Genomic DNA, 44,228 nt, shown 5'->3' with positions numbered 1-44,228 from the left:
CGCCTCTCCGCCGCCCGGCGCGCAGCCGCCGTGCGTCCGCTCCTCGAGGTCGCGCTGGCCGCGCGGGAGGCCGAGCGGCAGGCCGACCGGGAGTGCCGGGCGGCTCGTGACGAGCTCGCTGCCCTCGTCGGTGAGGCCGACCTCGACGACCAGCGCGTCGCGGAGCACCGCAGGACCGCCACGACCACGCTGACCGACCTCGCCCGCGTCAGGCCGCTCCAGCAGCAGGCCGACCAGCTCTCCGTCGAGCTCGCGGCCCTCGCCGACGCACGCACACGGACCCGGACCCGACTGGAGCGGCTCGACGCCCGCGCCCAGGAGCTCCCCGCCCGGCTGGCCGAGCTGGTCCCGCGGCTCGAGTCCGCGACCGCGGCACGCGCGCGCGTCGGTGTCCTCGAGGGCGAGCTCTCCGTCCTCGACACCCGTGTGGTCGCTGCCACGACCGCCGCGCGGCTGGAGGCCGAGCTGGTCGCCGCCGAGCAGGCGTGGCGCGAGGCCACCGAGGCCCGCCTCGAGGCCCGGGAGCTGCTCGTGGCCGTCCGCGAGCGCCGGCTCGACGGGATGGCCGCCGAGATTGCCGGCAAGCTCGCGGTCGGCGCCTGCTGCCCCGTCTGCGGATCGGCCGACCACCCCTCGCTCGCGACCCCCTCCCCCGACGCCCCCGACGAGGTCGCCGAGCGCGAGGCGCGCCGGGCCGTCGACGACCTCGAGGCGGTCGTCGAGGCCCACGCGCAGCAGGTGCGTGGGCTCACGGCGCAGCGTGCGGCGGCGCTGGCCGAGGCAGGCGAGCCCCTGGCCGACCTCCGCGCCTCGCGCGACGCCCTCGCCGCCGCCCTCGACGAGGCGAGCCGCGAGGCCGCCGACGCCGACGCCCTCGCCGCCACGTGCGCGTCCCTCGACGACGAGCTCGCCTCGCTGACCGGCGACCGCGACGAGCTGGCGGCGGTCGCGGCGAGGCAGGAGACCGACGAAGCCGTCCTGGCGGCCCGTGTGCAGACCCTGCTCGACCAGGTGTCCGCGGTCCTCCCCGACGACACCTCCCCCACCGACCTCGACGTCCTGGCCGACCGGCTCCGCGCCGTCGAGTCCCTGGCCGGGCGCTGCCTCGACGCCTCCGGTGATCTGGCCCGCGCGCGCACCGCCGCCGGGCGCGCCGACGCCACGGCGCTGGCGGCGGCGACCGAGGCCGGCTTCACCACCGCCCAGGAGGCGGCCGACGCCTGGCTCGGTGCCGACGAGCTGGATGCGCTCCAACAGCGGCTCGAGCAGCACGAGCGTGAGGCCGCCCGCGTCGACGCGCAGCTCGCCGACCCCGACCTGCGCAACGCCGCCGAGACGGCGCCCCCCGACCTCGAGCGGCTCGCGGACGACCTGCTGGCAGCGCGCCGCGACGCCGCGCAGGCGCGTGCGCTCGAGGCCAGCCTCCACGAGCGCGGCCGACGCCTCGACGGCTTGACGGCCGACGTCGCTGCTGCCCTCGCAGCGTGGCTCCCCGTCCGCGACGAGCTCGACCGGGTCGCCGGGCTGGCCGGGATGGTCGAGGGCAAGCATCCCGACAACCGGCTGCAGATGCGCCTGTCCGCCTTCGTCCTGGCCCACCGCCTCGGCCAGGTCGTCGACGCCGCGAACCTCCGGCTGTCGTCGATGAGCGACCAGCGCTACTCCCTCGTCCACACCGGCCGTCGTGGGGCCGGCGAGAAGCGTGGCGGGCTCGGCCTGCTGGTGCGCGACGACTGGACCGGTGACACCCGTGACCCGGCCACGCTCTCGGGCGGGGAGACCTTCGTGGTGTCCCTCGCACTGGCGCTCGGGCTGGCCGACGTCATCACCGACGAGGCCGGCGGCGCCGACCTCGACACGTTGTTCGTCGACGAGGGGTTCGGCTCGCTCGACGCCGACACGCTCGAGGACGTCATGGACACCCTCGACACGCTCCGCGACGGCGGCCGCGTCGTCGGCGTCGTCAGCCACGTGCCCGAGCTCCAGACCCGCATCCCCACCCAGCTGCGGGTCCATCGCGGTCGCCACGGCAGCCGCACGTCGCTCCACACCGGCTGACCGGCTTCGATAGGTTTCCCTGCATGAGTGCGCCCGGGCTCGACCCGACCTTCACCGACCTGCCGCACCGTCGCCTCGGCGACGTGGCGCTGTCCCGCGCCCAGGAGCTGGGCGCGAGCCACGCGGACTTCCGGTTCGAACGCAACCGCTACCAGTACCTCGGGGCGCGCGACGGCGTGCTGCAGACGGCCAGTGACGCCGAGGACCTCGGCTTCGCGGTCCGGGTCGTCCACGGCGGCGCCTGGGGTTTCGCCTCCGGCGTCGTGCTGACCGACGAGGAGGCGCGACGCGTCGCCGAGACCGCGGTCGCGGTCGCCAAGGTCGCCGCGGCCATGACGACCGTTCCCGTCGAGCTGGCTCCCGAGCCGGTGCACGACGACGTCACGTGGGTCTCGGGCTACGACGTCAACCCGCTCGAGGTCCCCACCCCGGAGAAGGCCGCGCTGTTGGTCGACTGGACCGAGCGGCTGCGCACCGGGTCCGCGGTCGCGCACGCGACCGCTTTCCTGCAGCAGGTGCAGGAGAACAAGTACTACGCCGACCTCACGGGCACCCGCACCACCCAGCAGCGGGTGCGGATCCAGCCCGGGTTCGAGGCGACCGGTGAGGACGCCGAGACCGGGATCTTCGACTCGATGGCCTCCATCGCACCTCCCGTCGGACGCGGCTGGGAGTACCTCTCGGGCGCCCATTGGGACTGGGACGCCGAGCTCGCCGAGGTCCCCGAGCTGCTGGCCGAGAAGCTCAGGGCACCCAGCGTCGAGGCCGGGACCTACGACCTCGTCGTCGACCCGTCCAACCTCTGGCTCACCATCCACGAGTCCATCGGCCACGCCACCGAGCTCGACCGCGCCCTGGGCTACGAGGCCAACTATGCCGGCACGTCGTTCGCCACCTACGACAAGCTCGGCACGCTCCAGTACGGCTCCCGGGTGATGAACGTCCGCGGCGACCGCACCCAGGAGCACGGGCTGGCCACCGTCGGGTACGACGACGAGGGGGTGCAGACGCAGGCCTGGGACATCGTCCGCGACGGCGTCCTCGTCGGCTACCAGCTCGACCGGTCCATGGGCCACCTCAAGCCGGAGCTCAACGACGGTCGCTCCAACGGCTGCGCCTACGCCGACTCCCCCGGCCACATCCCCATCCAGCGGATGGCCAACGTCTCGCTGATGCCCGGCACCGACGACCTCACCACCGAGGACCTCGTCTCCCGCGTGGAGCGGGGCATCTACGTCGTGGGCGACAAGTCGTGGTCCATCGACATGCAGCGGTTCAACTTCCAGTTCACCGGCCAGCGGTTCTACAAGATCACCGACGGCAGGCTCGACGGCATGCTGCGCGACGTCGCCTACCAGGCCACCACCACCGACTTCTGGGGGTCCATGGAGGCGCTGGGCGGGCCCGACACGTGGGTGCTCGGCGGCGCTTTCAACTGCGGCAAGGCGCAGCCGGGCCAGGTCGCGGCGGTCAGCCACGGCTGCCCCTCCGCCCTGTTCCGCGGCGTCAACATCCTCAACACGATCGACGAGGCAGGCAACTGATGACGACCTCCCCCGGCAGCACCGCGCAGCAGCTGGTCGAGCACGCGCTCGCGACCTCGACCGCCGACGACTGCATCGCGATCGTCCGTGACGTCACCAGCGCCAACCTGCGCTGGGCCAACAACACGCTCACCACCAACGGCGTGATGACCGAGATGTCGGTCACCGTGGTCAGCTTCGCGTCCGTCCCCGGCGGCATCGCCACCGGGTCGGTGTCCGGCAGCGCCGCCACGACCGACCAGGTCACCGCCCTCGTGGAGGCGGCCGACGCGGCGGCCCGCGCCGGGTCGCCCGCGGAGGACGCCGCCGACCTGGTCGCCGACGCCACCTCAGCCGACTGGGACGTCGAGCCGGCGACCACCGACATCGGCGTCTACGACACCTTCGCCCCTGCGTTGGGCGAGGCGTTCGGCCAGGCGGGCGCCGAGCAGCGGCTCCTCTACGGCTTCGTCAACCACGACGTCACCACGACCTACCTCGGCTCCACCCGCGGGCTGCGGCTGCGGCACGTCCAGCCCACCGGGCACTACGCCTGCACCGCCAAGGACTCCTCCCTGACCCGCAGCGCGTGGGTGGGCGGCGCCACCCGCGACTTCCGCGACGTCGACGCGTCCGCCATGGCGGCGGAGGTGGCCCAGCGGCTGGCCTGGGCGGAGCGGCGCATCGACCTGCCCGCCGGACGCTACGACACGATCCTGCCCCCGTCGTCGGTCGCCGACCTGATGATCGACGCCTACTGGGGCGCGGGCGCACGCGTGGCGCACGAGGGCGAGTCCGTCTACAGCCGTCGCGGCGGTGGCACCCGCATCCACGACAAGGTCGCGGCACCCGGCGTCAGCCTCTTCTCCGACCCGGCGTACCCCGGCCTCGAGTGCGCGCCGTTCGTGGTCGCCGGGGCCTCGGACAACACCGACTCGGTCTTCGACAACGGCCTGCCCCTCGAGCGCACCGACTGGATCCGCGACGGGCTCCTCACCGGCCTGCTGCAGACCCGGCACTCCGCCGCGATGACCGGCCAGCCCGTCACGCCGATGATCGACAACCTCGTCCTCGAGGTCGGCGACGGCGCCGGGACCATCGACGACCTGGTCGCCGGCACGCAGCGTGGGCTCCTGCTGACCTGCCTCTGGTACATCCGCGAGGTCGACCCACAGACCATGCTGCTCACCGGGCTCACCCGCGACGGCGTCTACGTCGTCGAGGACGGCGAGATCGTGGGTGCGGCCAACAACTTCCGCTGGAACGAGAGCCCGATCGAGCTCCTCAACCGGTTCAGCGCGGCCACCACGACCGTGCCGAGCTTCAGCCGCGAGTGGGGCGACGACTACTTCTCCCGCACCGCCACGCCGGCGCTGCGGATCCCCGACTTCAACATGTCGAGCGTCTCGCAGGGGGTCTGACGGCGACCGGCGGCAGGCTCACCGCAGCCGCTGCACCCGACGCCGGTGGTCGCGGCTGTTGTCGCCGTCGATGCCGGACCTGCGCGTCTTGGAGATGTGGTCGATCTTCTCCCGGCCGCCCTGCACCGGCTGGGCGTCGATGATGGTGTCGCGCTCGTATGCGTGCGACTTGTCGGTGTTGCGGTAGTAGCGGAACAGTGCCCAGTACGTCGCCACCGCGCCCGCCGGGCCCGCCGCGAGGAGCCACACCGGCGGGTCGTCCGAGCTGACCATCACGACGACGTCGAGCACGGCCGCGCTGACCAAGGCGCTCATGCCCACGCCACCAGGAGCGCACCGGCGATGCCCTCGAGGACGGTGCCGACCGTCAGCGCGGCAAGGGTGAGCCGCCACCGCGACACCGGGATGCTGCCCATCGTCTCGCCGGTCCGGGCGTTGACCGCGATGTAGTGCAGCATGCCGGAGTCCTCCTGGTGGTAGGAGTAGAGCCACACGGGCAGGTACATCGACACCCACCGCGAGCCGCCCACGTCGATCTGCTCGCTCTCCCACCGGACCCCGCGGTCGAACTCGGCGAGCGACGGCTCGACCTGCGAGCGGCCGATGGAGAGGAGCTGGTCCTCCAGCACGGGCTGCAGGTCGCCCACGTCGAGGTCGCGCTTCTCGCTGGTGAAGCCCACGAGGTAGCTGGAGTTCCACCTCACCGCGTTCTTCGTGTCGAACGGCAGGACGGTGTTGACGATGTTGTTCGTGGTCGAGCCGTCCATCGCCGCGCGGTCGGCCGAGCCCTCGATGGTGAGGTCGTCGACGGTGAAGGCGACCGAGCGGTCGACCCGGAAGACGTCCGCGGCGTAGTAGGTGACGCTGCTGTCGCCCTGCTTCTCGGTCCAGCGGCGGGTCTGCACCTCCCCCACCCCGTCGTACGACGTGCGGACGTTGGCGTCGATGACGAGGTAGGGGAGGTAGACCCCGAGGACGTTCTCGGGGACGAACTCCGCCTTGAAGCGCGGGTGCGCGAAGAGCCGCCGCTTGGAGGCGAACTCCCGGATCCGCTCGACCGCCTCGGCGTGCGTGAGGCGGAACGGCAGCACCGCGTCGGGGACCGCGCCGTTGGGGAGCTGCTGGTTGACGTTGAGCGTGTGCCGGCACCAGTGGCAGCGCGCGTTCATCGCGTGGGCGGTGTCCACGACGACCTCGGCGCCGCAGCCGCCACACTTGAGGGTGAGCACGTCGTCGGCGTCGGCGGCGATGTCGCGCGCTCCCCCGGCGACCACCGTCCCGCGGAGGTCGTCGATCCCCTCGCCGAGGCCGAGCTCCTCCTCGACGCGGGCCTCCTGCCACTCGTGGCGGCAGAACAGGCAGATCAGCATCCCCGTCGACCCGCGCAGGCGTACGTCGGTGGAGCCGCACCGCGGGCATCGGTTGACGCCGTCGGCCAGCGACTCGTTCACCGTCTCGATGTCGGGGCCGGGCTCGGGCTCGGCGCGCGCGGCTGCGAGCTCCTCCTCCAGCGACAGCGGCGGGCCGTCGAAGACGGGCCCGTCGGGGTCGCGGGGCGCCTGGGCGCCCCCGGCTGCGTCCTGGGTCATGTCGGGGAGCTCAGAGGCCGAGGGCCTTCGCCTTGACCGCGTCGTAGTCCTCCTGGGTGATGAGGCCGGCGTCGAGCATGTCCTTGGCGCGCTTGAGCATCGCCATCGGGTCCTCGGCGGCGGGCTCCGCCGGTGCGGCAGCGGGTGCCGCGGCGGGTGTCGCGGCGGGCGGCTGCTGTCCCTGCGGCGCGGTCGGCTGCTGCAGGCCGCCGAGGCCCATGCCGCCGGTGGCCATGCCCATCCCCACCAGCCCGCCCGGCCCCGCGTTCTCGCCGGCCGCCTCGATCCCCGCGGCCACCGACGCCTGGAGGTTCGAGTTGCCGCGCGAGCCCGACAGGGCGTCGGCCCGCTGGACGTTGCGGAGCAGCTCGCGGGTGTTCTCGTCGTACTCGATGGAGATGATGGCGGTCTTGACGATCTCGAGTCCGCGGTCGGTGCGCCAGCGGTAGTTCTCCTCGACGGCCGCGGAGAGGGACTGCGCGAAGCCGACCGAGTCCTGCTGGAGCCGCGCGATCCGGTTCCCCTTGGCCGGGTCGTTGGTGTACATCGAGAACGCGGGCGCGAGCGAGCCGACGACCTCGTTGAACAGCTGCTCGCCGGCCGGGTTGTCGATGTCGGTGAAGTCGAAGACGGCGCGACCGCCGATGACCGAGGCGGGCACGAAGTTGCGGATGAAGGTCAGTGGGTCGGTGATCTTCAGCGTGTAGGTGCCGCGAGTGATGGCGCCGACCTGGGTGTTGAGGAAGGCGTCGTCCCAGTAGATCTCCGACTGGGTGCCGAACCGGTTGTTCGGGAGCTCCTTGAGCGCCACGAAGATCGCGGTCTGCTGGGAGCCGGGACGGCCGCCGAACTTGAAGCGCTCCCAGCTCTGCCGGACGATCGAGTCGACCAGCCCGCCCCCGGAGAAGACCGACTGCGACGCGGTCTCGTCCGAGTCCCAGATGTAGCCGCCGGGCTCGGCGGCGAACCCGGTGAACGCGCCGTCCTCGAGCAGGACCAGGCCGTAGCCCTCGGGCACGACGATCTTCGAGCCGTTGGTGATCACCCCGTCGGAACCGCGCGTGTTGCTGCCGCGGTCGGCGTTCTGCCCCTTGGCCACCGCCGGGAACAGCGCGGCCGTGGCGGGCAGCCCGTCCGGCACGCCGTGGAAGTCGAGCCACTGGTCGGCGAGCGTCCCGCCGACGGCTCCGCTGACGGCCTGGAAGAGACCCATGCCCGTTCCCCCTCTGGTGGATGCTGGTGCGCGGCGGCCACACTAGCGCCCGACGACGCCGCCGGGCGGGAAAGACGAAGGTCAGTGCGCTCCGGTCTGGAGCGCGACCCACGTCTCGGGCGTGACGACGCCCGTGGGGTCGAGCCCGACCCGTCGCTGGAAGCGGGCGACGGCCTTGGTCGTCCGGTCGTCCACCACCCCCTCCACCCTCACCGAGCGCGCCCCGGACGCGCGCAGCGCCCGCTGGAGACGCAGCGCGGACTCCCCTGCCGAACCGACCTTCATCAGCGGTCCTGAGCCCTGGGCGAACAGCGCCATCCACGTGGCCCGGTCGGCCTTGCCGGTCCGACGCAGGTCGTGGCGGCGCTGGTAGGTCGTCACGGCACGCACCACGTCGCGGTCGTAGCGGCCGTCGAGCTTCCCGCGGTAGCGGCCGTTCTTCCGCAGCAGGCACTGCAGCGCCGCGACGCGGTCACCCTTGCTGCCGGTGCGGAGGCGCGGGTAGGCGCCGAAGTCGAGGCGCGTCCGACCACAGGCGAGGAGCGACCGGGGCAGCCGGGACCCGCCGTCGAGCTCGAGGAAGTTGCGGTCGATGGTGAGGGCGACGCCGCCGTACGTCGCGGTGGTGTGCGCCTCGTACTGGTGGACGCGCTCTCCCGCCCAGGTGCTCGCGCGGACCCACTGCGGGTCGATCTCGACGTCGGCGCGCCCGTTGTACCAGGCGTACCAGACCTGGTCGGGCATCTCGTACGAGCCCGGGGACAGGTTGTCGGCGTTGTCGAGCGCATGGATGCCGGCCGACACGCTCGAGTAGACGCCGGAGCGGTGGCCGAGCGCGTGCAGCGCCGAGGTCCAGCCGCTGAGGAACCGGAGCGCGGAGCGCCGGCAGTCGTCGTCGGCCACGTCGAAGCCGCCCTCGAGGTCGTACCAGAGCGTCGTCCCGGCGGGCAGCCCGAGCTCGCGGGCCCGCGCCACGGCCGCCGTGGCCTCCGCGCGACCGCGCGCGTCGGCCGCTGCGTAGTCCCCCGCGGGGTTCGGGTCGATCAGGTCGCCGTAGGACGCCTGGCACGCCGCCTGCGGGCCGACCCAGATCGGCAGCACGCGCCACCCTGCGGCCCGCTGCCGGGCGACCCAGGTGCCGTCGAGGTGCGGCTGGCCCGGGTCCGTGGCGGTCGGGCGGCACGACGCCATGGACCCGCCGATGTAGACCCCGACGCCCCAGAACGGCGAGGACGTCAGCCAGGCGTCCATCTGCTCCTGCGTCGGGGCGCAGCGCGCATCGAAGGCGTAGCCCGTCAGTCCGTCCTGGCGTCGCTCCGCGGCGCTCGCGCTGCCGCCGGTCAGCAGCGTGGTGCAGAAGGCGAGCAGGACGGCCACCACGGTGGCAGTGCGGGCTGGTGCGTCGTACATGTGATCTCCCCCGAGACGTTGGCGTGGGCAGACCCTAGCGCGGGTGGCCGCCCGGGATGTCGACGTCGGTGTCGTACGGCGTCCGGGTGTAGACGAACGTCGCGCACTCCAGGTTGCGGATCGTCCCGTCCGGACGGCGTACGACGTCGAGCCGCTCGCCACGGTGGTAGCCGAGCACGCCGACGAGGGACCCGTCGACGACCTCGAACCGGTCGGTCACCACGCCGCCCCGCGCCATCGCCCGCAGCTCGAGCCCGTCGTTGTGCCAGCGCACGTCGTAGGCCGTGTTGCCCCAGAACCACAGGCCCGGGACCCCGTGCACCTCGGCGGGGAGCGCCACCGTCGGCCGCCAGGGTGGGGGCCGGTCGTCGTCGGCGTCGGGGTCGCCCTCGATGAGCGAGACGGCGAGCTCGCGCGGGTCGATGCCCGTGGTGGCGTTCGCGAGCACCACGGCGCCGATGCCGCTGCCCGGGTCGACGTGCAGGGCGGCGAGGAAGCCGGGCATCGACCCGTTGTGACCGACCAGGCGGCCACCGGGGTGGAGGCCGAGCATCAGGCCGAGGCCGTAGTCCGGGGTCACCGGCTGCTGCATCTCCGCGAGCGTCGCTGCGGCCAGCACGTCCGGCCGCGCCCCGGCGAGCACCTGGCCCCACGTCACGAGGTCGCCCAGCGTGGACCACAGCTGCCCGGCCGGCGCCATCGCGCCGGTGTCGGTGAGCGGCTCGTGCACGCGGATCCCGGTGAAGTGGTCCACGCTCCACCCCGGCTGCGCCCCGGGGCGCGGGAGGTAGGAGGTCGCTCGCATCCCCAGCGGGCCGAGCAGCCGGTCGGCGACGAGCCGCCGCCACGGAGCGCCGAACCGGCGGGCGACCACCTCTCCGAGCAGCCCGTAGCCGAGGTTGGAGTAGTGGAACCACTCCCCCGGCCGCGCCACCCGCCCGGTCCCGTCGTTGACGGCGGCGAGGGTGGCGAAGTCGGTGCCGCGGCTGCGCTCCCACCACGGCCCGCACGGTTCGCTCTGCATGCCGGAGGTGTGGGCGAGCGCGTCGCGCACGGTCACCTCGCCGTAGCCGACGTCCCCGAGGTGCGCCGACAGCGGGTCGGACAGCTCGAGCAGCCCCTCGTCGCGCGCCTGCATGACGAGCACCGCGGTGAGGGTCTTGGTGATCGAGCCGATGCGGTACTGGCCGTCGAGGCCCGGCGCCTGGCCGGCCCCTCCGGCCCACACCGCGCCGTACCGGTCGAAGACGGCGCCGACCACCGACGTCAGCCGGCCCTCGGCCTGCGCGACGTCCAGCAGGCGCTGACGTTGGTCGCTCACCCCGGAGACCCTAGGGCCTCTCCTTCGCCGAGGGGTCAGTCCTGGGCGAACGCCTCCGGCGGCGGGCAGGCGCAGACCAGGTTGCGGTCGCCGTAGGCCTGGTCGATCCGGGCGACCGGCGGCCAGTACTTGTCGGGGTCGATGCCCTGCGGGAAGACCGCGACCTCGCGGGAGTAGGAGCGATCCCACTCGCCCACCAGGGCGCGGGCCGTGTGCGGGGCGTGGCGCAGCGGAGAGTCCTCGGGGGTCCACTCGCCGGCCTCGACGCGGGCGATCTCGCCGCGGATGGCGATCATCGCGTCGCAGAACCGGTCGATCTCGGCGAGGTCCTCGGACTCGGTCGGCTCGACCATGAGCGTGCCCGCGACGGGGAACGACATCGTCGGGGCGTGGAAGCCGTAGTCGACCAGCCGCTTGGCGACGTCGTCGACGCTGACGCCGCTCGCCTTGGTCAGGCCGCGGAGGTCGAGGATGCACTCGTGCGCCACCAGGTCGCCGTGGCCGCGGTAGAGCACCGGGAAGTGCTCACCCAGGCGCTGGGCGATGTAGTTGGCGGACAGGACCGCCACGGCGGTGGCGCGGGTCAGTCCCTGCGCGCCCATCATCCGGATGTAGGCCCAGGTGATCGGCAGGATGCCCGCCGAGCCGTACGGCGCCGCGCTGATCGGGCCGATGCCCTGGCGCTTCTCGGCGTCGGGGTGCCACCCGTGCGAGGGGAGGTACGGCGCCAGGTGCTCGCGCACGGCCACCGGACCGACGCCCGGACCGCCGCCGCCGTGCGGGATGCAGAACGTCTTGTGGAGGTTGAGGTGGGACACGTCGCCGCCGAACTCGCCGGGCCGGGCGTAGCCGAGCAGCGCGTTGAGGTTGGCCCCGTCGACGTAGACCTGGCCGCCGTGGTCGTGGACGATCTTGCAGAGGTCGGTGATCGTGTCCTCGTAGGCCCCGTGGGTCGAGGGGTAGGTCACCATGATCGCGGCGAGGGTCTCGGCGTGCTCGTCGCACTTTGCGCGCAGGTCGTCGAGGTCGACCGACCCGTCGTCGGAGGCCTTGACCACCACGACCTTCATGCCGGCCATCACGGCGGAGGCGGCGTTGGTCCCGTGGGCCGACGACGGGATCAGGCAGATGTTGCGGTCGAGGTCGCCGTTGGCCCGGTGGTAGCCGCGGATCGCCAGCAGGCCGGCCAGCTCGCCCTGGGACCCGGCGTTGGGCTGCACGGAGACCTTGTCGTAGCCGGTGACCTCCGCGAGCCACGACTCGAGGTCGTCGACGAGCTCGCGGTAGCCGGTGGCGTCCTGGGCCGGGGCGAACGGGTGCAGGTCGGCGAACCCGGGCAGGCTGACCGGCTCCATCTCGGTGGTCGCGTTGAGCTTCATGGTGCACGAACCGAGCGGGATCATGCCGCGGTCCAGTGCGTAGTCGCGGCCCGAGAGCTTGTGCAGGTAGCGCAGCATCTGGGTCTCGCTGTGGTGGGCGTGGAAGACCTCGTGGGTGAGGAAGTCCGTCGTGCGGTGCAGCTCCTCGGGCAGCCCGCTTGCCGGGGCCTCGTCCACGGCGGCGACCCCGAAGGAGCGCAGCACCGCGGCGACGGTCGACGCCGAGGTGCGCTCGCTGGTCGAGAGGCCGACGTGGTCGTCGTCGATCAGGCGCAGGTGCAGTCCCATGGTGCGCGCAGCCGCGACGACGTCGCCGGCGCGGCCCGGCACCGCCACGGTCAGCGTGTCGAACCAGGTGTCGTTGACGACCTCCACTCCCCCGGCCCGCAGGGCAGCCGCGATGCGGGAGGCGTGGTCGTGGGTGCGCTGCGCGATCCGGCGCAGGCCCTCGGGGCCGTGGTAGACGGCGTACATCGAGGCGACGACGGCGAGCAGCACCTGCGCCGTGCAGATGTTGGAGGTCGCCTTGTCGCGGCGGATGTGCTGCTCGCGGGTCTGGAGCGCGAGGCGGTACGCCGGACGGCCCTCGGCGTCCACCGAGACGCCCACGAGCCGGCCGGGCAGGTGCCGCTCGAGGCCGGCCGAGACGGACATGAACCCGGCGTGCGGTCCGCCGTAGAAGAGGGGTACGCCGAAGCGCTGGGACGAGCCGACGACGACGTCGGCGCCGAACGTGCCCGGGGCCTCCAGCAGGGCCAGGGCGAGCATGTCGGCCGACACCACGGCCAGCGCGCCGCGCTCGTGGGCCGCCTCGATCACGGGACGGGGGTCGGCCACGGCACCCGAGGCGCCGGGGTACTGGACGAGGACGCCGCACAGGTCGCCCTCGGGGAGGCCGGCGGCCAGGTCGGCGACCACCACCTCGATGCCCATCCCCTCCGCGCGCGTGCGGACCACGTCGATGGTCTGCGGCAGGGCGTCGGCGTCGATCACGAAGGGGCCGGCCGCGGTGCGCTGCGCACGGCGCACGAGCGTCATCGCCTCGGCGGCGGCGGTGCCCTCGTCGAGGAGCGAGGCGTTGGCGGTGGGCAGGCCGGTCAGGTCGGCGACCACGGTCTGGAAGTTCAGCAGCGCCTCGAGGCGGCCCTGGGAGATCTCCGGCTGGTACGGCGTGTACGCGGTGTACCAGGAGGGGTCCTCCAGCACGTTGCGGCGGATCACCGGGGGCGTGATCGTGCCGTGGTAGCCCAGGCCGATCATCGCCTCGGCCGGGCGGTTCTGCGAGGCCAGCGTGCGCAGCGCGCGGGCGGTGGCCTCCTCGTCGAGCGGGTCCGGCAGGTCGAGGGCCGCAGCCGTGCGGATCCCCCCGGGGACGGCGGCCGCCATCAGCGACTCGAGCGACTCGTGGCCCACGGCGGCGAGCATGTGCGCGATCGCGGCGTCGTCAGGGCCGATGTGCCGGGGCACGAACTCCCCCAGGGCGCTGGCGTCGGTCACCGACGCGGGGCCGGTCGCGGGACCGGTCGAGGGGCTGGAGGTGGCGTCCGTCACGGAGTCTCCCAGAGGTCACTGGCTGGACCTCCCCCTCTGTCGGCCAGGAGGCCTCCAGAGTGCCAACCCGCACGGTCCTGGTGCCTGAGAGGTTCCGGGGAGGAATTGCCCCTTCGGCGCACCGGCCCGGCCTCACGACCGGGCGCGACGACTCTCCCGTGCGGGATGTCGGCACCACGAGTTTAGCGATACGCAACACAAATGGGCGAAGCCGCCCGGTGTCGCGGGCGGCTTCGTCGGAGGATCGTGCGGTGGGAGTGGTCTGTCAGCCGGTCTGGCGGGCGGCGCGCCGCGCGGCCAGCTCGTCGCCGGCGACCGGGGCGGCGGGCTCCTCGGCGGCACGCTCGCTCGGGAGCTCGGCCAGGGTGCCCTCGATCTCGCGCCAGACCCCGCCGATCGCGATGCCGAAGACACCCTGACCACCCTGGAGGAGGTCGATGACCTCGTCGTTGCTGGTGCACTCGTAGACCGAGGCGCCGTCGCTCATCAAGGTCACGCGGGTCAGGTCGTCGGTGCCGCGCTGGCGCAGGTGGGCGGTCGCGGTGCGGATCTGCTGCAGCGAGATGCCGGCGTCGAGCAGCCGCTTGACCACCTTGAGGATGAGGATGTCGCGGAAGGAGTAGAGCCGCTGCGAGCCGGAGCCGGCGGCACCGCGCACGCTGGGCTCGACCAGACCGGTGCGGGCCCAGTAGTCGAGCTGGCGGTAGGTGATGCCGGCGGCGTTGCACGCGGTGGGACCGCGGTAGCCGGTGTCGCTGGGCAGCGGCGAGACGTCGTCGTCGAAGAGCAGGCCCTGCTCCTCGGCGAGCTCGGCGGCCTCCGCCGCAGCGGTGATCTGGGCGGCGTCCGCGCCCTGGTCGTTCTCGTTGCTACCCACAGCGACCCTCCAGGTCAGTTCCTCCGTTGTGCGGTAACTCCTGGGGGGAAGGATCCACTGGGGCGTCCCGCGGACGGGGCAACCACAGCGGTGGAGTTACAACGAAGACAGTTCACGGTAAGCCCGTCGCTCCGGCTTGTCCATCCACGCCCGCGGCGTGTCGCAACCCTCAACCTCAACCTGAGGGTGAGTGTTGGCGCTGGGGTCAGTGGGACTCGAAGTCGTCCGGCGAGACGTGGTCGAGGAACTCGCGGAAGCGCTCGACCTCGTCCTCCTGCTCGGCCGGCACGGCGAGCCCGGCCTCCTCGAGCACCGACTCCGCGCACACGATCCGGGTGCCGGTGCGCAGGGCGAGCGCGATGGAGTCGGACGGGCGGGCGCCCACCTCGGCGCCGCCGTCGAAGACGAGCTGGGCGTAGAAGATGCCCTCCTGCATGTCGACGATGCGCACCTCGTCGAGGCGCTGCCCGGTGGCGGCGAGCACGTCGCGCATCAGGTCGTGCGTCAGGGGGCGCGGTGGGGTGACGCCCTGCTGGGCGAAGGCGATGGCCGTGGCCTCGACCGCTCCGATCCAGATCGGCAGGTAGCGCTCCCCCGTCACCTCGCGCAGCAGCACGATGGGCTGGTTGGAAGGCATCTCGACACGGACACCCACGACGTCCATTTCCCGCATGTCCCCACCCTACTCACGTGCGGTGAGGGGCGCGTCAGGCGCGGTCGAGGCCGATCTTGACGAGGGTCGCGTGGAGGCGGACCGAGAGGGCGGCGATCTCCGAGGTGGCGTCCTCGGCGCGCCCCCGCGCGGCCGCGTCGCGGCCCCGGGCGAGGGGCGCGACGACCTGCTGGACCAGGCCGACCTCGCGGTCCGCGGCCGTCTTGAACGCGCGCAGGTGGCGCGGCTCGAAGCCAAAGTCGGCCAGCTCCCGCGCGGTCTGCGCAACGACGAGCGCGTCGCTGTCGAAGTGCCCGGTGCCCGTGCGGGCGCTCACCAGGCCGTACTGCTCGAGCTGGGCGAGCAGGTCCTCGGAGATGTCGGCGACCTTGAGCAGCTCGCGGCGTGAGAGCCGCAGCTCGCTGGTGCGCCGGAACGACTCGGGGCTGGGGAGGCCGTCGGCGCTGAGGGCGACCTTCGGCACGGTCGGCACCACCGACTCGATCGGCGGCGGCTCCAGTCCCCGGTCGATCGCGTCGAGGTGGTCACCGATCACCTTCAGCGGGAGGTAGTGGTCGCGCTGCATCAGCAGGATGTAGCGCAGCCGCGCGACGTCGTCGCCGGAGAACTTGCGGTAGCCGGCGGCGGTGCGCTCGGGCTTGACCAGGCCCTTGTCCTCCAGGAAGCGGATCTTGGGGATGGTCACCCCGGGGAAGTCGGGCCGCAGCTGGTCGAGGACCTGCCCGATGTTGAAGCGGGCGCCGCGACCCGAGCTCGCAGGCGTCGAGGCACTCACGGATCAGCTGTCCGGGTGGGAGGAGAAGAAGACGAGGCGGTACTTGCCGATCTGGACCTCGTCGCCGTCGTTGAGCTCGACGGAGTCGATGCGGTCGCGGTTGACGTAGGTGCCGTTGAGGCTGCCGACGTCGCTGACCGAGTAGCCCGTGCCGGACCGGCGGAACTCTGCGTGCCGGCGGGACACGGTGACGTCGTCGAGGAAGATCTCGCTGTCGGGGTGGCGACCGGCCCCGACCACGTCGGTGTCGAGGAGGAACCGCGACCCGGCGCTCGGACCACGCTGCACGACGAGCAGCGCATGGCCGGCGGGCAACGCGTCCACGGCGGCGGCGTCGACCGGGCTCAGCTGGCGGTCCGAGGACTCGCGCTGGTCCGGCACGCCGAAGGTGATCGTGGCGGTGCTCTCCACCGGCGACGCGCCGGTGTCCTCCCCACCGAGCAGCTTGGTGCCGCACTGGGCACAGAAGCGCGCATCGTCAGGGTTCTGCTTGCCACAGGCGGTGCAGAACGGCATGGAAACTCCCTCGACGGATCGACACTGAACCCTCAGCCGAGGGTTGAGGTTGACGGTTGCCCCGAACCTACCAGCCCCTGGCTGGGGCGTCGCGGCGGATCAGCCGTCGAGTCCGGCCTGGTAGGCCGCCGCGTCGAGCAGGCCGTCGACCTGGGCGGGGTCGGCGACGTTGACCTCGAAGAGCCAGCCCGCCTCGTAGGGGTCGCTGTTGACCAGCTCGGGCGTCTGGTCGAGCGCGCCGTTGGTGGCCACGACCTCACCGGTGACGGGCGCGTAGATGTCGCTGACCGACTTGGTGGACTCGAGCTCGCCGCAGGTGTCGCCCGCGGTCACCTGGTCGCCGACCTGCGGCAGGGAGACGTACACGATGTCGCCGAGCGCGTCCTGGGCGAAGTCGGTGATCCCCACGCGGACCGAGCCCTCGCTCTCGCCGGGCGAACGGACCCACTCGTGCTCGCTGGTGTACTTCAGGTTCTCCGGATACACGATGGCTCCTCTGTGACGGAACGGCTGGCGGGACGGCTGGACTGCTGGAGTCGATTGTGGCGCAGGTTACTGTCCCGTGCCGAGCTCGGCGTACTCGGGTCGGCGGGCCTCGCGGACGCTCGTGACCTCCACCGACTCGAGCTCCTCGATGTCCACCGTCGCGCCGTCCTCGGCGAACGTCTCCACCGGGCCGGTGGAGAAGGTGAGCGCGGTCCTGAGGATGTGCGGGTCTCCGATCACGTCGAGGACGTACGGCGGCTCCAGCAGCTGGTCGTCGAGCTCGATCCCGCCGACGGCGTTCTCGAAGGAGCTGTCGGCGCCGAGGCGGATCTCGTCGTTGAACTCCATCGCCTCCGCGCCCGCGGTCCTGAGCTCCTGCACCATGTCGAGCAGCGACCCGACCGCGACCCTGCTGGTCGACTCGGTGATGGTGACCCGCAGGCCCGGTCCGGACACCGGGACGAGCCCGGCGATGATGTTGAGCGTGCGCACCCGCTGCTCGGCCTCGTCGAGGGCCGCGGAGCGGGCTCGCGTCTCGTCCTGCAGCTCGTCGCGGCGGGTCTCGAGGCGGTCGACCTCCCGCCGCGCGCGCTCGGCGGTGCCGGTGAGTCCGTCGAGCACCTGGATCAGCTCGCTCTCGCGCAGGCCGGCGTAGGTGTCGTTGGCCTTGGTGTCACGCACCTGCACCACGAACGCGAACCCGAGCACGGCCAGCAGCACCCCGACCACCACCTGGCGCCGCGACGGCTTGACCAGCGCCGTGCGCAGCCGCTCGCGCCCGCGGTCCTGCGGCTGCGGCGGACCGGACCCCTGGGGCACGCGCGTGGTGCTGTCAGGCATGGAACACGTGCCTCCGGATGGCGGCGACGTTGGAGAAGATCCGGATGCCGAGCACGACGATGACGCCGGTGGTCAGCTGCGCACCGACGCCGAGCTGGTCGCCGAGGTAGACGATCGCCGCGGCGATGACCACGTTACTGACGAACGACACGACGAAGACCTTGTCGTCGAAGATGCCGTCGAGATAGGCGCGCAGGCCGCCGAAGACCGCGTCGAGGGCCGCGACCACGGCGATCGGGAGGTAGGGCTGGAGGCTCAGCGGCACGTCGGGCGCGAAGACCAGGCCGGCGATGATGCCGAGCAGCAGTCCCAGGGCGGCAATCACGGGGCGCTCCCCTCCTCGGTCTGGCCGTCCGGATCGGCGTTGAGCTCGATCACATCACGGAGGTCCGGCTCCGGCGCAGCCGGCAGGCTGATGTCGTCGACATTCTGGGCGGAGTAGACGAAGTCCAGCCCGTTGACGAGGGCGAACCACTCCTGGCCCTGGCTGGTCTGCAGCAGTCGCGCCTGCAGCGTCTTGTTGTCGCCGATCACCGAGATGACGTAGGGCGCGTTCACCGGGCGGCCGTTGACGTGGATCGCGCGGTTGGTGTTGCGTATGCCGCCCAGCACGTTGAGCCGCTGGTCGTTGACGGCGATGGCCTCGGCGCCGGCCTCCCACAGCCCGTCGACGAGGAAGGCGAGGTCCTCGTCGCGGATCTCGCTGTCGACGTCGACGCCGGGGCGGTTGTCGACGGTGATGCGGACCCCCGGGCCGTGCACGGCCGCGAAACCGGTGTTCAGCTCCGCGCGTCGCACGCGGGACTCGAGGTCGTCGAGCTGGCCCTGGATGCGCGTGTTGCTGCTGGCCACCGCCTGGTTGGACCGGGTCAGCGCCGCAACCCGGGCCTGCAGGTCGCGCACCTGGTCACGCTTGGAGTCGATCTGCTCGACCAGCGCGGCCCGGCTCAGCTCGTTGACCTCGGCCTCGCGATCGGTCTGGGCGGCCACCACGGCCCCCATGATGCCGAGCGCCGCCACGGCGACGAGGCTGATCCAGTGGGGACGACGTCCCTGCACGGGCTCCTCCCCCGCGGCCGCGCGCTGCTGGGCGACGTGTGCGTAGTCCTCGTCCATGGACCGCGCCGTGATGAGCGTCAGCAGCGGGGTGGTGACGTGCTCGGGGAGCCGTCGCTCGGGAGCCTCGCGGGTCTCAGCCATGGTCGGTCGCCGGCGACGTACGGCGCGGGGTCTCGCGCAGCAGCGTGCGCACCTGCCAGGCGTACAGCACGCCCGCCCACCAGTAGAGCCCGATCCCCCACCAGGCGAACGCCCAGCCGAAGTTGCGCGCCAGCGTGGCCACCACGCCCGAGCCCTCGCCGAGCAGGAGCAGCGGGAAGGCGTAGAGCAGGTTGAAGGTCGCGGCCTTGCCGAGGAAGTGTACCGGCAGCGCCGAGAAGCCGCGGGTGCGCAGGAACGGGACGAGGCCCCACAGGAAGAGGTCGCGCAGCGGCAGGGCGACCGCGACCCACCACGGGATGATGTCGCGGAGGAACAGCCCGACCACGACGGCCAGGATGTAGAGCCGGTCGGCGACCGGGTCGAGGATCTCGCCGAGCTTGGAGTACTGGTCGAGGCGCCGCGCCAGCCAGCCGTCGAGGTAGTCGGTGAAGCCCGCGACCATCAGGACGGCGAGCGCGATGGCGTCCTCCTCGGGCCCGAGGACGAGCCACAGGAACAGGGGTACGCCGGCGAGCCGCACCAGACTGATGATGTTCGGCACGGTCCAGACGCGGGTCGCTTCCTCGGACACGCCCTGACCCTATCCAGCGCTCAACCGAGCTCGGCGCCTGACACGTCGTGGTGGGCGGCGTCGCGGATCTCGCCCACCAGCTCCTCCAGGACGTCCTCGAGGGTGACGAGCCCGATCACCGTGCCGTCGCGCTCGACGACCCGCGCCATGTGGGCGCCCTTGACCTGGAGGCTCTCGAGGGCGTCGTGCAGCAGGTCGTCGGGGTGGACGGAGGCGAAGGGACGGATCCACTTGTCCTCGATGACGCGCGAGCGCTTCTCGTCGTCGGACTCCAGCGCGTCCTTGATGTGGAGGTAGCCCAGCAGCGACCCGTCCGGGGCCGCCACCGGGAACCGGCTGAAGCCGGTGGAGGCGCAGAGGGCCTCCACGTCGGCGACGGTCGAGCCCGGCGTCACCGTCGCCAGGGTGTCGGGCGTCATCAGGATCGAGCCGACCGACTTCTCGGTGAAGCCGAGCGCGCCGGCCAGCCGGTCGTACTCCTCGGCCTCGATCAGGCCCTCGCCGCGCGACTCCTCGACCAGCGCGGCGACCTCCTCGCGGGTGAAGCTGGAGCTGACCTCGTCCTTGGGCTCGATGCGCAGCAGCCGCAGGACCCCGTTGGCGGCGAGGTTCATCCCTGCGATCACCGGGCGCAGCACGGTGACGATGGCCATCATCGGCGGGCTGAGCACCAGGGCCGCCCGGTCGGGACCGGCGAGCGCGATGTTCTTCGGCACCATCTCGCCGAGCACGACGTGCAGGTAGACGACGATCGACATGGCCACCACGAAGGAGATGGGGTGGAGCAGGTCGTCGGGGATGTGCAGCTGGTGGAAGGCCGGCTCGAGCAGGTGGGCCACCGCCGGCTCGCCGATCGCACCCAGGCCGAGCGAGCACACGGTGATGCCGAGCTGTGCGCCGGCCATGACGAGGGAGACGTTCTCCATCGCCCGCAGGGTCGTGCGGGCGGCGCGCGAGCCCTCCTGGGCGCGCGGCTCGATCTGGCTGCGGCGCGCGGACAGCAGGGCGAACTCGGCGCCGACGAAGAAGGCGTTGAGCACCAGCAGGACGACGGCCAGCAGCACGCCGAAGAGGTCACCGCTCACGGCCGGCCTCCCCCGTCCGGTCGGCCTCGCCGGCGACGAGGCGCAGGTCGAGGCGGTCGATGCGCAGCCCGTCCATCCGCTCGACGGTCAGCATGACCAGCCGCTCACGCAGCTCGTGCGGGTCGGTGCGGTCGGGCACCGGCACCTCGACCCGGTCGCCGGGTGCCGGGATCTTGCCCAGCTCGCGCATGACCAGCCCGGCCACGGTGTCGTAGTCCTCGTGGTCGGGGAGCTCGATCTCGGTCGCGTCCTCCACCTCGTCGGGGCGCAGCAGGCCCGAGAGGGTCCAGCTGCCGTCGCGCCGCTGCCGGATGCGCGAGCCGAGGCGGTCGTGCTCGTCGGAGATGTCGCCGACGATCTCCTCGACGACGTCCTCGAGCGTGACGATGCCGGCGTGGCCGCCGTACTCGTCGAGGACGATGGCCATCTGGAAGCCGTCCTGGCGCAGCAGCGCGAGCAGCGGGTCGAGCCGGAGGCTGTCGGGGACGACGACCGGCTTGACCATGACGTGCTTGATGCGGGTCGTGGCTCGCTCGTGCACCGGCACGGCGACGGCGTGCTTGACGTGCACGGTGCCGACGACGGTGTCCTCGGCGTCGAGCACCGGGAAGCGCGAGTGCCCGCTCTGGCGGGCGAGGTCGATGATCGACGACACCCGGTCGCCGTCCTCGACGGTCGTCGTCCGCACCCGAGGCGTCATGATCTCGCCGGCGGTGCGGGTGCCGAACTCCACGGACCGCTCGACCAGCTCGGCCGTCTCCGCGTCGAGCGTGCCCTGGTCGGCTGAGCGCTGCACGAGCGAGGCGAGCTCCTGCGAGCTGCGCGCGGAGCGCAGCTCCTCCTGCGGCTCGATGCCGAGGCGGCGCACGATCAGGTTGGCGGAGCCGTTGAGCGCGCGGATCGGACCCCTGGTCAGGGCGGTGAAGCCGCGCATGAAGCCCTGGGTGGTGCGCGCCGTCTCGAGCGGGCGGGCGATGGCGATGTTCTTGGGCACCATCTCCCCGAAGATCATCGTCAGGACGGTGCCGAGCGCCAGGCCGAGGCCGAGCGAGAGCGGCGTCACGACGCCGTCGGGCAGTCCCGCGCCCGTGAGCGGGCCGTCGATCAGGTCGGCGATGGCCGGCTCGGCCAGGAAGCCGATCGCGAGGTTCGTGACCGTGATGCCGACCTGGGCGCCGGACAGCTGCGTGGACAGCGAGCGGAGGGCCATCTGGACTCCACGCGCCCCCTCGTCACCGGACGCGGCGGCGCGGTCGACCGTGGGACGGTCCACGGTGACGAAGGAGAACTCCGCGGCGACGAACAGGCCGCAGGCCGCCACGAGGGCGAGCGAGACGAGCAGCAGCACGAGGGGGGTCACGGCGCGCACCCGGCGATCGGGGCGGCCGTGCGGGGACTTTGACTCTCCATGGCGGGTGCTGCGGGTTCCTGTTCCTCGACGTCTTCGCGCGACGTCCGACGCCGTGTGCGGCACGCCGGTTCGCCGCGTCGGCGAGCCCACAGACTAGCGGTTCGGCCAAGGTCGGCCCCAGTCGCCGTGTCGCTTTGGGGAGGCCCGCCCACGCCCCCTAGTCTTGCCCCGACATCGGGGCGTCGGACATGCGCCTTCAGGGCTTCGGGGCGAAGGAATGGCGTAGATGCGTGGGTGGGCCCAGTCGATCACGGCTGCTCTGCTGGTCGTGCTCGTCGCCACCCTCGCCACGGTGACCGCCAACGGCGACACCAGCACCGCCGGCTCGGTCAGCCTCGTGCAGACCACGCAGGACCCGTCCCGCACCGAGGACGCGAGTCCGACGCGGCCCAACCTGGTCTTCGTCCTCACCGACGACATGCGCGACGACGACCTCGACCACATGCCCATCACCCGACGACTGCTCGTCGACCAGGGCATGGAGTTCACCGACGCCATCTCGCCGCACCCCCTGTGCTGCCCGGCGCGCGCGCAGCTCGCCACGGGCCAGTACGCCCAGAACAACGGGGTGCAGCACAACCGCGGCGTCCACGGCGGCTTCCAGGCGCTCGACCCGACGCAGGAGGCGAGCTCGTGGTTCCGCGACGCCGGCTACCGCACGGGCTTCGCCGGCAAGTTCCTCAACGGCTACCACCGCAACGACGTACGTCCCGCCGGCTGGACCCGCTGGGACGCGCTGACGCGCGGTGTCTACGACTACGTCGACTTCACCATGACCGGCGACGGCGACCCGCAGGACTACACCGACAGCTACGTCACGTCGGTGATCGAGCAGCACACCAACGACGACATCCGCGACTTCGCGGCGACCGGTGACCCGTTCGTGGTCTACGCCTGGCACCTCGCGCCCCACTACCGGATCTCGCCCGAGGGTGGGCGCGGCCTGCCGCCCGCCGCGCCGCAGGACCGGGGGAGGTTCGCCGACGACCGGCCGGCGTCCTTCGACGACCCGGCGTTCAACGAGGACGACGTCACCGACCAGCCGGCGTACCTCCGGCACCTCTCCCCCGCCTCGCCGGCCGAGATCAGCGCCGAGAACGCCGCACGCCTCGAGGCGCTGCAGGCCGTCGACCGCGCCGTCGGCTCGCTGGTCGACACCCTCGACGAGCAGGGCGTGCTCGACGACACCTACATCGTGTTCTCCTCCGACAACGGCTACTCCCTGGGCGAGCACCGCTTCGTCGGCAAGGACGTGCTGACCGACGAGGCGCTCCAGGTCCCGCTGGTCGTGCGGGGTCCGGGCATCGCCCCCGGCACGACCTCCGACCTCCCCGTCACGCTCGTCGACCTCCCGGCGACCTTCGCCGCGCTCACCGGCGTCACGCCGGCCTGGCAGGTCGACGGCACCTCGCTGCTGCCGACCCTGCGGGGCGAGGGCCAGGTGTTCCGCGACACCACGCTGATCCAGACCGGCCGCACGCTGGGCGACGGCTGGTCGCACCGCGGGGTGCGCACCGAGCGCTACCTCTACGGCACCGACGGCCGTGACGGGTTCCTCTACGACCTGCTCCTCGACCCCGACGAGATGGTCAACCGCATCGACGACCCGGCCTACGCCGAGGTGCAGGCAGCCCTCGAGCTGCGCCGGCGCGAGCTGCTGACCTGCGCGGGATGGACCTGCAACCAGGTGTTCGGCCCCGTGCCCGACCCGTCGTCCTGATCGTGGGCGAGGTCCTGCACCAGGTCCTGCCGGTCGCGGTGTTCCTCGTCGCGATCACGGTCACGGCCGAGGTCGCCCAGCTCGCGGGCGTGTTCGACGTCGCGGCCCACGCGATGGCGCGGCGCGCACGTCACCGCGTGGTCCTGCTGTGGCTGACGTTCGCGGCCCTCGCCGTGGTGAGCACGATCGTGCTGAGCCTCGACACGACGGCCGTGCTGCTGACGCCCGTCGGGCTGGCGATCGCCCAGCAGACCGGCATCGCACCGATGCCGTTCGCGCTGACCACGCTCTGGGTCGCCAACACCGGCTCGCTGCTGCTGCCGGTGTCGAACCTGACCAATTTGCTGGCGGTGCACCGCTTCGAGGACCTCGGCGCCGGCCACGGCGACTACGTCCGCACCGCGGCACTGCCGGCGGTGACCGCCGTCGTCGTCACGCTGCTCCTGGTCGCCGTCCTCCAGCGGCGCGCGCTGCGCGGGACGTACGCCGTCGACCCGCCCGCCGACCCGCACGACCGCACCCTCCTGGTGATCGCCGCCGTCGTCTGCCTCGCGGTCGGTCCGCTGTTCGCCGTCGGCGTGGAGCCGGCCCTCGTGGCCGTGGGCTCGGCGGCGGTCCTGCTCGCGGCGCTGGTGTGGCGCGCGCCGTCGATGGTCCGTGAGGTGCGGCCGCCCTGGCTGATGGCCGGCGCCTTCGTGGTCGTGGCCGGCCTGCTCCGCGCCGCCCAGGCCGACGGCCTGCTCGACTGGCTCGCACCGGCTGTGGGGGCCGGGACGCGACCGCTCGACCTCCTGCACCTCTCCGGCGCGTCCGCCGTCGCGGCGAACCTGGTCAACAACCTGCCGGCCTACCTCCTCGTCGAGCCCGCCGCGGCCGACGACGTACGGCGACTCGTGGCCACCCTGGTGGGCGTCAACGCCGGTGCCCTCGTGACCCCGTGGGCCTCGCTCGCGACGCTGCTGTGGCTGCAGCGGTGCCGCTCGGCCGGTCTCCAGGTGCCGCTGCTCAGGCTCGCGGCCTGGGGTGCGCTCTGCGCCGTGCTCTGCGTGGGCGCGGCGACGCTGGCGATCCGCTGAGCCGGCGTCCGCGTCGCCCCGCGATACTTCCTGCGTGACGATCTCCCGCGACGACGTGCTGGCCGCCGCCGACCGGATCCGGGGGCGCGTGCGGCGCACTCCCCTCCTCCCGCCCGCCGGCGACGACCGGGTCTGGCTCAAGCTGGAGCACCTCCAGCACTGCGGGGTCTTCAAGACCCGCGGCGCGTTCAACCGGCAGCTCGCGGCCCTCGAGCGCGGGGAGCTCGGCGACGCCGGCATCGTCGTGGCGTCGGGCGGGAACGCCGGGCTCGCGCAGGCCTTCGCCGCGCGGCAGCTCGGCATCCGCGCCACGGTGTTCGTCCCCGAGGCCGCTCCGGAGGTGAAGATCCGGCGCATCGCGTCGTACGGCGCCGAGGTCCGCCGCGCCGGGGCCGAGTACGCCGAGGCCTACGAGGCTGCCGTCGCGTTCGGCGAGCAGCACGGGGCGACCTTCGCGCACGCCTACGACCAGCCCGACGTGGCCGCCGGCGCCGGCACGCTGGCCGAGGAGGTCCTGGCGGAGGAGCCCTCCATCGACACGGTCGTCGTGGCGGTGGGCGGCGGCGGGTTGTACGCGGGCGTCGCCGCGGCCTTGCGTGGACGCGCCCGGGTGGTCGCGGTCGAGCCCGAGCTCGCCCCCACCCTGCACCACGCGATCGAGGCAGGGCGCCCGGTCGACGTCGAGGTCTCGGGCGTCGCCGCCGACTCCCTGGGTGCCCGGCGCGTGGGTGACCTCGCGTTCGCCGCCCAGCAGGCCGAGGCCCCCGTCTCCGTGCTCGTCGGCGACGACGACATCGTCGCGGCCCGCACCCGCCTGTGGCAGGAGCACCGGATCGTGTCCGAGCACGGAGCGGCCACGGCCGTGGCCGCCCTGCTGTCCGGCGCGTACGTCCCTGGTCCCGGCGAGCGGGTGGCGGTGGTCGTCTGCGGCGCCAACACCGATCCGGCCACGCTGGGCTAGCCGCCGAAGCGACGGGTCGGGGTCAGTCGGACTCCCAGAAGGGGCCCCTCCGGTAGCCGTCGGGCTCGACCGTGGTGACCGGACGGCGCTCGGTGACGAACGTCCGGCGCAGCACGCCGTCCTCGCCGCGCACCATCCGCGCCACCCGGAAGCTGGCGTAGGTCGTGGTGTAGGCGTTGCGGCTGTTGCGCTTGTGGTCCCACTGGTAGTCGAAGTTCCTGACGTACTTCCTGGTGAGCCTCTTGCCGCGGATGGTGAACCAGGTCTCGTCGTTGCCGGTGCTGAGGCTGGCCCAGTTGGACGACCCGGTGAGGACCAGGTGCGTGTCCGGTACGCCGTTGTAGGTGCCCTGGATCGCGAGGTACTTCTGGTGGCTGTAGTAGCTCAGGATCAGGTCGTCCTTGCCGTCGCGGTTGAGGTCGTAGTTGTCGTCGGGGTTGTAGTCCAGCCCCGTCGAGCGGAGCGGGATCCGGCCACGTCGCGTGGGGGCGCCGAGGATCTTCTTGGTGTGGTAGCCGATGAGGCCGTAGCTCACCCGGAACCGGCAGCCCTCGGCGTACTTCTGCCGGACGGCGGCGGCGAGGTAGTCGCCGCGGCGCCCGCGCATGGTGTGCATCGACAGGGCGACACGGGTGCGGGTGATGCCACCGGCTCCGTCGGGGGTCACGCACTGGATCTTGCCGAGCATGTCGAGGACGAGGTCGTTCTTCGGACCCGACGGCCTCGGGAAGGCCCACACGGTGTGCTTGTCGACCGAGTCGTCACAGGTCGCGCCACGCGGGTTGCCGCAGAAGGAGCGCGGGGCCTGGCGCGTGGCGTGGTCCTTCTTCATGTCGTTGAACAGGGCGACGAACTGCCGGTAGAGGGTGTGGTCGCCCGAGGTGAAGTAGAGGTCGTTCCACTGGTGGATCGCGGCGTTGAGCATCATGTTGGCCGACCCGACCGCGATGACGTCCTCGGACCTGCCCGCCTGCGAGAACGAGTAGAACTTGGTGTGCATGTTGTTGTACTGGTTGGCCTTGCTGCGGCAGCCGGCCTTGCACCGGTAGATGAAGCTGTCCGCGGAGCGCTTCGCCCCGACCTCCGCCCGGATCGCACGCATCGCCTTGGTGTACTGGTGGTCGTTGAGCAGCATCTGCACCTTCACGCCCCGGCGGTGGGCGGCGATGAGGGCCTTCGCGACGGGCATCCGGTCGAAGGAGTAGACCGCGATGCGGATCGTCGACCCCTTCGGCGTGTGCCGGATGGTCTGGATGACCTTCCGCTCGATGGTGAAGTAGCCCGTCTTGCGGTGCGGGTCGTTGAAGAAGGGTCCGCGCGGCGCCCTCCACCTCTGGCGCGCCGACGGCCGGTCCTGCCGTGCGGCCACCGTGGTGGGCCCGGCAGCGGCGGCGTTCGCCGTCGCCGCGGTGCCGCCGTCGTCGCCAGCGCCCGCGGCAGGGGTCGCCGTCACCGGCCCTCCCAGCACCAGGCACAGGGCGAGCAGGACCAACGACGACCTCGACACGTTCACACACCTTCCTGTCGCCGACGGCGACACCTCTTCCGGGACCACGCGATCTGAGGGGAGACGCAGCGGCAGCGGCAAAGGTTGTGTGGGGTGCCTCACCAGGGCGCGACCGGGCCTGGTCGGGCGCGCATCCGACCACCTCGCAGCACGCCCTGCCATCGCCAGAATTGGGGCAATCGCGGAAGGTTTCTTTACCAACGCCGCGAGCAGGAGGACCGTCGACGGATGGCGTCGCGCCGGGGCCACTCCGACCCCGGCGCCGGGCGTCGGGGGGAGACAATGACGGAGCAGACCACGGTCCTGACCACGAACGGGTTGCTGTCCGCGGCACCGGCACCACCGGTGCCACTGGCGCGCCCGGCTCGCGACGCGACGAGCCCACCACCGGCGACGGTCCGGACGATGCGCGTGCTCACGGCCAACGTGCAGTCCTTCCCCCGCACCGCGATGAGCCTGCAGCAGGCGCGCGAGGACCTCCGGGCCAACGCCGCCGACGGCGACCTGGTGCTGATGCAGGAGATCGACTCGCGCTACCGCCGGATCGTGCTCGAGGAGTTCCCTGCTGCCGAGTGGCACGTCTTCTTCGGCCCGCGGGCCAACCACTCCCCCATCGCGGTGCGCCGTGACGCCTTCGACGTGCTCGACGAGCGGTCGCTGCAGCTGCACCCCGGCATCGCCAAGGTGCACGAGCCGCGCTACCTCACCCACGTCCACCTGCGCCACCGGGAGCTGCTGGTCGAGCTGCACGCGGTGAACCTGCACCTCGTGTCGGGTGCGTTCCACCGCCCGCCGAAGCCGGACGCGGCAGCGCGCCAGGCCGAGTGGCACGAGGGCATGCGCAAGCACGACCGGTTCGTCGCAGATCTCGTGGCCACCGGAGCCCCCGTGGTCTGCGGGGGCGACTACAACCGGCAGCTGCGCGCCTTCCGCCCGCAGCTCCAGGCGCTCAGCGCCGGTCGCCGGGTGTCCTTCGGCGTCGACCTCGCCTCGATCGACCTGCTCTGGTTCGTCGACGGCACCACCGCGACCTGGGCCGAGCGAGGTCGTACGACGTTCCGCGGGCGCGAGGGACGGCCGCCGCTGCGGCGCCACAGCGACCACGCCGCCCGCCAGGTGACCCTCGCCCTGACGCGCGTCGGCGCCCCGGCCGACCCGGCACCGGACCCAGTGGTCATCGCCCCCGACGGGTCGAGCACGACGACGAAGGACCGCGCGAAGAAGGAGCGCAAGCGGCGCAAGAAGGTCGTGTCCTTCGGCCCGCAGGCGCACGCCTCCGGCACGCTCGCCGCCGACGGCCTGCCGGCAGGTGCCGGCGGAGCGTTCGGCGGCCCGGTCGACCAGCCCTTCGCGCTCACCCAGTTCGGGGACACCAACCCGAAGAAGGTGGACTGGAAGACGCGCGCCGCCCTGGAGGAGGCCGAGCGCCGGCTCGGCTACCGGCTCACCGTCGTGCAGGGCTCCTACAACAACGGCAGGGTCGGGGCCTCCGGCGGGACCCACGACGGCGGCGGCGTGGTCGACCTGCTCGCGTGGGACTGGCGGCGCAAGGTCGCGGTGCTCCGCGAGATCGGTTTCGCCGCGTGGTACCGCCCGACCCGACCGGGGCTGTGGGGCGCCCACATCCACGCCGTGCTGATCGACCACGGTCGGCTCGACGCGAGCGCGGCCGCCCAGGTCGTGGCGTACCGCGCCGGACGTGACGGCCTCAAGGGCGGGCGCCCGGACGACTTCGCCCGGCCGCACCCGATCCCGGTGTTCTCCTACCCGCCGAAGGCGTCCGCGTCGACCGCGGCCCTCACCGGCGCGGAACCCGCGGCCACGGTGCCCCCGCTCGGGCGCCCGTTCCCGCCCAACCGCACCCTCGACGGCATCGACATCAGCCACTACCAGTCGGGCCGGCTCGACCTCACCGCCGCCAAGCGCGCAGGGCTGCGCTGGATGTACGTCAAGGCCACCGAGGGCACGTCGATCAAGGACAAGACGCACCGGTCCCGGGTGAAGCAGGCGCGGTCGGCCGGCCTCCCGGTGGGCGCCTACCACTTCGCCCGTCCCGAGGGACGCGACGCCGCCGCGGAGGCCCGCTTCTTCCTGGCGAACACCGACCTCCGTGCCGGCGACATGGTCCCGATGCTCGACCTCGAGGACATCGGGGACCTCACCCTCGCGCAGCTCACCGAGTGGACCGGCGTGTGGGTGCGCACGGTCAACCAGGAGATCCGCCGCAAGGGGCTGAGCGGCAAGCCGGTCATCTACACGCCGTTCAACCTCACCAAGGGGTTCGGCTGCCTGTTGTGGGTCGCCCGCTACAGCAACGACTTCCGGGCACCGGTGATCCCTCGGCCGTGGAAGCGTGCCGCGATCTGGCAGCACTCCAACGGACAGTACGGCCCCGTCAAGCACGTGCCCGGCGTCGGCCGGGTCGACGTCAACGCCATGCACCCGGACCTCCCGCTGTCCGCACTGCGGCTGCGGCCCGCAGGCAAGCCCGCGAGGTCCGTGCCCGGCACCGCGCACCCTCCCGTGACCCCGGCCGACCTGGCCCCGGTCCAGTCGAGCGCAGACGTCGCGGTGCCGCCGCCTCCGGATCAGCCGCTCGCCGCCGAGCCCGCCGCCCCGCCCGCCGCCCAGCCCGGCGCCGGGCGCAGCCCGTCCGTCACCACCTCGGAGGTCCGGGGCGCGCCGGGCGAGCCCGGAGCGATCACCATCACGGTGACCGTGCCCGTCCCGCCCGCGCCGGCACCGATGCTCGTCCACCCCGACCTCGGCCCCCTGGAGGAGCAGCTCGCACTCGCTGCGCGCAGCCTCCAGGGCGCGATCGAGGCCGTTCCCGAAAGGCCAGGAGAATGAACCCGCTCACCATCGCCACCCAGCTCCTCCGCGACCTCCCGTCACCCGTCCGCAGGACCATCTACACCGTGCTCGCCCTCGTCGGCGCGGTGCTCGCCGCGTTGGTCGCCGTCGGGGTGGACCGGATCGGCTCGCTCACCGTCGACCGCATGCTCCAGGTGTACGCCTACCTGTCGCCGCTGATGGGCGTCGTCGCCGTCGCCAACGTGACGCCCGGCGAGGGCACCGAGCAGCCGCTGCTCGACTTCGACGAGGACGCCGACGTGTCGTCGTTCGAGCCGGTCGGCGACGAGAGCGACGTCTTCGCCGAGGCCTACAGCTGAGCCGCCGCGCGCTCAGCGACGCGCGCCGACCTCGTCGAGCCATCCGGCGACCTGCTCGATCACCTCGGTGCGCGACGCCGCGTACGACGTGACCACGGTGCCCGTCCGCACGTCCAGCGTCCGACTGAGGCGGACCAGCACGCGACCGTCCCGCTCGGTCCAGCAGGCCAGGACCATCACCGCGGCGGGCTCGACCGCCCCATCGTCCACGACTCCGTTATCGCTGACGACTCGTCACCGGTGCGTCACCGCCGCAGCGTCATCGGGAGCAGCGCGGCGAGGGACGGGGACGGCTCGACCCCGAGCTCGCGGCGCAGCAGGTCGCTGAAGACGTCGTACTGGTGCACGGCGTCCGCGACGTTGCCCTCCGCGACGTAGACCGCCATCAGCACCGCGTTCGCGGTCTCGCGGAGCGGCTCCGCGCGCACGGCGGCGAGCGCGAGGCGCAGCGCGGTGTCGAGCTCGAGGCGCCGGGTCAGCAACGACGCCAGCCGCTCGAGGGCGTGGAGGCGCAGCTGTCCGAGCCGTTCCCTCTCGAACACGACCCAGTCGTCGTACCAGCCCGGGAGCAGCTCACCGCGCCACAAGGTCTCGACCGCCTCGTCGATCCAGGGCTCGTCGCCGCTCGGGCGGTCGAGCAGCCGGGTCGCGAAGGTCTCCTGCTCGCGGCTGTCGACGACCAGCGCGGTGGACAGCGACAGCTGGTCGCCGTCGACGCGGATGAGGTCGGGCACGAGGCGGTTCGTCCGCCAGATCCCGGTGCGCAGGCTCGCCGACGCCTGCGCCTCGGGCACGTCGCGCCACAGCGTCCCCGCGACGAGGCACCGGTGGGTGGGCCGGCCGGCGAGCGCCACGAACGCGACGAGGTGCTGGATGCCGGCGGGCACGTCGAGGCGCACGCCTGCGCGCTCCAGCGCGAAACCGTCGAGAAGCTGCAGCCGTGCCACGTCCATGCCCGAGCCCCCTACGCCGCGGCGTCGATGCCCTCCGAGCGCAATGCGATGCCCTCCAGGCGCAAATATAGTCGTCCCGGGCCCCCCGTGGCATGGCCAAAAGAGGTCATCGCCGAGCCGTGACGGACGGGTGACGGCGCCGTGACGTGATCGGCGCAGGATCCTCCACGTGAGCAGCTTCCCGGGCACTCCACGCACGGCTCCGGGTGCGATCGTCGCGGTCGACCCGGTCTCAGCGCTGTCCCGGGTGGCGGCCTTCCAGTACAACCCCGAGCAGGTGACGCGCACCCTGCGTCCGCGAGCCCCGGCGAACGGCTCGGGCGCGGCCGACCGGGACCGGGTGTTCGGCGCCCCCACGCAGTCGATCTCGATGAAGGTCGAGCTCGACGCCACCGACGGGCAGGAGACCGGCGCCGGAGCTGCGGCCCCGGGCGGCGTGGCGGCCGGCCTGGCCGTGCTGGAGATGCTGCTCTACCCCAGCGTCGCGCGGGTCATCGCGAACACCGTGCTCCTCGCCGTGGGCACCATCGAGGTGCTGCCCCCGCGGGCCCCGCTGGCCGTGCTCGCGTGGGGGCCGGGCCTGGTCGTGCCGGTGCGGCTCCAGTCGGTCACGGTCACCGAGGAGGCGTTCGACTCCGCGACCCTGATGCCGCTGCGGGCCTCGGTGGACCTCCAGCTCGACGTGCTGACCTACGACGACCTGGGACCCACCGACCCCGCCTACGCGCTGTTCCTGGCGCACCAGGTGGTCAAGGAGAGCCTGGCGACGACGGCGGGGGCGCTCGGCGTCGCGCGGCTGGCGCAGGGGTCCTGAGGTGGGCCGGTACGACGTGGTGCCGACCACGACGCTCGAGGTCACGGCGGCGGACGGCACCCGCCGCGTGGTGACCTACTACCGGCGGCGCGTCCCGCCCGAGCCATCGGCCGTCGGCACGCTGTCCCGGCACGACGTGGTCCCCGGTGACCGGCTGGACCTGCTGAGCTTTCGGCTCACGGGAGATCCACTCGGGTTCTGGCGCATCTGCGACGCGAACGCGGCGCTCGACCCGGACGACCTCGTGGACGCCGAGGCCGTCGGGACGCAGATCCTCGTGCCCCTGCCGGGGACGGTCACGTGAGCTCCGACCTCGGGGTGCACCTGACGGTGCTCGCCGGTCCCACGGTGCCGCTGCCCCTGCCGCCCCACCTGGCCGAACGCCTGCTGTCCGTGACCGTCACCGAGTCCGACGCGGCTCGCTCGGCGTTCACGATCACGCTCGATGCCGGCCGCTCGGGCCCGACCGCAGCCTTCGACACCCCCGTCGTCGGCCTCGTGACACCCCTGCGTGCCGGGTCGCGGGTGGTGGTCGTGCTGACCATCGGGATCGTGCCGCACGTCCTCTGCGACGGCATCGTGACCGAGACCGAGCTGACACCCGGGTCGGCCGAGTCCGCTGCCGAGCTGCGCCTCACCGGCCAGGACCTGTCGGTGCTGCTCGACCGGCGCGAGGTGTCGGCCGAGTTCCCGGCGCTCGAGGACTCCCTCCAGGTGCTCGCGATCGCAGCCGGCTACGCGCCGCACGGCCTGGTGCCCCTGGTCGTGCCGCCCGCGGACATGGACGTCCCGCTCCCGATCGAGCGGATCCCCACCCAGCAGGGCACCGACTGGGCCCACCTGCAGCTCCTGGCCGCCCGGCACGGGTACGCCTGCTACGTGTCTCCCGGCCCCCTGCCCGGTCAGTCCGTCCTCTACTGGGGTCCCCCGGTCCGCGAGGGCATCCCGCAGCCGGCGCTCTCCGTCGGGCTGGGCCCGGCGACGAACGTGTCCGGCTCGCTGCGCTTCCGCGAGGACGTCCTCGGTCCGGAGCTCCAGCGGGGCCAGGTCACCGACACCCTCTCCGGCGCCACCGTCCCCGTCGTGACCGTCGGCGCGCTGCGTGTCCCGCTGTCGGCGCTGCCCACGTGGGCGACCCACCAGACGGAGCTGCGCACGCGCCAGTTCCGCGACACCGGCATCAGCGCGGTGACGGCGTACGCCCGCGCGCAGGCCGCCACCGACCGCAGCGCGGACTCGATGTCCTGCGACGGCACGCTCGACGGCTCGGTGTACGGCGCGGTCCTCCGCCCGCGCGGCCTCGTCGGCGTGCGCGGCGCGGGCTGGCACCACGACGGACTGTGGTACGTCCGCCAGACGGTGCACCGCGTCACCCGGGGCTCCTACACGGCCGACTTCTCGCTGACGCGCGACGGGCTCGGCTCCACGCTCCCCGTGGTCCCGGTGTGAGGAGGGGCCATGAGCGAGCACGCAGGTGAGCAGCGCCGGTTCTACGGCAAGTACCGGGGCAAAGTCACCAACACCCTCGACCCGATGCAGCGCGGGCGGGTCCAGGTGTCGTGCCCGGCGGTGCTGGGCGAGGGGAACCTCAGCTGGGCGCTGCCGTGCAGCCCCTACGCCGGCAACCAGGTGGGGCTGTTCCTCGTGCCGCCCGTGGACGCGAACGTGTGGGTCGAGTTCGAGGGCGGCGACACGCGCCAGCCGATCCTCGCCGGGTGCTTCTGGGACACCGGCGAGGTCCCGGCGAGCCCTGCCGTGGAGCAGGTCAAGCTCCTGAAGACCGACGCGATCACGCTCGAGCTCAGCGACGTCCCCGGTGGCGGAGGACTCACCATCGAGGTCGGCTCGCCTGCCGTGGTGACGCCCGTCAAGGTCACCGCCACCAGCGCGGGGCTGGAGATCTCGATGGGTGCCCAGAAGATCGTCCTCTCGCAGGCCTCGGTGTCGATCAACGACGGCGCGCTGGAGGTGATGTGATGCCCGGCCACCTGCTGACCACCGCCTCGACGGTCGCGTGCGCCCACCAGGGACAGGCCAAGGCCGGAGGCCCGGCCGCGCGGGTCAAGGTCGCCGGCAGCCCCGCGGTCTTCCTCTCCCCGCCCTGGACGATCGTCGGGTGCACGATGCCGCCGCCGAACGCGGGCAACGGACCGTGCGTCACCGGCACCTTCACCACCGGCTCCGTGCGCGTCACGTCGATGAAGCAGCCGCTGGCGATGCAGCAGGCACCCGGCCAGTGCGTGCCGACGGGGACGCCCCTCACCGTCTCCCAGACCCAGACCAGGGTGCGTGCCACATGAGCGACGGGATCCCCCGGCGGGCCTGGGCGCCGCGCCACGTCGGTTTCCCGATGCGCCTCGACGGCCGCGGACGCACGGCGCTGGTCGACGACGCCGCCTACGTGAAGGGGCTGGTCGAGCACCTGCTGTTCACCGCTCCCGGAGAGCGGGTCAACCGCCCGGACTTCGGCAGCGGGGTCGGCCGACTGGTCTTCGCGCCGTCCGACGACGCACTCGCGCAGTCAACGCAGGCCCTGGTGCACGGCGCGCTGCAGCGGTGGCTCGGCGACCTGCTGCGGGTCGAGGACGTCACGGTGACGTCCGTGGACTCCCGGCTCGAGGTCGTCGTCCGCTACCTCCCGCTCACCGCGCCGGGCACCGGCGAGCGACGCACCGTGACGGTCGTCGGAGGTGTCGCATGACGGGGGATGTGGGGCCGTTCCTCGCGGCCGTCGACCTGGAGGCACGGCGGGCCAAGGTGCGCCAGCACGTGCTCGACGGCGGGACCGCGATCGACGGCGTCGACTTCGTGGAGGTGCTCTCCAACCACGCGGACTCCCCCGGCCACGTCGCGGGCGCCCCGCAGCAGCGCACCCTGCTCGTGCACCTCGTCAACGGCCCCGTCCCGTCCGCGTGGCGCGGCGACCACGTGCGCGTCCTCGGCGGCGAGCGCAACGACCCCGCGCTCAACCCGGTCGACGTGGAGTGGGCGTTCCCCGCGGAGCAGGTCCTCGACGGCTCGGCCGGGCTGCCCGCCGCGGACGTCACCCTGGTGGAGCAGGCCCTGACGGCGTCCGACGGGCTCCCCGACGTCGAGGCACGGACGCGGTCGCTGGTCGTCCGCACGTCCTCGTCCGGCGACTGGTCCACCTACGTCCTGCGCCTGCAGGACCCGGGCGACGCCGACGGGTCCTCCGCGCCGGCCGGGATCGACGTCGCGCTGTCCGCAACGCCGTTCACGTTCGCCATCGACTGCCCGTCCGACCTGGACTGCCGCCCCCGGCTCTCGGTGGAGCCGGGACCCGAGGACCTGCTGCCGGGCGACTACCTGGCACGCGACTACGAAGGGCTGCGGACCCGGCTGCTCGACCGGCTGGCCACGCTGGTGCCGGACTGGACCGACACCAACCCGGCCGACCCGGCCGTGATGGTGGTCGAGCTGTTCGCCGCAGTCGGTGACCGCCTCGCCGCCTGGCAGGACGCAGTCGCTGGCGAGGCCTACCTCGGGACCGCCCGTCGACGCACGTCGGTACGGCGGCACGCTCGCCTCCTCGGCTACCACGTCCACGAGGGGTGCGCGGCGCGCACGCTGCTGGCCTTCGCGACGCCGGTCGCCGACGACGGCACCGGGCCCGACGACCTCCTGGTCCCGCCGAGCACACCCGTCACCGACCTCCCCGTCGACGTCAGGGCCGACTCCCCCCTCGAGGCGGTGGACGCGGGCGCCGTGGTCTTCGAGACGACCGAGGAGCTGCGGGTCCGCCGGCTGCGCAACGCCCTGCCCCTGCACGCGTGGTCCGACGCCGAGCACTGCCTTCCTGCGGGCACCACGGCGGCGTTCGTCTCGACGGCGCTCGACGAGGACCCGGAGCTGGTGGCCGGTGACCTCCTCGTGCTCGCCGAGCAGCCGGCGGGCGGCACTCCTCGCGACGGCGACCTCGACCGCAGGTACGCCGTGCGGCTGGTGCAGGACGCGGCGCGGTTCGAGGACCTGGTGACGGGCGTCGCGGTGTGGCAGCTCGTGTGGTCGCTCGCCGACGCCCTGCCGGGTCCGCTGGTGGTGCGCGAGGGGGACGCCGACGACGTACGCGCCGTGGCCCTCGCCAACGTCGTCGTCGCCGACCACGGCGCCACCGTGCGCGCCGAGACGCTCGTGCCGCAGTCCGTCCCCACCGACGGCGCCTACCGTCCCCGGCTGCGGCGCCCCGGCCTGGCGTACGTCGACCCGCACCGCCCCCGGACCGCGTCGGCGGCCGACCTGCTGCACCCGCGGCCCACGCGCGCGCGGGCGGCGCTGCTCCTGTGGGACGGCCGGCGCGAGTGGGCCCCGCAGCCGGACCTCGTGGGCAGCACCCGGCTGGACACCCACCTCGTCGTGGAGGCCGAGCCGGGAGGAGTGTCGCGACTGCGGTTCGGCGACGGCCTCAACGGCCGGCGCCCGACCTCGGAGATGTCCGCGACCTACCGCCTCGGCGGCGGTCCCCAGGGCCACGTGGTCGCGGACAGCCTGGTGCGCCTCGTGCCGTCCGCGTTGCCGGCACGCCAGCTCGCCGGCCCGCAACCGCTCGTGTGGAACCCGGTCGCGTCGACGGGCGGCGCGGAGCCCGAGCGGGTCGAGCAGGTGCGCCAGCTCGCACCGGCGGCCTTCCGCACCCAGCAACGCGCCGTCACGTCCCGCGACTACGCCGCGGTCGCCGAACGCGACCCGGGCACGCAGCGCGCGGTCGCGCGGCGCCGGTGGACCGGGTCGTGGTACGCCCAGGAGGTCACGCTCGACCCGGTGGCGCGGGCCGACGACGTGGCGCTCCGGACCGCGGTGACCGCCGAGCTCGAGCTGCGTCGCATGGCCGGCATCGACGTCGAGCTCGAGCGGCCGGTCCACGTGCCCCTCGAGCTCGTGCTCACCGGCTGCGTGGCGGCCGGGCGGCTGCGCGAGGACGTGGAGCTCGCCCTGCGCGACGTGTTCACCTCCGGGACCCGGTCCGACGGCCGTCCGGGCTTCTTCCACCCCGACCGGTTCACGTTCGGGCAGTCGCTGCGCCTGTCCGACGTGGTCGCTGCGGCCATGACGGTCGACGGCCTGGCCACGGTGGAGCTCGAGCGGTTCACCCGCGCGGACGCGACACCGGCCCGGGCCGCCGCCGACCTCGCCGACGGCATCATCGAGATCGCCCCGCGCGAGCTGCTGCGCTGCGACAGCGACGTCAACAACCCGGAGGCCGGCCACGTCCTGGTGCACCTGGGAGGTGGCGGATGAGCTGCGGCTGCGACCAGGGGTGCACGTGCGACCCCACCGAGGTCCTCAACCCGCCGGGGCATCGCGCCCTGCGCTGGCGGGTGGCCCCGCACGGAGCCGCGCTGGACAGGATGCGCGCCGCGCTGCCCCAGCTCGGCCCGGACGACCCGTCGGTCGCGCTGCTCGACGCGTGGGCGGTGGTCACCGACGTCGTGTCGTTCTACACCGAGCGGATCGCCCAGGAGGGCTTCCTGCGGACCGCCACCGAGGCCATGTCCGTCCGCGAGCTCGCGCGCACCCTCGGCCACGAGCTGCGCCCCGGCGTGGCGGCGCAGGCCGAGCTCGTCCTCGACGTCGAGACCGCGGCGACCGCGCCCGAGTCCGTGGTCGTCGACGCCGGGACACCCGTGCAGACCATCCCGTCCCCCGGGTCGCTGCCGCAGACCTTCGAGACCTCGTCGACGGTCGAGGCGCAGCGGGCGTGGAACGCGATCCCCGCCGTCGCCACCGTGCCCCAGCCGCTGGGCTACGGCGTCACCGACGTCTGGCTGCCCACCACCACGCCGTCCGTCCAGGTCGACGACCGGCTCCTGGTCGTCGGCGCGGAGCGGGCCGGCGTCGCGCCGGGCGACGCCCACGGCCCCGCCACCGAGAAGTGGGACTTCCGCCGTGTCGTCGAGGTCGAGGTGTCCCCCGTGTTCCACGAGGGGTGGACCCGCCTCGGGCTCGACCACCGCATCGGCTACCGGAAGTCCCACGAGCTCGTCGCGGAGGTCGGGGTCGGGGTGCACCGGCTCACCCGGCGGTTCACGCTCTTCGGCCACAACGCCCCCGATCCGAAGATGTTCAGCGCGAGCTTCCGGCCACCGCGAGTCCCCGCCACAGACGACTGGAGCGACCTCGAGGCGAACTCGACCGACCCGCCCGTGCCGCCCGGCGCAGCCGAGTCGCGCCTCATCGAGCTCGACGGCGACCAGGACGACGTCCTGCCCGGCTCCTGGCTCGTCCTCGAGCAGCCCGGCGTCACGGAGGCCTACCAGGTCCTCGACGCCACCCCCGACGGATCCAAGCGCTTCGGCCTCTCGGGCAAGGTCACCCGGTTGCGGCTCGACATCAGCGAGAACCTCAGCAGGTTCGGTCGGCGCGAGACGATCGCCAATGCCGTCTCCGAGCGGCTCCCCACGACCCTCATGCCGCGGCCGGACCTGGTCGGTGCCGTCCCGGGCGGCACCCCGGGCGTCCTTGACGTCGCCCCCACGTCCCCGCCGCTGCCGGTGGGTCGACTCGTCGCTGTGACCGGGCTGACCGAGGACGGCACGACCGCCGTCGAGACCGCCACCCTGACCGCGGTCAGCCGCCTCGACGACGGCGCCCAGCGCCTCGTCCTCGACCCTCCGCTCACGCATGCCTACCACCCCGGCACCGTGCTGGTGCGTGCCAACGTCGCACGGGCCACGCATGGCGAGACGGTGCAGCAGGTGCTGGGCAGCGGCGACGGCCGGGTCGCGTTCCCGCGGTTCCGGCTGCGCCGCGCCCCGCTGACGTACGTCCGCTCGACGACCGCCGCGACCGGTGCCGTCGCGGCGCTGGAGGTGCGCGTCGAAGGCGTCGCCTGGACGGAGGTGCCCACCCTCCGCGACGCGGCCCCGCACGACCAGGTGTACGTCGTGCGCCAGGACGCCGACGCCAACACCGACGTCGTGTTCGGCGACGGCATCCACGGCGCACGGCTCCCCACGGGCCGGGAGAACGTGCGGGCGACCTACCGGGTCGGGATCGGCGACGACGGGCGCGCCGACACGGGCCAGGTGTCGCTGCCCCTGCGCAGGCCCCTCGGCATCGCGCGCGTCAGCAACCTCGCCGCCTCGCACGACATGGCACCGCCCGAGGACCTGGAGCAGGCGCGGGTCAACGCGCCGCTGCGCATCCGCACCCTCGACCGGGCCGTGTCCGTCGCGGACTACGAGGACTTCGCGCGCGGCTACGCCGGCGTGGGCCATGCGCGCGCCGACCTGGTGTGGGACGGGCGGGTGGAGACGGTGGTGCTGTCCGTCCTCGCCGCGGACGGCGGACCCGCGTCCGCGTCGCTCCTCGCCGACCTCCGCGCGACGCTCGACGGGGCGCGCGAGAACCGTGCTCCCCGCCGCGTCGAGGCGGGCGTGGTGATCGATGTCGGCACCTCCCTGGCGCTCGACGTGGACCCGCGCCACGAGCCCGGCCCGGTGCGTGACGCCGTGGTCGCAGCGCTGCTCGGTCGCTTCAGCAGCCTCCCCCTGGGCGCACCCCTCGTCTCCGCGTCCGTGCTCTTGGTTGCTGCCGAGACACCGGGGGTGCTCTCCGTGACGATGCCGGTGCTCCGCAGCTCGGTCGCGCTGCCGGGGTCCGACGACGCCCTCCTGGTCGCGGCGCCCGCCACCTGGGACCCGTCCGCGAGCGATCCCGACCGGCGCCTGCGACCCGCGCAGGCCCTGCGCCTGGTGCTGTCCGCGGGCGACGTGGAGGTGCGGTGATGACCGACGAGCGGGTCCGCGAGCGCACGGGGTACCTCGAGTCCCTCCTTCCCGCTCACGTCCGCGACCGCGACGCGGACACCGGCGGCCTCCTGCACGAGCTGCTCTCGGCTGCTGCGGCCGAGCTCGACCTGCTCGAGGGCGACCTCGAGCAGCTCTACGAGTCGTGGTTCGTGGAGACGGCGCCCGAGTGGGTCCTGCCCTACCTCGCCGACCTCGTCGGGCTGGCCGGCCTCCCCGGCGACCTGGGCACGAGGTCGGGGGCGGGCGTCAGCCGCCGCGGCGTCGTGGCCAACACCGTGCGCTACCGGCAGCGCAAGGGCACGGTGGCGGTGCTCGAGCAGGTCGTGCGCGACGTGACCGGGTGGCCCACCAAGGCGGTCGAGCTCTACCGCCTGCTGGGTACGACGACGCACGTCAACCACGTGCGCCTCGAACGCCCGGCCTTCGCCTCCCTCCGCAGCGCCTCGTCGGCCGAGCTCGAGTCGCCGGCGCTCGCCCGTGGCGCCCTGACCCGCTTCGCCCACACCGGCGAGGTGCGGCACGTCGAGCCCGGCCCCACCGGTGGACGGGGGCGCTACGACGTCCCCCACGTGGGCCTGTTCGTGTTCCCGGTCCAGGTGTACGACACGGGCCGTGCCCCCGCACGGCCGGTGGGCTCGTCCCGGCTCACCCACCCGCTCGGTCGGCCCAGTCCGTGGTTCGCGGCGCCGACGACGGAAGCCGAGGTCGAGCACCTGGCGGTCGAGTCGGACCTCGCCGTCCCGCTCCGACCGCGGCGCCTGCTCGACCTGCTGGAGCGGGCGCGCCGCGGTCCGGAGGCCGGTGACGACCTCCCTCCCCTGCCGGTCGCGGTCCGCATCGACGGCGCCGACGAGCCACTGCCGCCCGAGCGCGTGCGCGTGTGCGGGCTGGAGGACCTCGCCACGGACACCGCCGAGCCGCCCGCCGTGCTGGACGGGTGGCAGGTCATGGTCGACCCGGTCGCCGGTCGGGTGCAGCCCTACGTCGACGGGGTGGCGTACGACCCCACGGTCCACGGGGAGCACAGCGTCCACGTCGACCACGCCTCGGGTGCGATGGCCGACGTCGGCGCCGGCACCTACGACCGGTCCGCCGTCCACGAGCAGGCCCTGGAGGACGACCCGTTCGCCCGCGCCGAGCGCCGGGACCGGTTCGACGTCCAGGTGCGGGTCCCGGGCGGGCCAGGCGCGCCCGGCATCGCGACGCTCGACGACGGCATTGCTGCCGTCACCGCCGGCTGGGACGCCGCCGAGCCCGGCGGCACCCGGGTCATCGCCCTCGCGGACCAGGAGGACCACTCCCTCGCCGCACCCGTCCAGCTCCCCGGCGACGGGCGGCTGGTCCTCGTGGCCACCGAGTGGAAGGAACGCACGTTGCTCGACGGCGACGTCGCCGCGCCGGTCCCCGGCGTGTACACCGCGGAGGGGCTGCAGCCCCGTCTCGTGGGCGACGTGGTGGTGGCGGCCGACGCTGGGAGCTCCCTAGTCCTCGACGGGCTCGTCGTGCTCGGGGACGTGCGGGTCGAGCCGGGAGGGTTGCGCTCGCTGGTCGTCAGCCAGTGCACCGTGGCCGGACGCATCGTCGTCGAGGGCGACGGCACGCCGGGCGGGCGCAACGACACGCTCGACGTCACCGTGGTGCGCAGCGTCGTCGGCGGCGTCGAGCTGGCGGTGACGGTGCCCGCGCTCACGCTCACGGACAGCGTGGTCGACCCCCGGCTCACCACCCTCGCCGGCGGCGGTGCGGCCGGGCCGGCAGTGGCGGCCCCCGGCACGCACGTCGACATCACCGGGACGACGCTCCGAGGTGCCGTCGAGTGCCACGTCCTGGACGTGACCTCCAGCATCTGCGACGGCCTCGTGACCGTCGTCGACCGCCAGCGCGGCTGCGCCCGGTTCTCCTACCTGGCACCCGGCTCGCGCGCCCCGCGCCGCTTCCGCTGCGTGCCCGCGTCGGACGCCGCCACCGCGATCGGCCCGGCCTACCTCTCGCGCGACCCCGCCTCGCCCTTCTACCCCGCTCTGGCACCGTCCACGCCGTCCGCGATCCGTCGCGGGGGCGAGGGCGGCGCGGAGATGGGCGTCCACCACCACCTGCGCCGCCCCCTGCGGATGGACGCAGCCCGCCGCCTCGTCGAGCCGTACGTCCCGACGGGCATGCACATCGGGATCTTCGGGAGCTGACATGCACGCTGACCTCACGCGCTGGACCTTCGACCCCCGGCACGGCTACCGCTCCGTCGTCCTGCAGCAGGGCCGGGTGCTGCTGGACGCCGAGTGGAACGAGCAGGCGTCCATCGACGCCCACCACGACGAGGCCCGCACCGCCGACGTCGTCGGGGCGGAGGGCGGTCCGGCGCCGCTCGACGGCGGCGTCGCGCCGTTCGGGATCATCGACACGAGCACCGGCACGGCGCCCGCGGACACACCCTGGGCCAACCTGGCCGTGACCGCAGGGCGCTACTACGTCGACGGGGTCCTCGTGGAGTCCGCGGACGGGACGGACCCCGGCGCCGCGGTGGCGTTCGCGGCCGTGGTCTCCGACCAGCCGTTCCTCGAGCTCGCCGAGCCGCCGCTCGGGCGTCACGCGGTCTACCTCGACGTCTTCGACCGGCTGGTCACCGCCGACGAGCGTCCCGCGTTGCTCGAGTCGGCGCTGGGCGGCCCCGACACCGCCTTCCGCACCCAGACCGCGTGGCAGGTCAGGATGGCCCCGGTCGCCGCGGACCAGGTGTGCTCGCAGGTCACCGACACCGGCCATCGCACCCCGCTGACCATGCGCGCACGTCTCCAGCCGCCCGACGCGGCGGCGGACCCCTGCTCCATCACCGCCGGTGGCGGCTACACGCGCCTGGAGAACCAGCTCTACCGCGTCGAGATCTTCGACGTGCAGGGCGGCACGACCCGCTTCGTGTGGTCGCGGGAGAACGGCTCGGTGGTGGCGGGGCTCGACAAGCTCGAGGCGTCCCCCGTCGCCGACGCGCAGCTCACCGTCGACCGGTCCGGGCGCGACGACGAGCTGTCCATCGGTCAGGACGCGTGGATCGAGGTGACCAGCCCGGAGCGCCAGGTGCGCGGTCTTCCGGGGTGGATCGCCCAGGTGGAGCAGGTCATCGACACCGAGCTGCACGTGACGTGGTCGGCGGGCGCCCCGGCGGACCTCGCTGCCGTCGGCGACACGCCGCTCGTACGACGCTGGGAGAGCGGTCCGCTCACCGCACCGGCCGACAACAACTACGTCCTGCTCGAGAACGGCATCGAGGTCGCCTTCACGCCGGGGAGCGGCACCCCGGCGCCCGGCGACTTCTGGCTGGTCCCGGCCCGCACCTCGCGCCTGGCGTACGGCATCGCGGCCACGCACGGCACCATCGAGTGGCCGGAGACCTCCTCGGGACCGACGCCCCTGCCGCCGGCGGGGCCCGTGCACCACCTCGCGTCGCTGGCGGTCCTCGACCACACGACGGCTGGGTGGACGCTCGTCGGCGACTGCCGCCACCTGTTCCCGTCGCTCACCGACCTCGTCACCATCGACCTGGTCGGCGGGGACGGACAGGAGGCGATGCCCGGCGACGAGCTCGACGCGCCCGTGCGGATCGCCGTACGGAACGGGGGCCTGCCGGTGGCGGGCGCCCGAGTGGAGCTCATCGCCTCGGACGGAGGGCAGCTCACGGTGAGCGCTCCCCCGGCCGGACCGGCGAGCACCGTCGTGGCCGTGACGGACGCCGACGGGATCGCGGAGGCGCGCTGGACGCTGGCACCCGCCGGGCCGCCGACGCAGACCGTCACCGCTCACCGCCTGGACGACACGGACGGCCCGATCGACGTGGACGTGGTGGTCAGCGCTCGACTCTCCCTCGCGAGCGAGGTCGCGTGGACGCCACCCTGCGAGGGGTTCGCGGAGCAGGGCACCGTGCAGCTGGCGCTCGACCAGCTCGTCCGGACGCCGTCCATCCGACTGCTCGGCGGGGACGGGCAGGAGGTGGCCGCCTCCGGGGAGACGGTGCCCCAGCTGGTCCGGGTGGTCGTCGACAGCCCGTGCGGGCCGCTGGTGCGCGCCGAGGTGGTGGCGACCGGCACCGACGGCGCCCTCGTCCTCCCCATGGACGACGGCGCGTCCGTGCCGAGCACGCTCGGCGGAGAGGCCGGCGCCGCGCAGCAGGTGGCGGGCCACGCCGACGGAGCGGGCGTCGTCGCCTTCGCCTGGCAGCCGGTCTTCGGGCCGGAGTCGCGCAGCAGCGACGTGCTGACCATCGTCCTGACCGACGCGGACGAGGCTCCGCTCCAGGTGACCGCGCAGCTGGACCGCGCCGGGTCGCGCACCGGAGGCATCCACGTC

The 44,228-nt window shown here is 73.3% G+C and carries 38 protein-coding genes and 1 riboswitch; of the genes, 18 read left to right on the top strand and 20 right to left on the bottom strand.

Going from position 1 to position 44,228, the window contains the following annotated elements:
- The 3 genes from Q9S36_RS45325 to Q9S36_RS45315 form a co-directional block, all read left to right on the top strand.
- The coding region (locus Q9S36_RS45325) for an SbcC/MukB-like Walker B domain-containing protein (protein ID WP_311291330.1) at positions 1 to 2,058 on the top strand (2,058 nt) is incomplete at its 5' end.
- A 23-nt stretch (positions 2,059 to 2,081) separates the two neighbouring features.
- Complete coding sequence (locus Q9S36_RS45320) at positions 2,082 to 3,602, top strand: TldD/PmbA family protein (RefSeq protein ID WP_311291329.1); 1,521 nt, start codon at positions 2,082 to 2,084, stop codon at positions 3,600 to 3,602.
- Entirely contained in the window at positions 3,602 to 5,002 is a 1,401-nt protein-coding gene (locus Q9S36_RS45315) for a metallopeptidase TldD-related protein (RefSeq protein ID WP_311291328.1), read from the top strand. The genes Q9S36_RS45320 and Q9S36_RS45315 overlap by 1 nt, the downstream gene beginning before the upstream one ends.
- Positions 5,003 to 5,020: 18 nt before the next feature.
- Here the strand turns inward: Q9S36_RS45315 and Q9S36_RS45310 are convergent, their stop codons facing one another.
- From Q9S36_RS45310 to Q9S36_RS45230, 17 genes are all read right to left on the bottom strand, one after another.
- On the bottom strand, positions 5,021 to 5,317 hold the full coding sequence (locus tag Q9S36_RS45310; protein ID WP_311291327.1) for a hypothetical protein: 297 nt from the start codon (positions 5,315 to 5,317) through the stop codon (positions 5,021 to 5,023).
- Positions 5,314 to 6,591, bottom strand: coding sequence for a TFIIB-type zinc ribbon-containing protein (locus Q9S36_RS45305; RefSeq protein ID WP_311291326.1), 1,278 nt, complete (start codon positions 6,589 to 6,591; stop codon positions 5,314 to 5,316). Before Q9S36_RS45305 ends, Q9S36_RS45310 begins: the two co-directional genes overlap by 4 nt.
- Before the next feature lie 10 nt (positions 6,592 to 6,601).
- Positions 6,602 to 7,804, bottom strand: coding sequence for an SPFH domain-containing protein (locus tag Q9S36_RS45300; RefSeq protein ID WP_311291325.1), 1,203 nt, complete (start codon positions 7,802 to 7,804; stop codon positions 6,602 to 6,604).
- 81 nt (positions 7,805 to 7,885) lie between these two features.
- Entirely contained in the window at positions 7,886 to 9,214 is a 1,329-nt protein-coding gene (locus Q9S36_RS45295) for a glycoside hydrolase domain-containing protein (RefSeq protein ID WP_311291324.1), read from the bottom strand.
- 34 nt (positions 9,215 to 9,248) lie between these two features.
- Complete coding sequence (locus Q9S36_RS45290; protein ID WP_311291323.1) at positions 9,249 to 10,535, bottom strand: serine hydrolase domain-containing protein; 1,287 nt, start codon at positions 10,533 to 10,535, stop codon at positions 9,249 to 9,251.
- 35 nt (positions 10,536 to 10,570) lie between these two features.
- Positions 10,571 to 13,411 (bottom strand): aminomethyl-transferring glycine dehydrogenase, encoded by a 2,841-nt coding sequence (gene gcvP, locus Q9S36_RS45285; protein ID WP_311291333.1) that lies wholly within the window; start codon positions 13,409 to 13,411, stop codon positions 10,571 to 10,573.
- Between the two features lie 116 nt (positions 13,412 to 13,527).
- Positions 13,528 to 13,634, bottom strand: a riboswitch (glycine riboswitch).
- 96 nt (positions 13,635 to 13,730) lie between these two features.
- Positions 13,731 to 14,300: a MerR family transcriptional regulator gene (locus Q9S36_RS45280; RefSeq protein ID WP_311291332.1), complete on the bottom strand. Its 570-nt coding sequence runs from the start codon at positions 14,298 to 14,300 to the stop codon at positions 13,731 to 13,733.
- A 247-nt stretch (positions 14,301 to 14,547) separates the two neighbouring features.
- Positions 14,548 to 15,015 carry a bifunctional nuclease family protein gene (locus tag Q9S36_RS45275; RefSeq protein WP_311291322.1) on the bottom strand — a complete coding sequence of 156 codons (468 nt, stop codon included), beginning with the start codon at positions 15,013 to 15,015 and terminating at the stop codon, positions 14,548 to 14,550.
- 34 nt (positions 15,016 to 15,049) lie between these two features.
- On the bottom strand, positions 15,050 to 15,790 hold the full coding sequence (locus tag Q9S36_RS45270; RefSeq protein ID WP_311291320.1) for a MerR family transcriptional regulator: 741 nt from the start codon (positions 15,788 to 15,790) through the stop codon (positions 15,050 to 15,052).
- Between the two features lie 3 nt (positions 15,791 to 15,793).
- Positions 15,794 to 16,306, bottom strand: a complete 513-nt coding sequence (locus Q9S36_RS45265; RefSeq protein WP_311291319.1) for an FHA domain-containing protein — start codon at positions 16,304 to 16,306, stop codon at positions 15,794 to 15,796.
- A 99-nt stretch (positions 16,307 to 16,405) separates the two neighbouring features.
- Complete coding sequence (gene gcvH, locus Q9S36_RS45260; RefSeq protein WP_396653970.1) at positions 16,406 to 16,792, bottom strand: glycine cleavage system protein GcvH; 387 nt, start codon at positions 16,790 to 16,792, stop codon at positions 16,406 to 16,408.
- A 66-nt stretch (positions 16,793 to 16,858) separates the two neighbouring features.
- A complete protein-coding gene (locus tag Q9S36_RS45255) occupies positions 16,859 to 17,632 on the bottom strand; it encodes a DUF881 domain-containing protein (protein ID WP_311291318.1) in 774 nt (257 codons plus the stop codon).
- Positions 17,625 to 17,957 (bottom strand): DUF1290 domain-containing protein, encoded by a 333-nt coding sequence (locus tag Q9S36_RS45250; RefSeq protein ID WP_311291317.1) that lies wholly within the window; start codon positions 17,955 to 17,957, stop codon positions 17,625 to 17,627. The genes Q9S36_RS45255 and Q9S36_RS45250 overlap by 8 nt, the downstream gene beginning before the upstream one ends.
- Complete coding sequence (locus Q9S36_RS45245) at positions 17,954 to 18,832, bottom strand: DUF881 domain-containing protein (protein WP_311291316.1); 879 nt, start codon at positions 18,830 to 18,832, stop codon at positions 17,954 to 17,956. The genes Q9S36_RS45250 and Q9S36_RS45245 overlap by 4 nt, the downstream gene beginning before the upstream one ends.
- Positions 18,825 to 19,424: a CDP-alcohol phosphatidyltransferase family protein gene (locus Q9S36_RS45240; RefSeq protein WP_311291315.1), complete on the bottom strand. Its 600-nt coding sequence runs from the start codon at positions 19,422 to 19,424 to the stop codon at positions 18,825 to 18,827. The genes Q9S36_RS45245 and Q9S36_RS45240 overlap by 8 nt, the downstream gene beginning before the upstream one ends.
- Positions 19,425 to 19,444: 20 nt before the next feature.
- Positions 19,445 to 20,509, bottom strand: coding sequence for a hemolysin family protein (locus Q9S36_RS45235; RefSeq protein WP_311291314.1), 1,065 nt, complete (start codon positions 20,507 to 20,509; stop codon positions 19,445 to 19,447).
- Positions 20,499 to 21,869: a hemolysin family protein gene (locus tag Q9S36_RS45230; protein WP_311291313.1), complete on the bottom strand. Its 1,371-nt coding sequence runs from the start codon at positions 21,867 to 21,869 to the stop codon at positions 20,499 to 20,501. Before Q9S36_RS45230 ends, Q9S36_RS45235 begins: the two co-directional genes overlap by 11 nt.
- Positions 21,870 to 22,146: 277 nt before the next feature.
- Between Q9S36_RS45230 and Q9S36_RS45225 the strand changes: the two genes are divergently transcribed.
- The 3 genes from Q9S36_RS45225 to Q9S36_RS45215 are packed head-to-tail and all read left to right on the top strand — an operon-like array spanning position 22,147 to position 25,677.
- Positions 22,147 to 23,640: a sulfatase gene (locus Q9S36_RS45225; protein WP_311291312.1), complete on the top strand. Its 1,494-nt coding sequence runs from the start codon at positions 22,147 to 22,149 to the stop codon at positions 23,638 to 23,640.
- A complete protein-coding gene (locus tag Q9S36_RS45220; RefSeq protein WP_311291311.1) occupies positions 23,592 to 24,716 on the top strand; it encodes an SLC13 family permease in 1,125 nt (374 codons plus the stop codon). Before Q9S36_RS45225 ends, Q9S36_RS45220 begins: the two co-directional genes overlap by 49 nt.
- Before the next feature lie 34 nt (positions 24,717 to 24,750).
- Positions 24,751 to 25,677 (top strand): threonine/serine dehydratase, encoded by a 927-nt coding sequence (locus Q9S36_RS45215; RefSeq protein WP_311291310.1) that lies wholly within the window; start codon positions 24,751 to 24,753, stop codon positions 25,675 to 25,677.
- 22 nt (positions 25,678 to 25,699) lie between these two features.
- Here Q9S36_RS45215 and Q9S36_RS45210 read toward each other — a convergent pair whose 3' ends face one another.
- Positions 25,700 to 27,184, bottom strand: a complete 1,485-nt coding sequence (locus Q9S36_RS45210; RefSeq protein ID WP_311291309.1) for a phospholipase D-like domain-containing protein — start codon at positions 27,182 to 27,184, stop codon at positions 25,700 to 25,702.
- A 282-nt stretch (positions 27,185 to 27,466) separates the two neighbouring features.
- Here Q9S36_RS45210 and Q9S36_RS45205 point away from each other — a divergent pair, with 282 nt between their 5' ends.
- Both Q9S36_RS45205 and Q9S36_RS45200 read left to right on the top strand, forming a co-directional pair.
- Positions 27,467 to 30,034: a glycoside hydrolase family 25 protein gene (locus Q9S36_RS45205; protein WP_311291308.1), complete on the top strand. Its 2,568-nt coding sequence runs from the start codon at positions 27,467 to 27,469 to the stop codon at positions 30,032 to 30,034.
- Positions 30,031 to 30,357, top strand: coding sequence for a hypothetical protein (locus Q9S36_RS45200; protein WP_311291307.1), 327 nt, complete (start codon positions 30,031 to 30,033; stop codon positions 30,355 to 30,357). The genes Q9S36_RS45205 and Q9S36_RS45200 overlap by 4 nt, the downstream gene beginning before the upstream one ends.
- Before the next feature lie 12 nt (positions 30,358 to 30,369).
- Here the strand turns inward: Q9S36_RS45200 and Q9S36_RS45195 are convergent, their stop codons facing one another.
- Together Q9S36_RS45195 and Q9S36_RS45190 are read right to left on the bottom strand one after the other, a co-directional pair.
- Positions 30,370 to 30,567: a hypothetical protein gene (locus Q9S36_RS45195; protein WP_311291306.1), complete on the bottom strand. Its 198-nt coding sequence runs from the start codon at positions 30,565 to 30,567 to the stop codon at positions 30,370 to 30,372.
- Between the two features lie 35 nt (positions 30,568 to 30,602).
- Complete coding sequence (locus Q9S36_RS45190; RefSeq protein ID WP_311291305.1) at positions 30,603 to 31,310, bottom strand: BTAD domain-containing putative transcriptional regulator; 708 nt, start codon at positions 31,308 to 31,310, stop codon at positions 30,603 to 30,605.
- A gap of 169 nt (positions 31,311 to 31,479) precedes the next feature.
- On the opposite strand from Q9S36_RS45190, the gene Q9S36_RS45185 reads away from it, so the two are divergent.
- The 10 genes from Q9S36_RS45185 to Q9S36_RS45140 all read left to right on the top strand — a co-directional run.
- Entirely contained in the window at positions 31,480 to 32,124 is a 645-nt protein-coding gene (locus Q9S36_RS45185) for a hypothetical protein (protein WP_311291304.1), read from the top strand.
- A 1-nt stretch (position 32,125) separates the two neighbouring features.
- Positions 32,126 to 32,428 (top strand): hypothetical protein, encoded by a 303-nt coding sequence (locus Q9S36_RS45180; protein WP_311291303.1) that lies wholly within the window; start codon positions 32,126 to 32,128, stop codon positions 32,426 to 32,428.
- Positions 32,425 to 33,573, top strand: a complete 1,149-nt coding sequence (locus Q9S36_RS45175) for a hypothetical protein (RefSeq protein ID WP_311291302.1) — start codon at positions 32,425 to 32,427, stop codon at positions 33,571 to 33,573. Before Q9S36_RS45180 ends, Q9S36_RS45175 begins: the two co-directional genes overlap by 4 nt.
- A 9-nt stretch (positions 33,574 to 33,582) precedes the next feature.
- The gene (locus Q9S36_RS45170) at positions 33,583 to 34,101 is read left to right on the top strand and encodes a phage baseplate assembly protein V (protein WP_311291301.1); all 519 of its coding nucleotides are present in this window, start codon (positions 33,583 to 33,585) and stop codon (positions 34,099 to 34,101) included.
- On the top strand, positions 34,101 to 34,424 hold the full coding sequence (locus Q9S36_RS45165) for a hypothetical protein (RefSeq protein WP_311291300.1): 324 nt from the start codon (positions 34,101 to 34,103) through the stop codon (positions 34,422 to 34,424). Before Q9S36_RS45170 ends, Q9S36_RS45165 begins: the two co-directional genes overlap by 1 nt.
- Positions 34,421 to 34,825, top strand: coding sequence for a GPW/gp25 family protein (locus tag Q9S36_RS45160; protein WP_311291299.1), 405 nt, complete (start codon positions 34,421 to 34,423; stop codon positions 34,823 to 34,825). Before Q9S36_RS45165 ends, Q9S36_RS45160 begins: the two co-directional genes overlap by 4 nt.
- Positions 34,822 to 37,380, top strand: coding sequence for a hypothetical protein (locus Q9S36_RS45155; RefSeq protein WP_311291298.1), 2,559 nt, complete (start codon positions 34,822 to 34,824; stop codon positions 37,378 to 37,380). Before Q9S36_RS45160 ends, Q9S36_RS45155 begins: the two co-directional genes overlap by 4 nt.
- Positions 37,377 to 39,869: a hypothetical protein gene (locus tag Q9S36_RS45150; RefSeq protein ID WP_311291296.1), complete on the top strand. Its 2,493-nt coding sequence runs from the start codon at positions 37,377 to 37,379 to the stop codon at positions 39,867 to 39,869. The genes Q9S36_RS45155 and Q9S36_RS45150 overlap by 4 nt, the downstream gene beginning before the upstream one ends.
- The gene (locus tag Q9S36_RS45145) at positions 39,869 to 42,076 is read left to right on the top strand and encodes a phage tail protein (RefSeq protein WP_311291295.1); all 2,208 of its coding nucleotides are present in this window, start codon (positions 39,869 to 39,871) and stop codon (positions 42,074 to 42,076) included. Before Q9S36_RS45150 ends, Q9S36_RS45145 begins: the two co-directional genes overlap by 1 nt.
- A gap of 1 nt (position 42,077) precedes the next feature.
- The coding region (locus Q9S36_RS45140) for a DUF6519 domain-containing protein (protein WP_311291294.1) at positions 42,078 to 44,228 on the top strand (2,151 nt) is incomplete at its 3' end.

This window comes from Microbacterium sp. ARD31 (assembly GCF_031844425.1).
Note: the sequence above shows the minus strand (reverse complement) of the source record. Positions and strands in the feature narration are given on the sequence as shown.

Coding starts and splice junctions, on each gene's coding strand:
- Q9S36_RS45320 (WP_311291329.1), top strand. CDS start 2,082: ATGAGTGCGCCCGGGCTCGACCCGACCTTCACCGACCTGCCGCACCGT.
- Q9S36_RS45315 (WP_311291328.1), top strand. CDS start 3,602: ATGACGACCTCCCCCGGCAGCACCGCGCAGCAGCTGGTCGAGCACGCG.
- Q9S36_RS45310 (WP_311291327.1), bottom strand. CDS start 5,317: ATGAGCGCCTTGGTCAGCGCGGCCGTGCTCGACGTCGTCGTGATGGTC.
- Q9S36_RS45305 (WP_311291326.1), bottom strand. CDS start 6,591: ATGACCCAGGACGCAGCCGGGGGCGCCCAGGCGCCCCGCGACCCCGAC.
- Q9S36_RS45300 (WP_311291325.1), bottom strand. CDS start 7,804: ATGGGTCTCTTCCAGGCCGTCAGCGGAGCCGTCGGCGGGACGCTCGCC.
- Q9S36_RS45295 (WP_311291324.1), bottom strand. CDS start 9,214: ATGTACGACGCACCAGCCCGCACTGCCACCGTGGTGGCCGTCCTGCTC.
- Q9S36_RS45275 (WP_311291322.1), bottom strand. CDS start 15,015: ATGCGGGAAATGGACGTCGTGGGTGTCCGTGTCGAGATGCCTTCCAAC.
- Q9S36_RS45265 (WP_311291319.1), bottom strand. CDS start 16,306: ATGCCGTTCTGCACCGCCTGTGGCAAGCAGAACCCTGACGATGCGCGC.
- Q9S36_RS45255 (WP_311291318.1), bottom strand. CDS start 17,632: ATGCCTGACAGCACCACGCGCGTGCCCCAGGGGTCCGGTCCGCCGCAG.
- Q9S36_RS45245 (WP_311291316.1), bottom strand. CDS start 18,832: ATGGCTGAGACCCGCGAGGCTCCCGAGCGACGGCTCCCCGAGCACGTC.
- Q9S36_RS45225 (WP_311291312.1), top strand. CDS start 22,147: ATGCGTGGGTGGGCCCAGTCGATCACGGCTGCTCTGCTGGTCGTGCTC.
- Q9S36_RS45220 (WP_311291311.1), top strand. CDS start 23,592: ATGGACCTGCAACCAGGTGTTCGGCCCCGTGCCCGACCCGTCGTCCTG.
- Q9S36_RS45205 (WP_311291308.1), top strand. CDS start 27,467: ATGACGGAGCAGACCACGGTCCTGACCACGAACGGGTTGCTGTCCGCG.
- Q9S36_RS45200 (WP_311291307.1), top strand. CDS start 30,031: ATGAACCCGCTCACCATCGCCACCCAGCTCCTCCGCGACCTCCCGTCA.
- Q9S36_RS45190 (WP_311291305.1), bottom strand. CDS start 31,310: ATGGACGTGGCACGGCTGCAGCTTCTCGACGGTTTCGCGCTGGAGCGC.
- Q9S36_RS45170 (WP_311291301.1), top strand. CDS start 33,583: ATGAGCGAGCACGCAGGTGAGCAGCGCCGGTTCTACGGCAAGTACCGG.
- Q9S36_RS45165 (WP_311291300.1), top strand. CDS start 34,101: ATGCCCGGCCACCTGCTGACCACCGCCTCGACGGTCGCGTGCGCCCAC.
- Q9S36_RS45160 (WP_311291299.1), top strand. CDS start 34,421: ATGAGCGACGGGATCCCCCGGCGGGCCTGGGCGCCGCGCCACGTCGGT.
- Q9S36_RS45155 (WP_311291298.1), top strand. CDS start 34,822: ATGACGGGGGATGTGGGGCCGTTCCTCGCGGCCGTCGACCTGGAGGCA.
- Q9S36_RS45150 (WP_311291296.1), top strand. CDS start 37,377: ATGAGCTGCGGCTGCGACCAGGGGTGCACGTGCGACCCCACCGAGGTC.
- Q9S36_RS45145 (WP_311291295.1), top strand. CDS start 39,869: ATGACCGACGAGCGGGTCCGCGAGCGCACGGGGTACCTCGAGTCCCTC.